Consider the following 57,671-nt stretch of genomic DNA (forward strand, 5'->3'; position numbering starts at 1 on the left):
GCCCTTCTGTCGGCGACCCCGATAGCCGATCCGCAACGCGAGCGGAACCGTATCCGCCTTCAGGGCGAACTGCCGTCCCCCTTGAATCCGCCGACTGGCTGCCATTTCAATCCACGCTGCTGGAAGGCACAGGAACATTGCCGTAAGGTGACGCCGGAACTGAGCGGTGAAGGCACACATCTATATGCCTGCCATTTCCCGTTGGACTGAGGCAGGCCCTGCATGTCTCCTTAAATCGGGATCGATTTAAGGATAAAAACATGCAGCAATTCAAAGTGCTCCAGCGTCCTTTGTGCGTCTGAAAAGATGCGCGGCGCTGTAGCTGTCTGAGAGGAGTGAGAAGTGACGGAGAGGAGTGGCCCACGCGCAATCATCGTCATGGGCGTCAGCGGCAGCGGCAAGTCATCGGTGGGTGAGGGGCTTGCCGCCCGTCTTGATTTAGCCTTCGTCGAGGGCGATGCGTTTCACCCCGCCGCCAACGTCGAGAAGATGTCCAAGGGCATTCCGCTGACCGATGAGGATCGCATGCCCTGGCTCGATCGGATCGGCGAGGAAATTAGATCTTCGCTTGCGGTTGGCAAGGGAGTCGTTGTCTCCTGCTCAGCGCTGAAGAGGATCTATCGCGACCGGTTGCGTGCGACAGCGAAAGGAATGCTCGACTTCGTCTATCTGGAAGGCTCGAAGGAACTCCTCGTTGCACGCATGGGCACGCGCAAGGGGCATTTCATGCCGCCGTCGCTGCTGGAGAGCCAATTGCAGACGCTCGAGGTGCCGACAGGCGAGCCGGGCGTCGTAACCGTCGATATCGATGACACGGTCGACAGTATCGTCGCCTCCGCGTTCGACGGCTTGGCGAAGTTGGACGCTGGCCGAACTAAATGACGTGACGTCTGCATAGCTCGTTCAATCGGAGCCGATTAAAGGACAAAACAATGCAGCAGTTCAACGTGCTGCGACGACCGCTGTGCGTCTTGTAGGACGCACAGCGCCGTGGTTACGGATTGAACCGCGCGGGCGAATAGGCCGCAATATCGATGAAGGGCGTTTCGCCGGTGATAAGCTCGGCCAGCGCCCGGCCCGTCACCGGACCGAGTGTCAGCCCGTGATGGGCGTGACCGAAAGCGAACCAGAGCCCGTTGTGCCGAGGTGCCTTGCCGATGATCGGCATCATGTCCGGCGTGCAGGGACGGGCCCCCATCCAGGGTTCAGGGTCTAGTCGTCTTCCGAGCGGAAAGATCGTGCGTGCAATCTTCTCCGCACGGTCGAGCTGCACCGGCGTTTTCGGCGCGTCGCGCGACGCAAATTCCGCGCCGGTCGTCAGGCGGATGCCGCGATTCATCGGCGCCAGGAAATAACCCCGTTCCGCGTCGAGTGTCCAATTGTTGAGGATCGCGTCCCCTTCGGCGGCGTAGTGCATGTGGTAGCCGCGTTTGACGCCGAGCGGGAAGGCATAGCCGAGACGGCGGGTTGCGAGGTCGGCCCACGGGCCAAGCGCGATAATCGCATCATCGGCCTCCACCGGGCCATCGGCCGTCATCACTTTCCAGCCCGAACCAAATTGGCCGAGCGTTGCCGCTTCACCCGTGACAAAGCGGCCGCCAAGCTTTTCGAAATAGCTGCGATAGGCGCTCGTCAGCCCGTGAGGATCGAGCACCGACCATGGATCAGCCCAGCGAATACCGCCTGTAAACGGGCCGCGGATATGCGGTTCGATGCGAGCGATATCGGTGGAAGAGAGCCTCTCGTATGTGACGCCGAATTCTCGGTGTAATCGGTCCGCCTCGGAAAATTCCGCATCCCGCGTCTCATCCGTGCGGTAAATTTCCATCCAGCCATTCTTGCGGATGAGATGGCCGGCATTGGCCGCTTCGATCAGATCACTATGCTCCGAGATCGAGTGCTCGATCAGCGGCGCGTAGGCCTTCGAAATTATCTCGTGCCGTTTGCTGTTGGAATTCCACCAGTACCGGGCAAGGAAGGCAAGCTGTCCAGGCAGCGCGCGCAGATGGTAGTGCGCGTCGATGCGGTTGTTCAGAGCGTAGCGGATCAGTACGCCGAGCCGCTGCGGAAAGCCATAAGGTACGACACCCTCGCGTTGAATGAGACCGGCATTGCCGAAGGATGTCTCTTCGCCCGGAGCTCTCCGGTCGATAAGCGTCACCTGGCAGCCTCGCCGCTGCAGGTGGATGGCAGTCGATACGCCGACGATCCCGGCGCCAAGCACGATTGCGTTTCTTGTCATTTTGCCTCAGCGGTCCGCTTCGTTCCCCGTCTCTCAATTAGGTTAGAGCGGGATGTCGCGTAAAAACCGCACACACTTTTCGGCATCCCGCTCTAGTATGAGGATGCATACGACGATACTGCAGCGCAAACGAAAAATGCGCATTTCACTTTAAAATCATTGTCTTCCTGAGCGCGTCGTTTTCCGCGCGGATGCGAATTGTCAGGATCGTTGCATTCAGCACGGAAAAGACGATTGCATAGAAAGGCAGACCGAAAACGAGCGGCAGGACGGCGATCTCGCCGACGACGACTGCATAATTCGGATGGTGCATGAACCTGTACGGGCCGGACGTCACCAAAGGCGCGCCAGGCAGGACGATGATACGTGTGGTCCAGTGTTTGCCGAGCGTCAGCAGCACCCAGGCGCGAAGGCCTTGCAGCACCACGAATACAGTGAGCCAGATCAGATTGACCGGCTGGCCGGGCGCAAGCAGCCACAAACCGGCGAGCCATGCTGCATGCAGTGCGACGATATAGGGATAGTGTTCCGATGCCACTTCGTAGGCCCCCTTTTTCAGGAGGGCGGACGTGTTGCGGCGGGAAAGGACGAGCTCCGACAGCCGCTGCAGTGTCACGAAGATCATGAGTGCGATCGAAGCTCCCATCTCGCTACATTCTCCTCATCGTGACGCAACTTGCGGAAAATCCCGGACCAAGCGCGAACATCGCGGAGCGATCGGGCAGCCCATCATGTATGACACGCTCAAGGACGAAGAGCACGGTCGGCGAAGACATGTTGCCGAATTCCGACAGCACATCCCGCTCGTGATCAAGCGTTCCCGGATCGAGCGACAATGAGCTTTCCAGTGCAACGACCACCTTGGCGCCTCCCGGGTGGCAGATGAACCGCCCTATGTCCTTCCGCCTGAGCCCGGCGCGATCGAGAATCCGGTCGACCGTTGGTCCTACATGCTCCTGGGCGAAGGGCGGCAGCGACTGCTGGAGAACGACACCGAAGCCGGTATTGTCGATCTTCCAGCCCATGATGTCGAGGCTTGCCGGAAACAGATGCTCGCCGGTCGATTCAATTTCCGCGATGCCGCTCTTCGCGGCCCGCAGGATGCAGGCCGCCGCCCCGTCACCGAAAAGTGCAGTTGCAATGATGTTGGGGCGGGTCAGTTCATCGAGCCTAAAGGACAGCGAGCAGAGTTCGAGCGTCACGAAAAGTACGGTCGCCCCGGGTCTGCTCCTTGCCATGCGTGAGGCGATCGCCAGGCCGGATACACCGGCGGCGCAGCCGAGGCCGAAAAGGGGAACGCGCTCGATATCGGCGCGAAAGCCCATCTCGGCGGACACCTGCGCTTCGAGGCTGGGCGTTGCAAAGCCGGTGGATGAGTTGGTCACGATGCAGTCGACGTCGCGCGCCTCCAGCCCGGCACGGTCGAGTGCTTGCTGCGCCGCCTCGACGAACAGCGCGCCTGCAACCTCGAGATAGGCTTCCAGCCGATCCTGCCAACCATGTGGTTCCTCGAACCACGAGAGAGGCCGGGCAAGATGGCGCTTGTAGATGCCGGCGTTGTCGAAGACGCGCGCAAGATGCCTGAAATCCTTGAAACGATCAGAAAACAGGCGGGATGCAGCCTCGGAGGCGTCGGACTGCAGCATGATATGTTCCGGTGTTGCGACAGCCAGACTGACGAGTTTTACGGTATCGGTCACATTGCTTCTCCACGTCATCCCGGCAGGCGAGAAGAAAACACTTCCGCGGCGAAATTATTCGGTGCTGCGATCGTCACGAAAAGATGAAGGATATGGCACTGCTTGTAAAAATTCGAAGCCCCGGCCGAATAAATCGGGAGATGGCGTGTTTGCTGGTCGCAACGTTCATTTTGCCAAGGAGCAATTCCAATGACGAACGCTACTCTCCGTCTTGCCTCCGTCTTCTTCGGGGCCTCCCTGACGATCGGCATGATATCGACCCCGGTCTTTGCCATCGGTGGCGGCGGCGGCGACAGCATGCCGACCTGCAAGAAGGGCCAGATCTATGACAGGAAAACGAAGAAATGCGTAAGGCAGCAGGGCGCCAATATTTCGGATGAGAACCGTGCCGACTATGCCTATGCGCTTGCCAAGGATGGCCGCTATCAAGAGGCTCTCGAAGTTCTCGACACGCTGCAGAACCCCAACACCGCCGAAGCCCTGAATTATCGCGGTTACGCGACCCGCAAACTTGGCCGTACGGATGAGGGCATTTCCTATTACCTAAAATCCGTTCAGCTCGATCCGAAATATGCGAAGGTCCGCGAATATCTCGGTGAAGCCTATGTAGTGAAGGGCCAGATCGACCTCGCGAAGGAACAACTCGAGACGATCAAATCGCTCTGCGGTAACACGACGTGCGAGGAGTATCAGGACCTGAACGAAGCGATCGAGAACCCCTCCAAGATCTGACGGCTGGAAAGACGACGAGCAGGCGAGACGAATGACATGCCTACTGGAGAAGGGAATTTTCGGAATGCCAGTCGCTCATTCCATATTTCCTGCTTATAGTCGCGCAAAACTGGAATCGCCGGCGATGCTGGCGGTTCGTGCAGAGACAGCCGCCTCGGAGGAGATCATCTTAAGCGAAGCAGAAATCAGGGCCGGACTGGCCGGTCACCTGACGCGCCTCTGGCGATACGGTTTCGTGCTTTCCCATCAGCGCGATATCGCCGACGATCTCGTGCAGGCAACCTGCGTTCGAGCGCTCGAAAGGGCAAGCCAGTTTATCCCCGGGACTCGGCTGGATCGCTGGTTGTTCTCGATCCTGCATTCCGTATGGCTTAACGAGGTCCGTTCCCGGCGCGTTCGCATGGGGCAGGGTTTCGTCGACGCGGAGGAAACACTTGTCTTCGATGGGGCACAGGAAACCGAGACCCATATCATGGCCAACCAGGTGCTGCGCCATGTCCAGGCTCTGCCGGAGGCGCAGCGCAGCGCGGTCTTTCTTGCCTATGTCGAAGGTCTCGCCTATCGCGAGATCGCGGAAATACTCGATATTCCGATCGGAACAGTGATGAGCCGGCTGGCAGCGGCCCGAGCAAAGCTGGCAGATGTCTCGGGCATGACCACTGCGGCGCCCGGATCGGAAGGAGGGCGGCCATGACTGCCGGAAAAGAAAAAGACATGCTCTCCGACGAACAGCTTACCGCCTTCATCGATGGCGAACTGAGCGCGGCCGAGCGTGAGGAGATCGAAGAGCTCATCCGGACGGATGAACGCGTGGCCGAGCGCTTTGAATTTCTGTCACGCGGCAACCTGCCGTTCCGTGACGCATTCGAGCCTTTGCTTGCGGCCGCCCCGGCGAAGCAATTGGAAACCATGTTGGCGTCCATTCCTTCGCCGCAGGCAAGAAAGGCGATGGGAGGCATGAGCCGTCGCAGCTTCGTAAGCGCCCTTGCCGCCTGCGTGGTCGGAACCGTCGCCGCCGATCGCGCACTGATCTACGTCGAAAAGCGTCGCTCCGCCCCAGACGAGGGCACGGAATGGCGCGCGGTCGTCGCCGAATATATCTCGCTCTATACCGTGGATACGCTGAGCGGTCCGGCGCCGGACATCTCCGCACAGACTGCGCAGTTGGATCGCGTCGCATCGAAGCTCGGGCTTTCGCTTGCGCCGGATAGAGTGGCGTTGCCGGGCGTGGGCTTCAAGCGTGCGCAGCTTCTCGAATATGACGACAAGCCCTTGGCACAGATTGCCTATCTCGATCCCGAAAGCGGTCCGATGGCACTCTGCATCGTTCCCTCCTCATTGGGACGGAAGGAGCCGGATATTGAAAACCGCCGTGGCATGAATGTCGTCTACTGGGCGAACGCGACCCACGCCTTCATGCTGATTGGCCATGCGCCCGCCGACCGGATGATGGAATTGGCGGATGGCGTGCGCGCGAGCCTCGCGGTTTAGGATCGACGCGCTCGCAGCCTTCCGTAATGCAGACGGACATGGCGCGGCGGCGATCCGTGTCGTACTTCCATGCCATGAAATGGTTGTTCCCGAATTTGCCGTATCCGAAGATGGAACGAGCTAGAGTTACCATAAGCGTCGTTGCCTTTACTTCATCAGAAGGATGATCCCCATGAGCCGCCCGCCATTTCCTCCATTCACCCGCGAAACTGCCATAGAAAAGGTCCGTCTCGCCGAAGACGGTTGGAACAGCCGCGATCCTGCGAAGGTCTCGCTGGCCTACACGACCGACTGCTATTGGCGCAATCGCAGTGAATTCATAAAGGGTCGGGAGGCTATCGTTGCCTTCCTGACCCGCAAATGGATCCGGGAGCTCGACTACCGTCTGATAAAGGAACTTTGGGCCTTTGAAGGAAATCGCATTGCCGTTCGCTTCGCCTATGAATGGCATGACGACAGCGGCAACTGGTACAGAAGCTACGGCAATGAAAACTGGGAATTCGACGACGACGGTCTGATGCGCCGCCGCCTCGCCTCGATCAACGACGCGCCGATCGCTGAGAGGGACCGCAAGTATCACTGGCCGCTCGGGCGCCGGCCGGACGATCATCCTTCACTCAGTGATCTCGGCCTCTAAAGGCGCATTCAGCGTTGTGCGTCTTATAAGGCACTAACGTCGCCGCAGTATTTCGAGTTGCTGCATGGCCTTATCCCTAATCGATCCCGGTTTTAGGAAACACGCAGGGTCAACACACGCGGTCGTTGTTCCAGCGTGTGAGGATGTTCCGCGGCTGTAAGATAGATTTGTGACAGTACAAGATGCCCGTTGACGTCGATTGTTCTTTGACGATAGGAGAGACACGACTTGCGGTGCACGCGGGAGTTTCTCAACTCCGGAACTTAGCCAGCCGCTGGTAAGGAATGGCGCAGAGTACGGGTTTTGAAGCGGGCTTTTGATTTTCTTTTGGCGATCGTGGCATCGGTTGTTCTTCTTGCGCCTGCGCTCCTGGTCGCGCTTGCAGTTCGCCTTACCTCGCCGGGGCCGATCATTTACTGGTCGGACCGTGTCGGTCGATTCAATCGCATCTTCCGCATGCCGAAATTTCGCAGCATGCGCGTCGATACACCTGCGGTTGCCACGCACCTCCTCGGCAGTCCTGATAGCTATCTGACGCCGATAGGGTCCTTTCTGCGCAAGTCCAGCCTGGATGAATTGCCGCAACTCTGGTGCATTCTGAAGGGTGACATGAGCTTCGTGGGCCCACGGCCGGCACTCTACAATCAGCAGGACCTTATCGGGCTTCGCACGCAGTATGGCGTCGATGTGATGTTGCCGGGTCTGACCGGATGGGCGCAGGTCAACGGCCGCGACGAATTGCCGATTCCTGACAAGGTGAAGCTGGATGTCGAGTATCTCAAAAAGCGATCATTTTTGTTCGATATTCGCATTTTGTTTCTGACATTCATCAAAGTTGTCCGACGAGACGGTGTAGCCCATTAATTTTCCTGAGTTTTTTCAGCTGATAACGATCATCTCGTGGTTGCGCGCTCGCTGGAAAAAGACGAAAGATTGGAAGAGCCACGTCGAAACCGGATGACACGCTTTTTTGAACGGTGTGAAAAATTGCGGGAATTCATGCGCTACGAACGGACTGATCCTTGATGCCGACGCAAGCAATTGTTGCCCCGTTGCTGGCGCTGCCGCGTTCCACCAAGCGGATCATTGCCCTGATTGTCGATGCGAGCCTCTGCATACTGACAGTCTGGCTCTCCTATTGCTTCCGTCTTAATGATTGGGTTCTGCTCAGCGGCGTGCAATGGCTGCCTGTCATCGTCTCGCTTCTGCTTGCGCTTCCTATCTTCATTGTCATGGGACTCTACCGTGCGATTTTCCGCTATGCCGGAATGTCCGCCTTTATTGCCGTCCTGAAGGCGATCGCCATTTACGGTGTCGCTTTCATGGCGGTATTCACAGCCATAAGTCTTCCCGGCGTTCCGCGCACCGTGGGAATTCTCCAGCCTCTCCTGCTGCTCATTGCTATTGGGCTTTCGCGCCTCGGCATTCGCTATTGGCTTGGCGACGCCTATCAGCGCACGCTGCGGAAAAATGCTCAGGCGAAGGTGCTGATCTATGGAGCCGGTGCTGCCGGCAGGCAACTGGCCGCTGCTTTGGCCAACAGCACCGAGCTCAACGTCGTCGGCTATCTCGATGATGACCCGCGTCTGAGAGGCGGGATCATGGGAGGATTGCCGATCTACGATCCTTCCGATCTTCAGGCTGTGGTTGAAGCCCGCAATATCAGGGATGTGCTGCTTGCGCTTCCGTCTGCAAGCCGGCAGCGCCGTAATCAAATCCTCGACGACATTCGCAAAGCGCGCGTCACGGTCAGGACGCTTCCCGATCTGACGGCGCTCGCCCAGGGGCGTGTTGCAGTCTCTGACATTCGTGAACTGGACATCGAGGATTTGCTTGGGCGGGATGCAATCGTGCCGAGCCAAGCCCTGCTCGAAAAGAACACCCGCGGCAAGGTTGTCATGGTCACGGGCGCCGGCGGATCGATCGGCGGGGAGCTGTGCAGGCAGATTATGAAGGGCGAGCCTTCGGTTCTGATCCTGGTCGATCAGAGCGAATTTGCTCTTTATTCGCTTCATGCGGAACTGCTGAAACTTGCGGAACTCTATGAAAATCAGGATCTGCAGATCCTTCCCATTCTCTGTTCCGTACGCGACGGCCAGCGTATGGAGCAGATCATGCGGAGCTGGCGGCCACAGACCCTCTATCACGCAGCAGCGTATAAGCATGTCCCTCTTGTCGAGCATAATCCGGTCGAGGGCATCCGCAACAACGTGATGGGAACGGTGGTAACGGCGCTCGCGGCGCAGAAATGCGGCGTTGCGAATTTTGTGCTGATCAGCACTGACAAGGCCGTAAGGCCCACAAATGTCATGGGGGCGAGCAAGCGGTTGGCCGAAATGGTGCTGCAGGCTCTTGCAGCGGAGCAAACCGTCAGCAGAACGAGGACTACCTTCTGCATGGTCCGTTTCGGCAACGTCCTCGGTTCTTCCGGCTCGGTGGTGCCGCTTTTCCGGCAGCAGATCAGAGATGGCGGTCCCATCACGCTGACGCATCCCGACATCACACGCTATTTCATGACGATCCCCGAGGCATCGCAACTTGTGATCCAGGCAGGAGCGATGGCGGAGGGCGGAGATGTGTTTTTGCTCGATATGGGCGAGCCGATAAGGATTGCCGATCTGGCCCGGCGCATGGTTGAACTTTCTGGCCTTGCCGTAAAGGACGAGGCAAATCCCGACGGTGACATCGAGCTTGCCATAACAGGCTTGCGACCGGGCGAGAAGCTTTTCGAGGAGCTCCTGATAGGCGATAATCCCGAACCTACGGAACATCCGAGAATAATGAAGGCGAGGGAAGACCTTCTTTTCTGGCCTGAGCTCTCGAAGCGGCTCAGGACGCTTGATGCTGCGCTGGATCGAAACGACATGACGATCGCGCGTGTTATCCTGGCAGAGCTTGTGTCGGGCTATACGCCTTCCGGCAATGTCGCCGACTTTGCATTGAACGAGGCTGAGGCCAACACGGCGGCCTGAATTTCTCTACAGCGCCGTGCGTCTTATATGACGCACAAAGATCGCTGTAGCACTTTGAAATGCTGCAGGGCGATATCACGCATTCAATCCGCCCCCTTGGTGAGGCATCTCCGCGCCAAGGATCAGCGGCCAAATATGTCAGTTAGCCCGCCGGGTCCTGCGTCAAAACATCAGAGAATTTATCCAGAAGCGTGATGTATCCTGCTGCACGTCACTCTATTCTTTCGCAGAACTCCGGGCAGAATGTAGAAAAATGAGATTCGATAAAATTGCAGAAGCTCACTTAATCGCTTTGTGATGGCTGCCATGTATCGTTGCCTTCGCTTGCAGGTGAAGCCTAGGGCTGTCGCACAGGAAGACTGAGACTTCTCTGCGTCAAAACAATACGGCACTCCAGCGGCGTTTAAACGGAGAGAAGGCAATGAAAAAAGCGATTTTGATAGCGCTTGCGATGGCAGCCTTGGGCGCGGCGCAGGCGCAAGCGGCGGGTCTGGGCGGCCTCACTCGCGGATTGTCGCAGGCGCCAGCCGTGCATTTCATCAAGGTTCGCCAGCCCACACTCGCTCCCTTTGCGCATGTCCGTTTTTGCATGCAGAACCCGGATGAATGCCGGCCCGGCAACGGACCGATGATGGTCACCCTCACGAGTTCCGCATATCGAACGCTGCAGGCTGTCAATAACTCGATCAATCGCGAAATCGCCGGAGTGAACGATGCCTCCGATAATGATGATTGGGAAGTGAACGTCAAAAACGGCGATTGCGAAGATTTCGCGTTAACGAAGCGCGACCGGTTAATTGCCGCCGGCATATCGGCGCGGTCCCTGCGGATCGCTGTCGCCACGACCCCGTCCGGTGAAGGCCACGCCGTCCTCGTCGTCAAGACGACGCGCGGCGACCTCGTTCTCGACAATCGTACGGACCGCATCAAGGACTGGCGAGATACGGATCTGCACTGGGTCAAGATTCAGTCCGGTGAAAACCCGCGCATGTGGTACGACATCTGAGTTTGTTGGATTTGAGCGGTCCGACAAAGGAGCAGATTGCCGTCATCTAGGCGAAAAGCGGGTGTCCAGTCATTGGCAATAGGCGGCGCCGCGCGCATCGACGAAACAACGATTGTGGGTGGCGCCGGAGTCGCTTGCGGCTCCGCTTCTCGTCGTGCTTCCTGGCCGTTGCCCTCCCACATGCCCTTGCACTTCGCCATTCTGTACCTGAACGTCAAAATTCTGATTGCCGATCGTTCCGCTGTAATTATGCGGACCATCGCGCTGGACTTCGTAGTTTCTGTATTGTGCTGCCGCCGGCGAATGCAATAGCAGGCATGCACATAGCAACGCGAACTTCATTGTAGCGCCTCGTCCTTTGTCTCTCAGACATAATGCATTTGCTTCTCGTCTTTTGAAAGGCAGTCAACCAGAATTCTGCCGTCAATTGAAATTGCGTCGCCTGTCCAGACGCGTCAAAATGGTATCATATATTGCCATCTGCATATATTAAGTGGAGCAGCTGGTATTAATTAAAGATAATGGCTGAGGACATCTCAGATAGATTTACCATTAAACTGTTTTAGTTTGGCGAACTCTCGACTAACCATGCAGAATGCTTTAAGCAGCCATATACGATTGCAATGACGAGAAACCGTTATTTGTTTTCCGATTTTATCAACGAGCTAGAAATTGTGCGTTCGACGGCTTCGTCGCGCCGGGGGCGTTAAGTGCGTAGACCAACAAGTGATCGTTCTTTAGGTTCCGTGAGCGATGACCCCACGAGTGAATTTATCCGGCGATGCCGACACGGCTTTATTGCCGTCGGCGTTGCGAGCGCGCTGGTTAACATACTTTATCTGACCGGTTCTTTCTTCATGCTACAGGTCTACGACCGGGTTATTCCGAGCCGAAGTGTAGCGTCCCTGGTTGCTCTGGCGGTATTGGCCGTATTTCTCTACCTCTTCCAAGCTGCATTCGACGTCGCCCGAAGCCGTCTTCTCGTCCGCATTGCCGGAGTTTTCGATGAGGTGACGGCACGCAGGATCTTTCGAGCGACCGTTCAGTCGGCATTGAGGACGAAGGCGAATGGCGATGGGCTGCAACTGCTCAGGGATTTTGACCAGATCCGGACATTCCTCAGCACATCCGGGCCTGCGACTTTATTCGATCTTCCCTGGATACCGCTCTATGTTGCCATTTGCTTTCTCTTCCATCCAATTATCGGAATAATGACGATCTGTGGTGGCGCAATTCTGGCGCTCCTGACCTTCGCCGCGAATCACAGCACTCAAAACTCGTCGAAGAAAATATTCGAAGCCGGCAGCGGCAGGACCGCCGCCCTGCAGGCTGCCCAGCGCAATGCGGAGGTCGTCCATGCGCTTGGAATGTCGGAAGCGCTTTCCGAGCGCTGGCTCGTACAGAATGATGCCTATCGTGCCGCCTATCAGCACAATTCCGATGTTGCGAACACGTACTCTGCATTTTCCAAGGTTTTCAGACTTGTTCTGCAATCGGCGGTTCTTGCTGCAGGCGCCGTTCTGGTCATTGAAAATCAGGCTTCGGGAGGCATCATAATCGCCTCGTCGATCCTGACCTCAAGAGCGCTTGCCCCGGTCGAGCAGGCAATCGCGAATTCCCGTGGATACGCAGCAACCTTGCAGGCTTGGAAGCGGCTGCGGGAGCTCCTCAAGGCATTTCCTCCGTCGCCCTTCCCACTTCTTCTCCCCGCGCCGAAAAGAACGCTGAGCGTGGAGGGTCTCGTCAGCGGCGCGCCCGGTCAGAATCAGCCTCTCCTGTCAGGTATAAGCTTTACTGTTCATGCAGGCAGCGCCGTCGGGGTCGTGGGGCCGAGCGCATCCGGAAAATCAACGCTCGCACGAACGTTGACGGGTGTGTGGCCGATTTATCGTGGGAACATCCGGTTGGACGGGGCCGCCCTTGACCAATGGGACGATGTCGAGATCGGTTCTCATATTGGCTATCTGCCGCAGGATATCGAATTATTTTCAGGCACTGTTGCTGACAACATATCGCGTTTTCAGCGCAATGCGTCAGCCGACGATATCATTGATGCTGCGACTGCGGCCGGCGTACACGATTTGATATTGCGGCTGCCTAAAGGCTATGAAACCGAAATCGGCGCAGGTGGCAGCATGCTTTCAGCGGGGCAGCGTCAAAGGATTGCGCTTGCTCGAGCCCTTTTCGGAAATCCATTTTTGGTGGTGCTCGATGAGCCGAATTCGAACCTTGACGCCGAAGGCGAGGCGGCAGTAGCCGCGGCCATTGTCGGCGTCCGCAACCGCGGCGGCATTGTCATTGTGGTGGCGCACCGGCCGAGCGCCATGTCGGGCGTTGACTATGTCTTGATGCTGAAGGACGGCCAGATGCATATGTTCGGCAGAAAGGAAGACGTGCTCAACTCCATCCTGCGACGGCAGGTTCGCTCCGTGACAGTGGAACGCGGAAGCGCGTTGAAAGTCGTAGATGCCGTCGAGGAGCAGCAGGAATGAGCACGATCAACCTGTCTGAGATGTCGCTGACACGGCATGTGGTTCTGGTCGCTGTTCTTGGCGTGGGCCTCATATTCGGTATAGGTGGGTGGGCGGCGACCGCTTCAATATCAGGTGCCGTCGTCGGTGACGGCACCGTGATCATCGATGACAATGTTAAAAAAATACAGCACCTTACCGGCGGAATTATCTCTGCGATGGCTGTACGTGAAGGCGAGCATGTCGAAGCCGGGGATCTGTTGCTGCAACTGGACGGGACGTCGGTTCAGGCCAATCTCGGAATAATCAACAGCAGCCTGGCGCAGCTTTATGCCCGCAGAAGTCGCCTTATAGCCGAGCGAAATGGAGCGGCGACGTTTACTGCCGCCGACGTCGATTTGAGAGGCCTGGAAGTCAACGCCGATCGAAACCTGGTGGAGGGTGAGGTTCAGCTTTTTGGGACGCGTATGGCATCCCTCCTCGGAATGAGGAAGCAACTCGGCGAGCGCAAGGCACAGCTTGCCTCCGAGATCGAAGGGGACACGATCCAGCTGCAATCGATTGATGACGCGACGGCATTGGTGAACGAGGAACTCAAGGCCGCCGAGGAGCTCTATGAGAAGAAAATTGTCACGATGCAAAAGGTCAACAGCCTTAAGCGTCAAAAGGTTGAGCTCGACGGAAGCCGTGGCGAGCGCCTTGCATCTCGTGCTCAGTCAAATGGTAAGATCAACGAGATAAATCTGCAGATTTTGCAGCTCGACGAGGATCGCCGTTCCGAAATTGCAAAAGATTTGGCGGATGTTGAGGGCAAGATCGCCGAGCTCGAGGAGCGTCAGGTCGCTGCAAAGGACCAGATGCAGCGCCTTGACATAAGGGCGCCGATGAGCGGCAAGGTCTTTCAGCTCGCTGTCCACACGATCGGAGGAGTTGTCAATCCCGGCGAGCCTCTGATGCTTCTTGCTCCCGATCAAAGGGCTTTGACGGTAGAAGCACGAATCGCCACACGCAATATTGACCAGATCCAGCTTGGCCAGCCAGTCGATATTCGCTTCACCGCCTTTGACCAGAAGACGACGCCGGAGGTTGTCGGGAATGTCTCGTCCATATCGCCCGATATCATCAGCGACCAGAAGACCGGCGTTTCATATTACGCCGTCCGTGTTGCTCCTGAGCCAGAAAGCCTCGCAGATCTCAAAGGTCTCAGCCTCTATCCAGGCATGCCTGCGGAAGTATTCATAAAGACGGGAGATCGGACGGCTCTCTCCTATTTTGCAAAGCCGTTGACCGACCAAATGATGCACGCTTTCCGAGAGGAATAGTCAAGGAAATAGTCGGTAAAGGCAAGGTGCTTTTGCTGGCCTCCGATTTGACAAACTCGCGGTGAAACGCCGTGGGATTCTTTTTTCGACCGTTTCCCGCGAGGCGGATCTGCAACGATCGGCGGAGAGGCAGGCTGGACTGGCCCCGTCACGGAGTACTTCCACGAAACGTGCGAAGCGGTTTGCGTTCGCATTTTGCGTAAAAACAAAGGGACAGAAGCGGCTCGGCAATTCCATGAAAGCCGAACCGCTCCGGAGACCTACTTTTTCTCGCTCTTCTTGCCGACGGCAATATAGCTGAAGCCGTGTTTGCTGACTTCGGCGATCGGATAGATATTACGCAGATCGACGACCGCGGGCTTCTTCATCGTCGCCTTCAGGCGCTTGAAATCGAGCGCGCGGAATTCGTCCCATTCGGTGACGATCACGATCGCTTCTGCGCCTTCGGCGATCTCGTAGGGGTCGCTGCCGTAGGTGACCGAGTTTAGCACTTCCTTTGCCGCTTCCATGCCCTCGGGGTCATAGGCATGAACCGTTGCGCCGCCGTCGAGCAGCGCCTGGATGATCGTGATGGAAGGTGCGTCGCGCATATCGTCCGTGTTGGGCTTGAAAGTAAGGCCGAGCACAGCAATCTTCTTGCCGCGGACGTTGCCGTCGCAGGCGGCAATAACCTTGCGACCCATGGCGCGCTTACGGTTGTCGTTAATCGCAACCGTTGTTTCGATGAGCCGCATCGGGCTGTTGAAATCCTGCGCGGTTTTGACGAGCGCGAGAGTATCCTTCGGGAAGCAGGAGCCACCATAGCCGGGGCCGGCATGCAGGAACTTGTCGCCGATGCGCTTATCCATGCCGATGCCCTTGGCAACCTTCTGCACGTCGGCGCCGATCTGTTCGCAGAGGTCGGCGATCTCGTTGATGTAGGTTATCTTCATCGCGAGGAAGGCATTGGCCGCATATTTGATGAGCTCCGAAGTCCGCCGTTCGCAGAAGTAAAGCGGTGCCTCGTTCAGATAGAGTGGGCGGTAGACCTCACGCATCACTTCGATCGCGCGCGCGTCTTCGGTGCCAATGACGATGCGGTCGGGACGCTTGAAGTCGGCAATGGCTGCACCTTCGCGCAGGAATTCCGGATTGGAGACGACGGCGATATCCTTGTCCGGAAACTCTTCGCGGAAGATACGCTCAATCTCGTCGCCGGTGCCGACGGGCACCGTCGATTTCGTTACAATGACGGTAAAGCCGCTGACGGCGGCGGCGATCTCGCGCGCGGCGGCATAGACGTAGCTCAGGTCCGCATGGCCATCACCACGGCGTGACGGCGTACCGACGGCAATGAAGACGACATCCGCGTTGGCGACAGAGGGGGCAAGGTCGGTCGTGAAGTCGAGGCGACCCGCCCCACGGTTTTGATCGATGATCGCATCAAGGCCCGGCTCGAAGATCGGCACTTCGCCGGCTTTCAGGGCCTTGATCTTCGCCTCCGACTTGTCGACGCAGGTGATGTGATGACCGAAATCCGCAAAGCAGGCGCCGGAAACCAGACCGACATAACCTGAGCCAATCATTACAATGTGCATAATCCCTCACTCACTTTCATTGAAATAGCGTTATTGTGTGTGGCAGCTTGGGTGCGACTGAAGTCGTCTTCGCCGAGATGAGAGCCCGCCTGGTCTCGATAGGTTCGGTGTGATACTGTCGGAGTTCGCGAGACGATGAGCTTTGCCAGGCAGGATGGAGCTTGGCGCCATTTCGTGCAGCATCCGTGCGGTTTTGCGGTGATCTCGAGGCAGGAATTGCGGGGGCTGCGGCGATCACGAGCACGCCACTCTTGCTTGCATGCTCTGCCCTTCAAAACGGCGGAAAGCTCGCGCAGCCCACTTGTTCCAAACTTCATCTGATGAACAATCCTCGACGAATGAAGCGGGTCTTAGTGAGTATAGCTCGTCGTGTAAAAGCAAATTTCAAGCTATAGTTAAATACACTCATTTTATGAGTGTCATGGCGCGTAATGTCTCTGCAAAATTGATAGTGCGAGAAAGGATTTGAACAGTTGTCCATTTTGAAATAGATCTTCAAGTGGCAAGTGTTATTGTCGCAATTGATGAAATTGCAAAATTTCAAATTCCGGATGGCTTTATCTGCGGCGTCTGCTTTACCTGAGTTTTTTTGTTAAATACTACGCTGCGCTGCACAAAGTCAAGTCAGAGCTAGCAGCGAAGACGGGTACAGCTGGCTATGCCGGAAGTCATAATAAGGTCCATCTTGGTAGAAGATCAAAGTTGATCGGGCGTTGCTTTCCAGCGGGCGAGCCTGGCCTGCCTCTCGGTCGGCAGCTGTGAAAACGCTTCCCCGATGAAGGGGTGAAGCGCATCCCCGCTCCCCTTCAACACCTCTCTGACGGCTGGCGGCCCGGCGTAAGCCAGGAGCGTTTTCAGGTCTGACATCAGAGCAGGCCTTGCCTCTTCAAGGGTTTCCTGGCTGACCTTTCTCCAAAGCGCGAAACGAGCACGCAGCGCCGAAATACTGGCGGGGTCCAACGCCACCGCCTGCGCGAGCAGCTTCGCGAGCTCCGCCGGCTGCTCGCCCGCGGCCTGCCGTATCATGGCATAGCGCGTCCAATAATCCGAAACTGTCGGTGCGCAATCCATTGCATGCTGGGTCAATGTCTCGGCTCGCTTGATCGCGCCAAGCCAGGAGTCGAAGTCTCTATCGGGATTCTTATGATCGAGATCGGCCAGAACGATACCCAGGCCTGCATTCAGGATATCTGATCTGCAATAATCTTGCACATATATCACTTCCGAGGCACGTGCATACTCATCGAGCACCTGCGGTAGCCTGGCGCTGGTCGCGTTGAATTTGTCTATCAGATAAAAAAAATCGATAAAGCGAACTGTACTTGCAAACTGCATCAGGGAGATGGCAAGCACCACCAATGCCGCGAAGATCGAAACTGCCTTTGTGAATAGCACTTCACGCCTGATTGAAATCAACATAGTACGACGTGTATCGAGACAAATAATATGCCTCGGATCCGTGCGTCTCATAGAGTTTCATCTTCTTGGCGTCGACCTTGTTCAAGATCACGCCGACACATTTCGATTTGATATCCTCGTCTCTCGCGAGCGTCGTCGATACGATCTTCCTTGAGGTTTGACCCCATTCGACCACAAACAGGAAATCATCGACGAGCGGTTCGATGCCGCGCGCGTCGACAACCGGCGCAAGCGGCGGAAGATCCAAGACGATGTAATCAAACCTCTCGCGAGTATCTTCGAGAAGATCTCTCATAGCAGAGGATGACAACATCTCAGAGGAATGAGGGACACGCTGCCTGATCGCGCCGGGTATGAAGGCGAGGCCACTCTTTTCATTCATCAGGACGACGTCTTGTACATTGGCGCCGTTCATCAACAACTCGAGCAGGCCGCGTTCTGCATGGCTCGCAATCGACTGCGTTGTGCCAGGATTTCGGAAGTCGCAATCGATCAGCACGACCCTTGCACCCTGTGATGCCAGAAGTTCCGCAAAATTAATGGCAACCGTCGATTTTCCTTCGCCCGGGAGGGTCGATACCACGCCGACAACGCGCCCACCGGATCCATTCTTGCGAAGATCGATGCCGATCTTAGCGCTACGAAGTGTTTCTGCAAAAACCGATAAAGGATGCTCCAGTACGAAATTCGTGAGCGAGCTTGTCTTTCTTAGCCCTCTGTCGCCGATATTTGATTCCAGCCTTTCGGTGGGTGTCGGTACGTTCGGGCACAAGGGCAGGGAACCCAAATACTCAAGGCTGATCTCATCGCGTATCTGTTCACCGGTCCGGAAAAAGCGATCGCGCAGCTCTCTCACGGCTCCGATTCCCGATCCGGCGGCAGCACCGAAAACAGCGAAGATGGCCAAGACCATCAGCTTTCGCGGATAGCTTGGACGCTGGGGTTTAACCGGACGCGTGATAATGCGGGCTTCAGTGATGGGGAAGGATTGCTGCTGTATCGCTTCTTGGTAGCGCTGCAAGAACGTCTGGTAGAGATTCTTGTACGTCTCGGCGGAGCGCTCCAGTTCGCGCAATTGGACACTGCTTTCACCCGCCGATGCACTTTCGCTTTTGGCTTTGTCCAGGTTCTGCTCGAGGGTGTTCTGGCGTGTCTGCGCAACGTCCAGCTCGTTCTTATAGCTTTCGGAGATGCGATTCAGCTCTTCGAACATGAGTCGCTGATACTCCTGCATCTCGTCTCGCAGGCGTACGGCCCTTATATGATCACGACCCAAGCGAGATGAGATATCGGCCTCAAGCTTAGATGCAGCGAGATACTTTTGTCGCAACTCGTTCGAAACGGGGCTGTCGAGCACCTCCGGTACGATCGCGTCTGACTGACCCGATCGGATGATCTGTTGAATATGGTCATACTTCGCCTGCGCTTTGGCGGTTTCGGCCTGCGCGACAATAAGGGCGCTATTCAATTGTGCGAGCTGCTGGTCGGCAATAAGGCCGTTTGCGGTGTCTAGAAGGTTGTTTGCGGCCTTGTACTGTTGCACCGCGAGGTCGCTTTCGAGAGCCTTTTGCTTTAGCTCGTCGATGCGCGCCTGGAGCCAATCGCTGGCGCGGCGTGTTGCGTCGTATTTTGCCTCGAGCTTGTCCGTTATGTAGATGTCAGCGATCGCGTTGGCGACTGTGGATGCGATATCTTTGGACGGTGAGGTGAAGCTGACATTCAATACGTAAGTCCGACCCACCCTGAGAATGGACATGTTACGCTGGACAATCGCGAGCGCCTGCCGCCTGTTTTCATCCTGATCGGTCGGCTCCAAGTCGGAGCTGACAAATAAGGACGGAAAATCCAGAATAGCGGAGAACCCACTCCTGATGGTTCCCAAAGCGCTGGAACCGGACGCCAGGAATTCCTGATTGTTGGAGAGATTGAGTTTGTCGACAACCGCCAGTCCGATCGTGTCCGATTTCAGCAATTCGACCTGGCTGAGGATGGTGGCGTCGTCCGCCGCGGCCGCCTGGTCCATCGACAGTCGGTTAACGAGCCCATCGCTGGCGCCTCCAATGAGGATGCTCGCAGTTGCCGTGTATTGAGGAACGGCCGTGATGACGTAGCCGCAGCCTAAGAGAATAGCGATGACGACGGTGGCTGCGACAACGCGCCATTGCCGCCTCGCGACAGCGATTGCTCTTTCAAGGTCGATTGCGCTTACAAGCGGCCCGCTATCTTCCCACGCAAATGGTGAGGCTGGTTTGTTACCCGGTGAAAGCAAGGCAGACTCCACGCAGCGATTACGCTAGCAACCAAACGAACTAGAATGGGCTGGTTCCCGAATTTTCGGTTATGTTTGTCGTGTTGTTGTTGTTGGTCACCAAACTTCTCGACCGCCGCCCGGCTGTGAAATCACCGCCTCCAGATTGAGCAACGGAACTGTCGCCGCCTGCACCTGCTGAAGAGTTGCCAGGAGCGCCACCCCCTACACCTCCAGCGCCGCCGCCGCCGGCACCTGCACCAGCGCCTGCTCCGAGTGCGGCGGTCTGGACTTCGTTAAGCGTGGCGAGAAAAGCGGTCGTTACTTCCGGCGAATTTGCCGCGGCTACCTTTTCCTGAATCGATAGAACATATTCAGGGCTCGTGGCGGCGCATGCGCGTGCCGTGCGCCCCAAGCCAGAGCCAAGTGCAGCCTTCTGCGAAGCGTTGAGCTGCGGAATCAACGCCATCATAGGATCAAGCGTCTCGGAACTGGATCCTGCAAGCGCACGTATCCGCGACACCATTTCGAAGCCGCCGTTGGGAAAGATGTTGATCATTGAGGCAGGTGCACCAAGAAATGCGCCAATGTCGTCATCACCCAGTTTAGCGGGGCTCACAAAGCAACCAACAGCATGGGCCTGTGCAAAAGACTGTTGAGGCAGTGCGCCCAGCAATAACAATGCGGCAGTTAAAGTTTTAATGTTCACCATGTTGCCTACACCTTTATCAAAGCCTTCTTAGCAATCAATATTTCGAAGTCTAACTCCTAACAAGTACTCCCGCGGGAATTCCTGCAATCAAGGTTAAACCGTCAGTGATTGACAATACTGTTGGCTGCGTCCTTCGCATCTTGCGTATCTGTTACAGCTCCCGAGGCCGTCGACGTGAACGAATTCAGGACATTGAGGAACTTGACCAGTTCGACAGAGTCCGAATTCGAGATGTAGATGATATCCTTGTCCTGCATAGCGAACTGCTGCACCGCGAAGAACGACGACGGATCACGCATGTTGGCGCGGAAAATCACCGGAATTTCGTTCCCCGAGAAGCGAGCTGTTTCTATGCCCAACCCCTGAACGGTCTTCCGGGCGACCTTTCTGTACAGGAAAACCTGACCGGGGTCGGCGCGCGAATCAAGCATGCCGCCGGCTTTGCCCAGCGCTTCGCCGAAGGTCAGCTTCGTGTCTTCGAAGTCAAAGCGACCATTGAGACCCGCCGCACCATAGACGGAATAGGTCCGGCGCTCGCGGTTCACGAGAACCGTATCGCCTGGCGCGACATAGATGTTTTCCGCCGGCGTCGTCTGCAGCTTGTCGTAGGCGATCGTTCCCGTCTTGCCGCGGCGCTGGAGCGTCACGTAGGTCTCGATACTTGGCGCGCTGATGCCGCCTGCAGAGGAGATGACATCGAGAACCCTGTCGCCTGCAGAGGTGACTTCAAATTTGCCCGCCTTGTTTACATCTCCAAGCACGGCAACTTCGCTGGAGTGACTTGTGACAGTGGTGATGACGACCTGCGGCTCGATCGCCCGGTTGGAGAGCTTTTCCTCGATTTCCTGCTCAACCTGCTCCTTCGGGCGTCCGGCGGCCACAATGCGCCCGGCATACGGAATGGTCAGCGTGCCGCTACGGTCGATCGTCTGAGAGGGCAGGGTGATGAAATTGCCTGGCCGGCTTCCCGCGACTTCCGTCGGGATAAACAGACCGCCCGCCTGGGCTTCGAAAATGGATACCTGAACGATATCGCCGACACCCAGCGGGATCTCCGGAGGACCACCGCGCCCGCCGCCAAAACTGTCGCGGATGGAGGCCTGAGCAGCTTCCTCAAAGCTTGAGAGCATGTTTTTGTTGATATCGACTAGAACATAGTCAATCCCAACTTTACGATCTTTGGTTGTGACATGAACGGCCGCCTGCTTTTCAAAGGCAGCATCATCCGGGCCCGAACGGGGAAGCGAAGTGCAGCCCGGCAGAGCAACGATCATCAAAATGAGCGAAGGAATTATTCTTTTGGTCAAATTGATCTCTTACATACCCAAATAGTTTGATACCCACATCGCATATAACGAAAACTTGTAAAAGATATTAAATATTGCTTATCCGCAAAGAATATTTGATGTTGCTGGAAGGCAACATTGACCCAAAGTTGGTCGTTAACAACGTTCAAGTCTTGGCTTGTAATACCGCAAGTAATATTTTGGTGCGCTAATTTAAGACAAGAATCGACAGGCTGTCTTTTGCTGTGACATGGAGCATCCGATTGCTGTTCAGATCCGTGATGTCGATTGTTTGTGTCGTTCCGCTTGCGATATCAATTATGCGCGCTTGCTGCGACTGCAGGTTGATGCTTTTCGGTATTGAAACCTCAATATCGGCATCTTGATCCTTGGGGGACCAGAACGGAAGGATATATTCGCCGGTAGATTTCCGTTTCCATTGCAACAGGACAAAGGGAGCGGCCGCTCGTGAGCCAAAGGTCTCCGATGTGGGTTCAAGATCGCCGATATCGCCAAGTGCGGCGATCGTTCGCTGATAGAAGTCGAATGACGGCTTCTTCGTCCTGAGATCCGCGCTCACGAGGCCGAAATTATGCTCTTGTGCGTCCGGATCGATGCCATCGTCTTTGAAATCATACCAGAAGACCGCTTCCAGAGGGGCGATCTGCCGAATGCGCACGTCGGCAAAAAGAGCAAGCGTTCGCGACAGATATTTCGCTTTCAACAGCTCGCTGCCAACGGCGTTAAGTCCTTCCTTCGAGCTGGAGTAACCAAATTCCGTGAAGTATAGCTGCAGCGGCCTGCCGTCTTTGTTGTATTTCTGAACATCTTTCCAAAAGGCGCCGATCGCGCGTTGGCGCTGTCCGAAGTCATTGGCTGGCGGAAGGTGGGGGTCGACCTCCGGCGGTTTGCCTGTGCTGTACGGATGGACGGAAACGCCATCGGCAAAATCGAGCAGGCCGGCGTCGAGCGCGCGGTTGAACCACGCTTTTGCATTGGGCCATGAAAGGCTGGCGATGCCGCCAACGATTATTTTAACCCTTGGATTCTCTTTCTTTATATCTTGAGCAATCTTGCGATAAACGCTGACATAATCCTCCGCAGTGCCGTTCCAGAAGACGCGAAGGTTCGGTTCGTTGTGAAGCTGGACGGCGACGATCGAAGGATGGCTCTTAATAAGCTGATTGATATAGCGGGTATATTCGATGTTCAGATATTCGTAATTCTTGGCTTTCGGCGGTGACGCCAAAATGGGCAATATAACCTTGCGATGATTGCGATCGTATAGGCTCAGCCAGTAGTCGACCAGCTGTCGACGTTGAACCATTTGCGCTCGTTCAGTAGCATTAAGCGAACCGTCGTCGATTAGGGCACGATCGCGCCTCGCGTATGAATATATAGCTTCGGCAATCCACACCGTTCCCAGGTTTTCGATTAGAGGCAGGGTTCTGTTCGCAGCCCAGCTGTCATCTTTTTTCTTATCGAACCTCGATGTGTGCAGGAAGTGACTGGCGACGCCGAAAAAAGGCACCTCGGATGATTTGTCCGCTTCGCCGGCGATTACCGAGTTGTGCATAAGCAGTGTAGCGGCGAGGGCCATCGTAAGAATTCGTTGAAGCATCATCCGGGCTCCGGGCAAAAAAATTTATGTTCTAACTTGCTCGCAGCGACCTAAGCGCCGCCCTAAGTCCAAGGGCATCAAGAGCGTATAACGCGATACCAAAAACACAGCAGCCTATAGCAACGGACAAAATGAGACCGCTCAGGCCGTGCACATCTGCTGAAAGCTTCAATATCCCCCACATGCCGAGATTGGCCGTCGCAATCTTCAGAATTTCAAGCCAATTGACGCTATAAGAAAGGGCGAGGCGCGAAAGAACGAAGCTAACGAGGACGCCGCCTGCAGCTCCAATCAGCATGCCTTGCGAAAAGGTAACGGACGAAAAGCCCTCGAACCATCCGAGCATGACAGTAGCGACGACTGCAACTAATCCCGTCGAAACCGGGCTGATGATGCCAAGCTGCGATCGGCCTGTTACGACAAATATGCTGTCCAAGGCAAAGCTGCGAAAGCCGATCAAGCCCGCGGCGGCCATGCACCAGACTATATTCTCATCGTAAATTTCACGGTAATCGCTGGAAATGAACAAAGCTGAGAACGCGTCACCAACGCAAAGATAGCCGACGACGGAAGCGGATATCAGGGCAAAGACGATCGACACCTGCTTTGTGATCCTCTCCTTCACGATGTGATCGTGGCCAAACTCCCTCGCGCGAACAGTGGCCTGAAAAATCAAAAGGCTGATACTGACGCCCAGAACACCGATGACCTTTTGAGCGATATCCATTGCAAGCATCATTTTCCCCGCTTCGTCGAGAGGAATGAGATGCGTTGCAATGAGGCGCAGGAGCGGAGCAAGAGATGCCGTCGCCACGGCAGAAACGGCGACACCCGTTCCAAATTTCACCATGAAGGCCAAACTTGTCCAATCAAAGCGGGCATCATGGTCGACGCGCAAAGGATCCTTTGTGCAAAGCAAGACAACGATGAATGAGCCGACCCAGGCCCACATCGTAAAAACCGCGCTATTCGTCAGATAAGCGACGATGCAGAGGGCGGCAAAGCCCAGGAGCGACCGAATAATAAGATTGCGTATGTAGGGAATGTCCTGAAATTCCGCTCGAAAGCACGCCTGTCTTGCTTCGAACAAAGCCTGGCTGAGCGCAAACAGGAGCGACAGCCCGAAAACGGCAAAGTAAATATGGTTACCAAGGGCGAGGCATCCGGCTGCTGCGAGGAAAAGAATAGCCGCGATGACCCCATTGGCGCGGTTCAACACGTGCTTGCGCTGAGCAGTGTCCGCCGGATCCTTTGCGACGCCGTAGCGCATGATCGAGATTCGGCTCCATTCGAAGAGCAGAGCCACAACGAAAAGCCCGATTGACGAGGCCAGACTGAAAACAGCGAACTGTGACGGATCAAGTATCTTTGGCAGGACGATGATGCCGATCATGTTGAGGCCATTCGCTATCAGAAGCGCAACTGGCAACATGGCAGTCGTAACTCGAGTGCGCATCGGGAGGCCTATGTCCAACGACCGTTGAGATTACTCGTGAGCGCCGCAGTATTTGGCGCGGGCACGCTCAACGATGGAGCGGCTCTTGGCAGGGGGCGGCGCCGAATGGCAGCCTGAACAAAAGGCATGCCGGCGATAAAGAAGGAGAAATATCCGTATGTGCCCAAGTAGCCGAGATTCCATACGGCGAGAAGGCAGACCAGTATGGATGTCGGATTGTTGGACCGCCAGGTCCTGTAGATGGAAACAACGAGAGCCAAAAACCATAAGCCGAAATAAATATAGCCTATTTCACCATAGCGCAGGTAGAACAAGACCCATCCATAGTGAGCGTTGGAATAATTTAACTTCCACTCCCATGTGTATCGCACATCATACGCAGCGCCATGGCCCGCGCCAAAGATAGTCCCTCCACTGCCCAGTGCATCGATCTTCGCCCCTACCGCATCCGACTCGGCTTCACGTTCGCCGATCGACCCCGTTCTTGAGGAAAGATCGACGTCCTCAAGGCCGGATATCCGTCGGGCCAAGGCGCTATCCTCGGGAAGCAACATGAAAAGGGCCGAGGCACAGAAGACAGATGCTGCCGCGATCGACATGACGCGATACGGATTTCTGCCTGCCCGTCGGAGAAGATAGATCAATGTTGCCACTGCTAGAAAAAGCAGCGTGGTTCTGTTCCAGCTTTGAGCCGTGGCGACGAGTAGAATTGCCGAAAGAAGTGATTTGGCAATATTTGCAACTGTGAGGTATTTCAGGGTGAATAGCTCGGCCATAAGCAGAGAAATTACAACCGCGCTCGAAGCAGATCCTCCGAAGGTGATCCCGGATACGGGATTGACCGCCATTGCCACAACGGACAAGAGCACCATCACAACTGCGAAGCAACGATTGGCGGTGAAGATCCTTCCGAAATCCGTGTCTGCGGTGCTCCTCGGGTCGGAGAAGATCATCAAGTTGGCCAGGACAACAAGTACGTTGATCGTGTCGATAAGAATTCGTGACAGCGAGTTTCCCCACCACAGGCCGGTCAGGATTCCCTGAAAGATCATGAGAGCGAGAACGATGCCGATAGCTGCCACGCGTGCAATGTTGAATCGCACAGGTGTTTTGCCGATGATCATCAATCCGTATTCAATCGCCAGGAATCCGTAGAACAAGAATTGTTTGGGCTGATTGACAGTAATTGCCGGAACGTGGAGAATTATTTCGTAAACGATTTTCGCAAATAGATCGGGCAAAAGAAAATAATATATAATTCGCTCAAAATACGTCGTTTTTTTAAAAACTATTATCATGAATACATCAATGATTTAGCTGTATTATTGAGCCGCGTGCCGCTGGAAAATGATGCGAAGTCCGCACGAAATCGTACTTAGCACGACTTTATGTACATCGCGAGACGTCGCGGAAAATATTGTAAACTGTGAGCTAAGGCCAGCCAAAATGGCTGGCCTTAGCGATAGCTACCCAAATCCTCAGAGAGGCGTGTGAGCGTCCCACTCCAGGCCGGTGAACCTGATGCTGTCACCATTGGCGAAGTGCAGCGTGACCGAATCGCCTTGCGTGTCGGCGGTGGCGTGACCTGCATCAACAAGCTTGTGCATGTCGTCAACCGACGCAATCGTTACAACTTCCTTGCCGGAGATGTAGTCGTTGTACAGATTGATCTTGTCGCCGGCGCTGAAGTCGGTGATCGTGTCATGTCCGTCGCCGAGCTTGAAGTTGAAGGTGTCGTTGCCGCTTCCGCCGGTCAGGATGTCGTCACCTGCGCCGCCGCTGATCTGATCGTCGCCAGCGCCGCCGAAAATAATGTCCTTGCCGCTCTGGCCGCCGAGGATGTCTTTGCCGGCGCCACCGTTGATAAGATCATCGCCTTCGCCGCCCACGACCTTTGTCGCACCCACACCGGCAAACACCGCATCATTGCCGGCACCGGCATTGATAAGATTGCCGTGGCTGTCGCCGAGGAGCGTGTTGGCCTGGGAATTGCCGTTGATGTTGTTTCCTGTCGGATTGCCGTAGTTCTGCAGCGTCAGCGAATTGCCGGCACCATAGTCGATGACAAGGTTATCGCCATCCATATGCCAGGTAACGCCGTCGCGGCTCAGGAAGTTGTTCAGATCATCCTGACTTGCAATCGACAGCTGCTTGTTGGCCATGCCGCTCAGAGTGCCGACCGCAAACGTAAGCACATCGCCATCGTTAAAGCTGAAGTCGGTGATCGTGTCGTGACCCGAATTGGCGTCGAGGAAGAACTTGTCGCTTCCATCGCCGCCGGACAGGATGTCGTTGCCGGTGCCGCCACGCAGATCGTCATTGCCGGCGCCGCCGAGCAGAATGTCGTCGCCGGAACCACCGTTCAGCAAATCGTTGCCGGCGCCGCCGTACAGCAAGTCGCTGCCTTCATCGCCGCGCAGAATATCGTTGCCAGCGCCGCCAAAGATGATGTCGTCGCCCGCGCCCCCTTGGGCAATGCCGCCGCCAAGGCTGCTCATGAAGAGCAGATCGTCTTTCGACGAACCGCCAATATTTGCCTGGGTTGCATCAGCAATTTTCATGTTGTCGATGTCTGAAATGGTCGAAACCATGTTTATCCCTCTCTCAATTGGCTACATATTAAACAAGGCATGTTCTAACCGCCGGGAGATTGATTAATTTCTTATTAACCTTAGGTCAACTACCTGAAGTATGGATTTTTCTATTAGTATTAATACAACAAACATACTGAGGAAGTTTTTAAGGTGACTACGAGAGAGGTAGATAACTATTTTTGGGTCTTTCTCAATTTTGCAATCGCATGTGGCCCGTGTATCTCTGTCCACAACTCCATTTATACGCTTAAATGGATTTGAGCCCGCTTATTTACCCTTTCACGAAAATAATTAGTATTGTGACGCCACGTTTTGAACCGCGTGCTTGCATCGATTGTGAGATACATTTAATTGATGGCCCGCGGGATCCCGCATCGACGTTGCCGTTCCAAAATTACGCAGAGTGCGAGCTGCACCATCCGGTGAGCCAAAGGGGTTAGTTGTGAAAGTCGCAATCGTGCATGATTGGCTTTATGTCATGGGTGGCGCCGAAAAGGTTCTTGCAGAGCTTTTCGAGGTATTTCCCGAAGCGGAACTTTTCACTCTGATTGATTTTCTTCCGCAGCATGACCGCGGATTTCTCAAGAATGTCACGATACATACAAGCTTCTTGCAGAAAGTTCCGTTTATCAGGAGACGGCATCGGCAATTCATCGGAATCATGCCGCTCGCGATAGAGCAATTTGATTTTTCGCAGTTTGATCTCGTTATTTCTTCTTCGAGCTCGATCGCCAAGGGAATTATTACCGGGCCGCGTCAAGTGCATATTTCATATGTGCATTCGCCGATGCGCTATGCATGGGACCAGCAGGCGGTATATCTGAAGGAGGCCCGCATGCACCGGGGTCTCAAATCGGCGATTGCGCGGATATTGCTGCACTATCTCAGAATGTGGGACTTTCGCACGGCGCACGGCCCCGATCTCATGATCGCGAACTCTGCTTTTGTCGCGCGTCGGATCAAGAAAACCTATGGCGTTGATGCCAAAATCATCAATCCGCCGGTTGACCTGCAGTACTTCACCCCAGAGGCAGAAAAGCAGGATTATTATGTGACGGCTTCGCGAATGGTGCCGTACAAGAAAATCCCCCTGATCGTTGAAGCCTTCTCGCGAATGCCTGACAAGAAGCTCATTGTCATTGGTGACGGACCGGATTTCGAAAAAGCCAAAAAGGTGGCCGGGCCGAATGTTCAGATCATGGGCTATCAGACGAGCGATGTTCTGCGGACGACGATGTCGAAAGCACGTGCCTTTGTGTTCGCCGCGGAAGAGGACTTTGGGATCATTCCCGTCGAAGCCCAGGCTTGCGGCACACCTGTCATTGCTTTCGGAAAGGGCGGCACCTCCGAGACGGTCCGCGGGCTGGACAAGATGTCGCCAACGGGCGTTCATTTTCACGAACAGTCCGTAGAGGCAATCGTAGAAGCGATTGAGTTATTTGAACGACGGCATAGCGAGATATCACTCGAAAGCTGTGTCGAAAATGCCAGGAATTTTTCGCGGGAACGGTTCAAGGATGCGTTCCGAGCCCTTGTAGGACAATATTTTCCAGAATTTGCGGTCGAAAAAAATGTCTAAGATCAAAGCCTTATACGTATCGCCCGTCCCCAATTTCAAAGGCGGAGCCGAACATTCCCTGTTTGATTTGCTGGCAAATCCCGGAGTTGACCCGGTGCTCGCCGTGCCTGCGGAAGGCGAGCTTGCCGACAAGGCTCGATCGCTTGGAATTCGAGTAGAAGTCGTCGATTTTGGCACCGTTCACGAGGTTCAACGGCCGTTCAAGTTTTCGAGCGGTCTTAAGGTTATGGCCGATGCTTGGCGCGCCGCGGGATCTCTTAAGGAGATCGTGTCAAGCAATGCCATCAATATCGTGCACACCAACGGGCTGAAGGCGCATTCGATCGCGGTGCTGATGCGTCTGCGCTCCACGGCGAAGATCGTCATGCACTTCCGGGACATTGCCTATACCTGGCAGGAAAAGCTGGTTTGGCAGTTGCTGGCATTCTCGGGTTCGCGCGCGGTCTACGTCTCTGCGGCTTGTTGCCCCGACGAACGCGTGCCGTCGAACGGGCGTGTCATTTTCAACGGCGTAGATCCCAAGCCCGCTATAGTGCGTAACCCGTCCACCCCCCTGCGTGTCGGTTTCATCGGCCGCATCCATCCGCACAAAGGGCTGCATGTCCTCCTGGATTGGCTTCACTACGCCAAAGGTAAAGGCGTCTGCGTGCATCTGTTGGTTCGCGGGAAATTTTCGCAGGAGGCGCCGGGTTACGAAAGCGAGATAAAGGCCAAAATTGCGGCATACGGACTAGGCGAGAGCGTGGAATTTCAAGGATTCGTCAGCGATCCTGAGAAGGTTTATGATGGTCTCGACGTCGTCTGCGCACCCGCCCAGGCGGCTGAACCTCTCGGACGCACGATTCTTGAGCCGCTGAATATGGGCCTTCCTGTCATTGCTACTTTGACCGGAGGCACGAAGGAGATGATTCTTCCCAATGTTACCGGTTTTGCGGTACACAGCGCCGAAGAGTTTTATACCGCTATTCAAACCATTCAATCAGAACCGAAAACGATTGACTCGATGGTCAATGCAGGGCGTGACCACGTCAACGCAAACTTCAGCAAGCGAAAGCTGCACCAGTCTATATGTGAGCTTTATCAAGAGCTACTTCCCGCGTGATACTCGTCGCTCGCATAAGCAAGCTTAGGATACTGACGATCGTATTTATTGCGATCGTTCTTCTTTCCGTTCTTTCTTTCGGTTCTGCCAAACCTTTCGCACTTTCTCTTTTGACCGCCGCGATGGCGGCTCTTTTTCTCGTGACCGTCTTCTCGGTCAAGACAGGAACAGCCACCCAACGCTGTCTTCTGCTCGTATCAGTCATTCTGATCTTGGCTTTAGGCTGGAGTCTCTTTCAGACGGCCAATGTATCGGTTCAAGACGCTGATACCATCTATGCGAGTCTATTCTTCTCGTTTCCCGCGATTACGTTTATGACGGGGTTAATTCTTGGCGAGAAAGTCAGAAACGCACGCTTTATTATTAAATTTCTCGCAGTTCCTGCATCGCTTATGGGCGTCGCCTGTCTTGCCGAGTTTCTGATTTCCAGCGACTTCGTACTCGGTCAGCAGAAATTATTCTACAAAGACAGCTTTACACTGACATTCGTAAACCGGAACAACGCCGGTACCTTCTTAGGTCTTACCTCTCTCATATTGATGAGACAATTCTGGGCGTCTTGCCGCAATGTCCCCTCGCTCAATCTGGCCAGAACATTGTTTTTGTGGCAAAGGCCCGATCGCTCGACGCTGATTGCCCTGCTGTATGCAGGGCTGACGTTGTTGACGATCATCGGTCTTTTCCTGACCAAGTCACGCGGCGCGATAGGGGCATCTTTCGTCGCCATGTTCATTTTGGTGGTTTGGCTCCTCTGGCTGCGCCTACGACGGCAGGCGACCGGCCGTCAGCTGAAGGTGAAGTTTGTCGGTGCGGCAGTCGTGATCGCGGCCACAATGCTGGTTGCGTTTATATTTGCGGGCGAACGCGTCATGCTGCGGGCCGATACGATCGGCACTCGGGATCCTCGCTTTTGCACATTGCCGGCGATCGTGCGCATGCTCGAGGACAATTGGCAGTTCGGCACCGGCGCCGGTACCTTCGTTCACGCATTTCCCCGATATAGGGATCCGCAATGCGGCATAAGCGGCATCTGGGAAAAGGCCCATAACTCCTATCTCCAGTTTTGGATCGAGTTCGGATTATTGGCCCCTATTTTGACGATCACCTGTATTTTGTTGGCAGCCTTCGCTTTCGTAAGACACCTTGGCAGCGGGCGATCGTCACGGTCCTACTCGGCTCTTGCGCTCTGTGCTGGCCTGCTCGTTGCTCTGCATGCCATTGTTGATTTTTCGATAGAAATTCCAGGAATCGCCTCCTTTTTTGCAGCTATCATGGCGGCATGTAGCGCCATAGCACTGGCTGATGGCACGCGGCCAATACGAAAATCCGTAGATTATTCTGCTGCGCTGTTATTGAATTCGCGCTTGCGTTGAGACCGCCTTCGTTGCAACGAAAATAGTCTCGCCCCTCACCAGGCTATATTTGGAAACTTCGGGCTCATGCGCGATGAATTCGGCCACCTCGAATCCAGCTTGCCGAAGAAGTTGACTGAAATCACTTCCGTAAAGACGCAAGTGGTCGCTTTGCCCGAAGAGGAGATCTCGATGCCTATGGTCAGCGACATCAGGATCAGAGAAGGATTCCTTCCACTTCGGGACGATGGGTGCAGTCAATAGCACGCGACCCGAAGGCCGCACCACGCGGTACAGCTCGCGCACTGCCGCCACATCATCCGGCACATGTTCAAGAACCTGATGACAAATGACGGTGTCGAAAGTGTTGTCTGCAAATTGAATCCGCTGGATGTCGACTTTTACTTCATCCCGGGTTGGCATGTAATCTGCCATGACATATCGCGCGGCTCGCAGCTTATAGTCTCCGACGAAGCAGCGCTCGGCTCCGAAATGAAGCACCTCCGCGCCGTCGATCCAACTCGGATTGCGTTCCGTGAGAAGGTGGTGTTGCCGGTGACGCTCGACCGAACTGCAGCGGTAGCATGTGGCATCAAAACGAAGCGGAACCCCTGCGGCATAGAAGAATCCGCGGTAGCCGCATATGGGACACTCGCGTTTATGCCGGCCACGATATTGCAAGATGAGATGGAATAGTCGGCGATATCGCGCAAGACAATTCACTATGGAGTTCGGAAGAAAACGCCGGATTTCTGCCGCAGTCCTGCGATCCATGCATCAACCTTGCTCAATTCTTGATCAACGCATGGAATGATCATTGAAATATTGATTCGTGCAAGATGGGGTGCGGTTTGGGTGTCCTTTAGCAACAACTATTCGGCCTTAGAGAGGCACAATGGTCATGTGGTGGTTGATTAAGGCTGCCGACTGTGAGGGCTTCCTTTCGCGAATCTCACCTTCAAGAGCGAGTGGCGTCTCGGCTATGACACAGAGAGGCGCTGCGTTCAGCTTTCCGCTCCACATGCTCGAGCCACGTTAATTTTCTCCACATTTCGTGCAAATTCGCTTCCATATACATTGACGGCCGTAGTACTTGTGGCCGTAGCGGTAGGTCGGAAGGAGCCGGAGTAGCATCGGATAGGCCGGCGGCCCCGACGACACAGTCATTGATTTCCATGCAGGAGCGAAATGCGGGTTCTACATTTCTTCAAGACCTATTGGCCGGATACATTCGGTGGAATCGAACGGACGATCCACGCTATTGCCAAGGGCACTCAGAAATATGGTTTCGAGAGCGATGTCCTCTCGCTCAGCGATCAACCGGAGGGTAATACAAAGCATTTCGATGGCCACATGGCCTACAAGGCGAGGCTCGATTTCGAGTTCGCCTCGACCGGTTTTTCACGCGAAGCCTTCAGGCGATTCAGAGAACTGAGTGCGGCCGCCGACATCATCCATTTCCATTTTCCATGGCCGCTTATGGACGTGGTGCATCTCCTCTCAAAGAACGGTAAGCCGACCGTCGTCACCTATCATTCCGACATCATCAAGCAGAAGACGCTCCTTCGGCTTTATCGCCCGCTCATGTATCGCTTCCTTGGCAGCGTCGATCGTATCGTTGCGACATCTCCCAACTACGTCGAGACGAGCGAGGTACTGCAGCATTTCCGCTCCAAGGTGGAGGTTATACCGCTCGGGCTAGACGAAGGGGACTATCCTCAAGTCGATGAAGCGACCCGGGAGTGCTGGCGGGCAAGGCTTCCCAAACGCTTCTTCCTGTTCGTCGGGGTACTACGATATTACAAGGGCATCCATGTGCTGATGGAGGCGGCAAGGAAAAGCGGCCTCGACGTCGTGATCGTCGGCGACGGACCGATGCGGGTGGACCTTGAAGAGCAGATAGCGCGGGATCGGCTGACGAATGTCCATCTCCTCGGTGCATTGCCGGACAGGGACAAGATGGCCGTCCTCGATCTCAGCCATGCCCTGGTCTTTCCCTCACATCTGCGCTCCGAAGCCTTCGGATTATCTTTGGTGGAGGCATCAATGCGTGGCAAGCCGATGATTTCCTGCGAGCTCGGCACGGGGACGAGCTATGTCAACCTCGACGGCGAGACGGGACTTGTGGTGCCACCGGGCGATGCGGCCGCCTTGGCAGAGGCGATGGGGCAGGTCTGGAACGACGAAGCATTCGCAGACGCGGCTGGTGCTGCCGGACGCGACCGTTACCTTCGACAGTTCACGGCTGGCAGGATGGCAAAGTCCTACAGCACGATCTATCAGCAATTGGCCATCAAGCAGCAGACGGCTGCAAAAGGACCCGTGGCGGCGACGTCACCTATGCTGTGAATCGCCAGTCGAAGTTCCCTGCGGAGCCTATTATTCGCTTGCAAAAGGTCTATCGCTAAACTATTCGCTCCTTAAAACGGGGGGAAGGGGCATGTCCTATCGTGGCCCTCGCTGTAGGCCGCCTGGCGATCAGATTGATGGCGAATTGGGCAAATTGAAGGTTTGGCCGCTGCTGCCTGGAGAGCTCGGTGCATAGCATGCTGCCTTTGTCAGTGTTCCTCTGGATAGCGGTGTCGAGTTCAGCGCAATGACGAGAAAATCTCCAGTGGCGGTCTTCAGCTACAATCGTCCCTCCCACACCGATCGGGCATTGCAGGCGCTAAGCCGATCAGCTCGAATGGCTGATTGCGATTTCTTTTTCTACTCCGACGGCCCACGAAGCGAAGCGGCTAGGCCGGAGGTAGAAGCAACGCGCGAAGTTCTGCGCCGTTGGGCGCCGCACTTCGGTGCAACCGTGGTCGAACGGCCGGCGAATCTGGGCCTAGCCAAGTCGATCGGTGGGAGCGTTGGCGAACTATGTGAACACTACGGCCGTGCGATAGTGGTGGAGGACGACCTTATCGTGAGTGCCGACTTCCTGAGCTACATGATTGAGGCGCTGGACCGATACGAAGATCAGCCCGATATCATGCAGATTGGGGGCCTTACATTGCGGGCGCCCCCCGATCTGAAGGACGATGCATTTCTTCTGCCGGTGACGACGACCTGGGGATGGGCGACGTGGAAACGCGCGTGGCAGCATTTTTCCTGGGTTCCCGAAGATCTGGAAGAGGCCAAGCGCGACGGCACCTGGAAGCGGCTCTTCGACCTGAACGGCACATGCTCGTTCTCGTCGATGCTCGAGGATCGCCTGGCCGGTCGCAATGACTCTTGGGGTATCCTGTGGTGGTATGCGGTCTCTCGCCGGAGGGGGCTCGTCCTCTATCCCAGGAAGAGTCTTGTCCGAAACGGCGGGTTCGACGGGTCCGGCGTCCATTGCGACGACAACGACTTCCTCGGCCAGCCCGATGTTTCGGCCTATAAGGGGTTGGTCATTGGCGAGACTTTCAAGCTTCCGTCCGCCGCAAAATACGAGCCGCAGCACTTGGCTCTACTTGAGGATTTCTTTCGGTCCTTGCAGCCTGCGGCCGCTGCTCCCCAAGCCCATGGAATAAAGGGAAGGCTGAAATCCTTCGCCCAGAAATTGAAAGAGAATGTGCGAAATGCGGTTTCTTGACCGGCTGAAATCCCGTGCGCTGGGCGCTCTCGCAAAAGCATTGGAAGAGGAGCGCCGGCGTGTTCACGGCAAGCCAGCCTACACGCTGGGCTTGGGTTCCCAGCTGTCGGCCGAAGCAGAGGTTAACAATTTTTCAGGCGGAGCGGAGACTATAACGATCGGGCGCAATTCGTTTGTTCGTGGGCGACTGGTAACCTACGGTCATGGCGGACAAATTGAAATTGGTGAGTGGTGCTACATCGGTCACAGAACCGAAGTTTGGTCGATGAAGTCGATCAAGATCGGAAATCGAGTTCTTATTGCTCACAATGTAAACATCCATGATGGGTCTGCACATTCGCTAAACCCTCAAGAGCGACACCAACATTTTCGAGATATAATTGAGAAAGGTCATCCAACGGAGACCTCGCAGGTGCCGGGGATTGTGTCTGAAGAAATCATAATAGAAGACGATGTTTGGATTAGTTTTGGCGTCACAATATTGAAGGGCGTCCGAATAGGGAAGGGCAGCGTGATAGCTGCCGGAGCGATTGTTACGCGTGACGTACCGCCAGGAGTAATATATAGATGCGAAGTATCGCCCGTAATATCGCCATTAAACTAATGAGACCTATATTGCGGTTCGCTCGGGAGACGCAAAATAACGACGTCGCGACGGATCCGAATAACGTTCTTGAGAATGGAACCGTACTTGCGGGCTATACTCTGGATATACGGGCGGGCGCCTCAAATGGTCGCGTTGACATCGGCAAGAACTCGGTGCTGAGTTGCAGAGTTGTTCTTGAAAACGACAAAGCCACGGTATCAATTGGCAGCGACACTTACGTGGGCGGATCAGCTCTTATTTCTGCTGAGAGAATAGAAATTGGGAACAATGTCCTGATTTCCTGGGGTTGCACTCTCGTGGATCACGACTCCCATTCCCTGAACTGGCAGGACAGAGCTAAAGACGTGGCCGATTGGCGTGAAGGATTGTTATCAGGTGGCTTAGCGCGAGCTGCTTCGCTTAAGGATTGGGATGTAGTCGAACGCCGGGCTATTCATGTCAGCGACAAAGTTTGGATTGGCATGAACGTTACGGTTCTAAAGGGTGTAACAATTGGTGAGGGTGCCGTTATCGCCGCCGGGTCGGTTGTCACAAAAGATGTACCGCCTTGGACCTTGGTAGGCGGAAATCCCGCTCGGCCGATACGCGATCTCGTCCAGACGGGTTGATTCTTAGCGATCGGGCGATCTGCTTGGTTGGCAATCAGTGTTTCCCAGAGCGCCTTCCACCAAGTCTCCCACCACCCTATACGTTTGCGCGGCAGGATGGACTCCGTCGACTGTAGTTCCGTCTTTGGCGATACCTTGCTTGCTGCCCTGTAACGACGCAGGGAGCGCCAAGATTGGCAAATTATACTCTGAGCCTATCTGCACAATGGCCTTATTCATCTCGTTTATTACGTCGACGTCGAAATAACCCGCCCCGAGCGACTTGCCTGCTTCAACAGGCAGGATCGGGAGGATATAGAGCCTGACATCTAATGAGCGCAGAATTAATACGGCCTCACGATAACGGGCCGCCCAATTTGTTAAATAGGCGGCCCTGCCGTCGGCATAGCCTTTTACAAGCTCGGCATTGGCATCGTTTACACCGATACCGAGAACCACCGCGTCTATGCGTCCTTTGTATTGGCGCAATTTTTCTAATACAGGAAATACCGTATCGATTCCGCCGCCGCCGATCCCTGCGTTCAGGATGGGCGAACACGCGGATTTGGCAAAAAACGCTTCGACTATGCTGTCGCCCAGCATCACATCAAATGACCTGGATTGATCCACGATCTGGGGTAGCTCAAGCCCAATGATGCTCAATCTGATTGACGCATGGGAAGAGATCGGCGCGGTGTTAGAGGTGGGCGAGAAGTACCCGAGCCAGAAAAGGCCGACGGTCACAATCCACAAGCCAAAGAGAAAAAAGGATACGACAATAAGACTAATAACGGATCGTGCAGGCTTCATCGATGCATTGCTCTAGACATAGGGACGGTCCTTCTATAGCAGTTCGGGTCCGTTAAGTAAGGGCGATTTCGCTTCCACAACCAGCGAGGCGACGGCCGGCGCTTTAGGAGTTGTTCGTGCCGCAAAGCGCAAATTGAGGCGAACAGCGCCCTGGGTCACGGCAGTTTTTGGAGGTCACATGCACCAAATGACTTGGGAAGAATCTGTGCGTTGGTTGCGCGAGCAACCAGACCAGCAGTTTCTTGTTAGGGCATGCTACTTTGATGATCCCTTAGATAAGGCCGCGGAACGCTTTTGGCAGAGTGCAGAATGGAAAGCGATCGCCGCTCTGTTGCCAGCCCCCAACGGAAAAGCATTGGATCTTGGCGCCGGGCGAGGCATCAGCAGTTACGCTTTGGCTCGGGATGGCTGGAACGTGACAGCCCTGGAACCGGATTCGAGCGATCTTGTGGGCGCAGGAGCCATTCACTCGCTCTCCCGGGCAAGCGGTTTGAAGATTGATGTCGTCGGCGAATTTTCGGAGCAGTTGCCTTTCGCCGACAACACCTTCGATGTCGTCAATTGCCGGCAGGTGTTGCACCATGCGCGGGATCTACCCCAGACATGTCGTGAGATTTTTCGCGTTCTGAAACCGGGCGGGATCATGATCGCCACCCGGGAACATGTATTGAGCCGGAAGGAGGACCTCCAGGCCTTTTTGCAGGCCCACGCGCTCCATAAGTTCTATGGAGGAGAAAACGCATTTCTCCTTGAGGAATATCTCTCGGCGATGAGGAATGCCGGCCTCCAGGTGGATAAGGCGCTAGCCCCGCTCGATTCACCAATAAACTATTTCCCAATGACGCCGGAGCAGTGCTTTATCCATTGCACGCGGCCGGTTGCCAATATCATTGGTAGACCGTTGGCAAATCTGTTGTTCAACCGTCGGCATCCCTTGGGTCAGACGTTGATGAGGGCATTGGTGGCCGCACTGAACCGACGCGACCAGACGCCGGGACGCCTCTACTCCTTCGTTGCGGTGAAGCCCGCGTCGGCCGGAAAGACATAATGCAGGAACGTAAAATTGCGGGTAGCCGCTCCGAAAAGAGCGTGCGCATCTACGAAGCTCAAGGCAGCGTGCTTGGGCCTGTTCAATCGCTTGTGCTTGCTGTGCGCGAGCTTTACTGGTCGCGCCATGTTCTATGGCATCTCTTCGTGCGCGATTTCGTAGCAGGCTTCCGACAGAAGCTCTTAGGCTATCTATGGATCGTGCTTGTACCGCTGCTCGGTATAGCAAGTTTCGTCTTTATGCAGCTGACCGGCATCCTGAATCCGGGCGATACCGATTTTCCGTATCCCATCTTCGTTTTCATAGGGACGACGATTTGGGGAATCTTTGTGTCGGCCTTGAGCGTTGTCGCTAACGGGCTGATAAGCAACACGGACCTCGTGATGAGGACGAACATCCCGAAGATTGGATTGGCCATAACCGGGCTGGCGTCGCTTCTTTACAATCTCTTGGTCAATCTCGTAGTTCTGATCGTCTTGATGGCCGTCTTTGGTCGGTTACCGTCGGTGTGGGCTGTCGCCTATCCTTTGGCGGTACTGCCAATCATTCTTCTTGGCGTAGGAATCGGTCTGATACTTTCGGTGATTGGGGCCGTAGCGCGCGATGTGACGGGTATGTTCACAACACTCATCAATCTCGCCATGTATATCACGCCGGTGGTGTACACCGCAGAATTTCAGAACCCTGTGCTTCAGAATGTTGTCCGATTCAATCCGCTCACCTATCTCGTCGATGCACCGCGCAGCCTCTTTGTTCGAGGCGATATTCCTGACCCTCTGGGCTTTGCGCTGGCAACCTTTTTCTCCGTGCTCGTCCTCTGGCTTGGAATTCACGCTTTTTATCTCATCAAAGACAAAGTAACAGAACGGCTATGAGTATGGATCAATGGGCCGTTAAAGCCGAAGGCGTATCGAAAAAGTTCGGGCTGACGCTACGTCAATCCATGAAGTACGGGCTCCGCGACGTGGCTGGTAAGCTCGCCGGAAAGGCTAGCACCTCTAATATTCTGAGGGAGGGCGAGTTCTGGGCGGTCAATGATGTCAGTTTCGAGTTGTACCCAGGCGAGGCGCTGGGGCTTATGGGTGTCAACGGCTGCGGAAAGACGACACTGTTGCGGATACTGAACGGTGTCTACGCGCCAGACAGGGGAAAGGTGCAGATACGTGGACGCGTCGGCGCCTTGATCGCTGCGGGCGCAGGCTTTGCACCCTTGTTGACCGGTCGTGAGAACGTCTACGTCAACGGAGCACTTCTCGGCCTTTCCACGGAGGAAATTGATGGGCTGATGGACGAGATCGTGGCATTCTCTGAGCTTGGCCACTTCATTGATCTGCCGGTCAAAAACTATTCAAGCGGCATGTATGTACGCCTCGGCTTTGCCATTGCCGCGCTTAGCCGGCCAGACGTGCTGCTGATGGATGAAGTACTTGCGGTTGGTGACCTGAACTTTCAAAAGAAATGCTATGATCACATTCTGCAACTGAAGCGAGAAGGTACCGCTATTATCCTTGTTTCTCATTCGCCTGGCGCGATTTGGTCAGTTTGCGATCGCGGCCTCTTTATGAATCAGGGCAGTGTATTGGTGAATGGACCGGTCGAAGACGCAATTAGGGCCTATGACGATCAGAACTCACGAAACGCAAGAGCATCCGCCATTCAATTCGACGCTGCGGCGAAGGATCATGAAGGAAACGAGCGAGTATCGTCAGGTCAATCGGGGTCCGGCGATTTAGCAAATCAATATGGCCATTCTCGCGGCGGTACTGGAGATGCTCATTGCACGTCACTGCGCCTGCTTGGTGCCGACGGCCAACTGGAAGTAGATGAGTTAGAGTTCGGCCAGGACCTATGTCTCGAGTTCGAATACGTTTTTAATAGTCGAATAGAGCAACCAATCTTTCGAGCCAGTATAGATGCTGTGCATTATAAATTTCTAATATCAATTGACTCCATAGAGCAGGGAATGGCGCTCGAGTGTATCGATCCCGGTCGCTACCGGCTGAGGGTCAAAGTGGGAAATCAAAATCTGCGGCCAGGAATGTATGTTGTGAATACTTCGATTACGTCGAAGAACATCGGAGTTCACATTTTTTACTGGCTTTCAGCCAAGAAGTTTGTTGTCCGACATCCGCGCGATCGCTTTCTTTACTCGAATGATCGCGCAGTATTCTTCCTGCCTTGTGATATGACGATGGAGTCACTCGCGTGAAATATGCCCTGCCACTTGATTCCGCGCTTTCAGAGATAATCATCGCTCCGTTTCATGACCCCGAACACTCGCACTGGTTGCCTGTTGCCATTGAGACCGACGGCAGTATTGAACTGGTGCGTGACTCGCTTTGGGACAGCACCGCATTTTACTGGAGCCGATCGGAACACAGTTTCTCCGCAACTCTGAAAATAATCTGCTCGGTGGATTTTGAGAACTATGACAGCGTCATCGTTTGTGCGTCCTTTCCAACGGCTGCAACAATACAAATAGCGCTGATGTCAGCCTCAGGCGAGCTCTGGTCCAAGTGGAGCGGCCCAGTGAGGGGTACCGGGCAGCGGCAGGAACTCGTTTATAAGCTTTCAGAACTTCGTACCTTGCATCGTTCCTTTAGGGAGCGACTGGATCGAGTCGGGGGGATTGCATTGCGCATTTCGTCGGATCCGACCGAGGTTCCGGTGTTGGCCTTGAATTGGGTAGGCCTTCGAAATTCGGAGGCGCACGCACTTGTTCGGCGGTTGCGAACGGAAAGCCATCCGGATTGGGCACCGTGGATCCTGCCTGACGACCACTGGGGGGACGTGCGCTTTGAGCGTGGACTGCTCTTCGATGTCAGCGAACTAAGTGCTGTCAAGGAAAAGCTCAACGACCCTGCGTGGGCTAGCCATTTTGATCTTTTACGGCAGCGTGCCGCCGAATACATGAAGCGCGAGCCTGAGGCAGATTTTGGTGAATATTTGCCGACGCATGATGCTCGTTACATTCGGAAGGAGCAGTTGGGGCGGACGTGCTATCATTGGGAGGCACTAGTACTGGGGTTCGTGGGGCTGGTGACCGACGACCGGCAGATTATACGTCAAGCCTTGCGCTATCTCATGTGCATGGTTCATTCGCGATACTGGACCGAGTCAGGGGAACATAATGTGCCATCGAGCACATGGAGCCACCTCAGCTTCCAGGAGGAAATGACCACGACGAGTGTAGCGATCCTGCTTGATTGGCTCGGCTTTGCACTTTTCCCGCGCACACGCAACCTCATTCGTGAAGCAATAGCCGAGAAGGGCATGGCGAAGGTTGCTCGCGACCTTGCTGCGCGTGAGCACATGCATGCAATGAACCAAGGTGCTGTCTTCAATCGCGCACTTATACTTGGGGGCTTGATGTTGGAATCAGGCTGGCCTCGATACGGCACCCATGTCGTGGACGCGGCCTACACTTCTATGGGCGCTGTCCTTGACAAGTATGTCAAGGAAGATGGTGGTGTGCATGAGGGTATTGGTTATCTTTGTCAAACGATGACCGCGACCTTATGGGCAACCATAGCATATTGTCGGGCACGAGGCTTGGATTGGAAAAGCGAAGTTAGAAAGCGTTTTGCCAAGGTGGACCGGTATGTGGCGGCTATGTCAGCCATGCAGCCTGGCAAAGGCATACCTGCCGGCGATTGCCGCGTTGAATGGTTTGGCGGTGACGCGATTCCCATCATGGCGGAGTTGGATCCGAATTCGAACTTTGCTGCAATTCTACAAAACTGTCTGGTAAATGGATCCGTCCATGAGTTGACAGGTACGCTGTCAAGGAGTGGCGGCTTAGTTGGCATGGTCTACGGGCCCGATAAAGTTGAGAAGAGTCGTCTAATTGTTCCAGAATTTGACCTTTTGCCAGAATCAGGCAAACTAACGATGCTTTTCGGAGGGGGTGACTCACCCCTAATGAGGCTATGGGTGTCAGGCGGCGCCTTGGGAGCGACCCATTCTCATCGTGACGTTGGTCAATTTGCACTTGAGATCGACAACACCCCGATCTTTGTTGACCGTGGAATGGTGCAATACTGGTATGCGGAGGCACACTTTCTGTCGCGCTCCTGGCTTCACAACGTCTTGACGCCAGTGAACGAGAACGGGGAATTTGCAAATCAGGGTCTGCCCACGGAAGGGCAGTTCATGAGTATTTCGCCAGACCAGAAAAGTATTGTCGTGCCGGGCAATGGCATCTGGAACGAACGAATGACGCGCTACGACAGGCATATTTCCATTAATGACGGCTGCGCATTCGTTGTCTCGGACACTTGTGCTTTGCGATCGAACGGGCGTTTGGCCTTTCACCTGCATTCGCCAAGGCCTTTCGAGGTAAGTGGAAACCACGCCTATCTCAGAGACGATAATCTTTCTATCGAACTTTCCTTTCCTTGGGCAGAAAAAGTGGAATGTAAGCAAGTGCTGATCGATCTCGCAAATCGACCAATTTTCCATTTATGCGCCACATCGGTTGTGCTCTCGGGCGACTGCGAATTGAAGACGTTTATAAACGTCGGAAGATAACTGTGCAGGTCTTGCGCCCCATCATCGATAGCGGCTGCGGGGCGGCGAATCAATTATAAGTTGCAAGAGAGTCCTAGGGTTCAGTCGGGATAATTGTGAGGAACGGTATGGATAGGCAAATGCTGCGTGTTGCAATTGGTGTCGCTAGCGAACGCCAAGAAGGCTGGCGGCATCTGCATCAGTCGGAACTTGATGCCACGTCGGAGCAGAATTGGCACTCGCTTTTTCAGCCGGACTCCGTCGACAATATACTGGCGGAGCATGTGTGGGAGCACCTGACGTGGACGCAGGCGCAACAGGCAACAAGCCTGTGCTTCCGCTTCTTGCGGCCGGGTGGACGATTAAGGCTCGCTGTACCGGACGTGTTTCATGCCTCAGCGTATATAGCGGACGTTGTAAGCGCGACGGGGTCCAAGGCCGCGGAGCACAATCACCTCGTAGACTATAACTATCAGTTGATGACCAAGCTCATGTCGGGCTGCGGCCTTCAGGTTGAACTCCAAGATTGGTGGGACGAACGCGGTATCTTCCATTCCAATTATAGTGGCAAGGACGAGCATGGCTATATCATCCGCTCATACGCGAATTGGCCTCTCCACCCGTCGATCTACCGGGATCCAGCAATTTACGAGAAGATCGTTGAATCAGTTCCTGATTCGATACGGGACGACTTCGTTTCTCGCCAAATCACCCATACGTCTTTGATCGTCGATGGGATAAAGCCGAAATGAGCGAGACGGACGTTGGGCGAGGATATGCGGTGGGAGGATTGGTCTCGACCAATGACCTTAGATGCATCAACTGCGATGGCGATGTGCACCCCCACTCAATACTTGCGACAACGGCGGAGCCGGTGTGCAGTTGCACGCAATGTGGTTTTGTATTCCCATCTGCTCTTGGCATTCCGTATTTTGGGCAATATGAACGGGAAGATATTCTGAGCCTTATTGAGATCGCCGCGAACCTCATAAATCGCGGCCGTTTTGATGTTACGCCGGCCATCGTAGAGGAGTGGGAGCGGCTTCTAGCGGCTTATGATGGAGCCAGCGACAAAGCGGCTTTCATTGAATCGATGTCTAATGCGATGAAGCCCCATTTTCTGAACCGCTACGGTGAGTGGCAGGAAATCGCCCATCTGACCTCACGTGTCGGTCTAAAAGGCAAGAAGGTCTTGGATGTGGGGGCGGGATTGGGCTTCGATAGCCACAGGCTTTTCCTGCGGGGCGCGGACGTCACGGCATTGGAGTTCTCACCTCTGCTGGCGGAATGGGGCCAGCAGAACTTTCCGCACATCCGTTGGGTTGGCGGCTTTTCGCATTGCCTGCCTTTCAAGACTGCGAGTTTTGACGCTGTGTTCTGTAACGCTGCGCTTCACCACATGCGCGACATCCCGGCCGCGATAAGCGAGGCCCTGCGCGTGCTCAGACCCGGTGGCGTGTTGATCACCACCTGTGATTCGTTCAGGCCAAGTGCCGCAGGCGACGAGTTGGAGCTCCAGACATTTGATCGTGACGTAGCCGTTCTGCTTGGAGTGAACGAAGGCATTCCCCGTTTTTCGGACTTTGCGTCGACATTTGTCAAGCACCGTGACTTGGTCGATGTGGAGATTTTCACGCACACACTCTACGATGCGCCTGAGGGCGGCACTCTGACTGAACTTAGATCCTGGGACCTTGACACCGACGGTCCCATGTTGGCCCAGCGCAGTGGATCCATCGCCATGAAGGTCCGGCTCAAGGAGCGTTGGCCTGAACCAGCACGGCTGCAGACGGCTGGCGTGCTCCAAGCGGATGAATATGTCTCGTGGATGACGTCGGCGTCCAATGCGGTAAGCAAGCTCGCGCCGATGCTACCGGCCAAATATGTCGACCTGCCGTTCCCTGGGGAGACTGGAACAAAATTCGAGTTACTGAATGGGTGGCGCCTGCCTCGCAAGTTTCATCAAGCGCGAACTGCCTATCAGCGAGGTCGATGGTTCCTGCACCGGCTCCAAGGCAGCGACGCGGTAGCCTTCGACGTGTCGCTACCTCTCGACGGTAGCTCAGGCGCGAAGCGGATTAGCGTGTTCCTAGACGGTATTGAGGTGCAAGAGATTTCATTAGCTGCAGGGAATTGGGTCCCTGTCGCTGTCGATATCGCGGCAATTTCGCCCGGCGATACATTTTGCCTTGAGCTACGGCAGTTTGGCGGAGGCGAGGCGCTCGATGAAGCGGCCTTCGTTGTTCGGAATCGTCGCTTTCTCGCAACTTCGCTGAAGTCGACCGTTGCCGCGCCAGATACGGAGGACAAACCCAGGGTCTATGCTGTTATTCCGGTTTTCAACCGGCTGCAGTTTACGCGTGATTGTATCCAATGCCTGAAAGCTCAAACCTATGAGCCGCTTGTTATTGTGGTTTCTGATGGGGGATCGACCGACGGCACGCCGGATGCCATACGAGCCGAATTTCCTGATGTTGTCGTGCTGACGTCGAACACCGAGCTTTGGTGGAGCGGGTCTACGGCCATGGGGATAGACTTCGCATTGAAGGACAGCGGAAATCGAGACAACTTGGTGTTGTTGATGAACAACGACACCCAGATTCCCGCCGACTACGTCGAAAAGCTTGCCGACGCATCGCGGCTCTACGATGCCGCAGTGGGTGCCTTGATAGTCGACAGCCGTGATGTGCGGAAGACGCTTGACGCCGGCGAGTATATCGATTGGGCGACCTATTCCTTTCCAATCAAGCATTCAGTCGAACCAGGCGAACGTTTTTGCGATGATGTCGATGTCCTTCCCGGACGCGGAAGTCTGATTCCGCTGCGCATGATCCGTGCGGCCGGAAATGTGGACGCGGTGCTACTACCGCATTATCTGGCCGACTACGAGTTCTTCTATCGTCTCAAGCAATCGGGATTTCGTCTCGGCGTCTGCTACGAGACTCGCATTTTGGCGCATATCGAAGAAACGGGCATAAGGCCGACTACGGGCCGGTCTAGCTTTCGTTCGATCTGGCGGGAGGCTTTTTCCCGCCGTTCGATGAGCAATGTCGTAGATCACTGGCGTTTCGTTGGCCGGCACGCGCCTCCCGACCTTCGTCGGCGCATTCGGCTGCGGCTAATCAAGAGGGTGCTCGTGGATTTCGCGCTCCGTACGCCCGCGCGCCCATTCATGCTGCCCATTTATGTTATTTTGACGCTGCCGTGGCGGATCGCAAATGTGATAGGAGGCCAGCGCAGAACGTTCGCGCGCTTTGCTGCGGCAAGCCGGCGGGACGGCGTCGATGTTCTTTGCAGGCCGGAAGAATTTCCAGGTCTTATTCGATTGCCACTCTATTTTGCAGCGGCACCCGGTCCCTTCAAAGCCGAGAGCGTCGAAAGATGCGGTCTCGCACTGCCCGAGCTTTTGGAGCGGCGCATCGTTCGTCGTCTTGCATGTGAGGAGTGGTATGCTTTTACTACTCTTGGCTTCGATGGCCTCTCTGAGCGATCAAAACTGAGGCGTCTCTTCTTTTATGCATGGAACCCAATTGCGAAGTTCTCGCATACCATCGCCTGGCGCAGGGCTGTTAGAGAGAAGGTAGCTGAATGACACTGCGGGCAGAGCGCCTTAACATCGGCATCGAACTGATTGATGACCCGAACTGGATGGGAGGGATCCTCTATCTCAGAAACCTGGCGGTCACCCTTACCCGATTGACGGGATCGGAGCGTCCCCAAGTTCATCTCCTCGGGGCTGCCCAGGCGATAGAGCGTCTCCTTGGCGAGAGCGACAATCGCCGATTGTTTGAAAAACGGCGATCAGGGCTTGCCGGTCGCTTGATGCGTCGGCTTAGGTTGAAACGTGACGAGGAATCCCGGATTGATGTCATCTATCCCGGCTTTGGCGCCAAAGCGGAAGGTGCGACGATTGTATCCTGGATACCGGATTTCCAGCACAGGCACCTTCCTCACCTGTTCTCGGCGGAAGAGCTTGCTGCCAGGGACCGCTCCATTGAGGCCATCGCAACAAAGCCCGGGATCGTTGTCGTCAGTAGCGACGTAGCCGCCGAAGATTTCAGTAGGTTTTTTCCAGGTCACCGCGCCACAGTAAAGGTCTGGCATTTCCGCTCGCTCATCGACACGACGCAGCCCGCGTCCAGGGCGACTATTGATAAGCACGGGTTACCATCTAAATATCTCTACCTTCCTAACCAGTTCTGGACACACAAGAATCATATCACGGCGTTGAAGGCGCTCGCGCGCCTTCGTGACGAGCATGGTATGACGATCCCGCTTGTTTGTACGGGCGCTCAGTCAGATCGGCGCAATGAGTCGCATTTTGCCAGTTTGACCAAGTTCATTGCAGATGCGGGTCTTGCCAATCAGGTGTATTTGCTCGGCCTGATAGACCGGAAGGAGCAGGTTGATATCTTCCGCCATGCTGCGGCTATTGTCCAGCCTTCGCTTTTTGAGGGGTGGAGCACGGTGGTGGAAGACGCGCGCGCGATCGGCCGTCCGATCTTCTTGTCGGACATTCCGGTTCATCGAGAGCAGAACCCGGGAGCTGGGACCACATATTTCACTCCGCTCTCGGACGGGGAGCTGGCGCGGCAATTGGCGGAAGCCTGGCCATCACTGACCGCGGGCCCCGACCCCGAGGCGGAGTCGCGTGCGCAAAGCGAGATGAACCAACTCATTGTGAGTGCAGGGTGGACTTTCGTTGGAATTATGCACAAAGCAATAGAGCTGCGGCGGGTTTCTTGATTGCGTATCTATCGGATCCGAAATATTGGAGACCGTCTGCTTGCCGGTCAGCCCGTCGATGTGACATTACACTAGTGAAACTCCAGACAGTTCGCTTGATTTGCAGGGAACGGAAGCTGAGAGAAGGAACGTGCTTAACAAGGGGGCGGAGCCAGTTCTAGTTTTGGAGTTCCATGAGGATCAACAGTGGCTTGGAGGGGCAATTTATATTGATAACCTTCTCGCCGCCCTGTCGTCACTTCCTGATGACGAGCGCCCGGAAGTGCACCTGAAGCTTCTCTCATCCCCGCGGACTTCCTTGGCAAGGAAGCTTTTTGGCCATAGTGTCGTAGCCGGAAGTCTGCCCCCGTCTGGCTTCTCCGATATTGCAGCGCGAACGCGCCGGTTTCATCGGGCAGCCGTCAGGAGATGGCCTCTGTTTGCGAAGCTGACACCTGCCGCTCGGAGACATGTCTACTTCCCGGCGTTTGATGCATGGCAGCGTTGGCGCAACAATCTATACTGGATTCCCGACTTCCAGCTCTTTCATTTCCCCGAACTGTTCGATAGGGGCGAGATTGCGGCTCGCAGGGGAGCGATCGATCAGATTGCAGCTTCTCGGGGACTTCTGGTCTTGTCGAGCGAGGCGGCGCTTGCCGATTTTCGCAAGCTGTACCCGGCTGCGGCTGTGGAGCCGCGTGTCTGGTCATTCAGCAGCAGTCTTCACACCGATCCCGGGGGTAACTGCGATGCGACGCTGACGCGGTATCAGTTGCCGCAAAGGTTTCTTTACGTCGCCAATCATTTCTGGAGACACAAGGACCATCTGACGGTATTCAAGGCGCTAAAGTTGCTGAAGGAGCGTGGGACGGAGGTGTTTGTCGTCTGCACCGGGCTGCAGTTCGATAGGCGCGATCCGGAATACTTCAACGAGCTGATGCAAATGCTCGCTTCATGGGGGCTGCTGGCGCAGATACGCTTACTTGGTGTCGTGCCTCGCGGGGATCAGGCCGAGCTCTTCCGCGCGGCAGTGTCCGTCGTTCAGCCCTCGCTTTTTGAGGGGTGGAGCACCGTGATTGAAGATGCTAAGGCTTTGGGACGCCCGATCGTTGCGTCCGACATACCGGTACATGTTGAGCAGCTTGATGGGCTGGCGAACTGCATTCTATTCGAGAAGTCGAACGCGGAAGACCTTGCTCAAAAGCTGGCTTTTGCATGGACAACTATGGCGCCGGGACCGGCAGTCGAACAAGAGCGGGCGGCGATCGCGCGAAGAGACGCTGTCCGAATCCAGTCGGCACGCGACTTTGTTCGGATTGTGAAGGAGGCCGCCTCCTTTGAACTAACGAACTGACAAGGAAGAGGAGCAGCGAATATGTGCGGCATCAGCGGACTAATCTCCCTTGCCCCCGTTACGGCGCCGCAGGAGCAGGCGGTGCGCAGGATGAGCCAGTTGTTGGAGCATCGTGGCCCCGACTCGGAAGGCGTTTTCAGGGACGAGAACGTCATGCTTGCCATGCGTCGGCTCTCGATTGTCGATCTGGCCGGCGGCAAGCAGCCTTTGTTCAATGAAGACCGGACCATAGCTATTGTCTGCAATGGTGAAATCTACAACCACAAGGAGTTGCGTGAGGATCTTCAGATGCGGGGCCATCGCTTTGCATCGTTGAGCGATGTCGAAACCATTATCCACGCCTATGAAGAATACGGCGTCGACTGCCTCTCGACACTCCGTGGCATGTTCGCTTTTGCACTTTGGGATGGTAGAAAGAAGACCCTTCTGCTCGCGCGTGATCGCTTGGGGGAAAAGCCGCTGTACCTTCGTCGAGAGGAGAGCAAACAGCTTTGGTTCTCAAGCGAGATACGCAGCCTTGCAGTTTCGATGGATGAGCCGCTCAAACTGACACCCCAGGCATTCAACCTTTTCCTGACGTTCCAATATATTCCCGAACCCGTAACGCCTCTTCAAGGTATCGAACAACTACCGGCGGGCCATTACCTGCTGCTGAAACACGATGAGCTCGATGCCCAGCCCCGCCCATATTGGGACCTTTCCAAGGTGCACGAGGATCCGCGTGATCCGGTGGCGGTGACTGAAGAGATCCTGGACAATGCCTGCCGGCTCATGGGCACGGCTGACGTTCCGGTGGCGGTTGCCTTGTCGGGCGGCATCGATTCCAGCCTTGTGGCGGCTTTGACTGCCCGGCATTTCCCTGGACAGCTTCACGCGTTTACGGTCGGCTATAAGGGGCGCCCTGATACCGATGAGAGGAATTTTGCAAAGACCTTGGCCGAGGAATTGGGCATAGGCTTCACCGAAGTCGAACTCGACACGGCGGATGTGATAGAGAGCTTTCCGATGCTCGTTGCGGCGATGGACACGCCGATCGCCGACATTGCGGCTTTCGGATACTACAGCATAGCCAAGGCATCCAGAGAGGCGGGCTACCCGGTCTTGATGTCCGGGTTGGGGGGCGATGAATTCTTTTGGGGTTACGAGTGGGTCCGGGATGCGATGTCACGCAATGAGGCAATCATTGCGAGCAGGACACCCCCAGCGCCCTGGTGGCATCGCTTCGTGCGGAAATCGCAGGCACCAAAGCCTGATTTCTTTGGTGTTCATGCCGATCTTCGCAATGGCAACAGTCAATCGCGCAGGCTTATGCCGGCATCCGTCGGGGAGAAGCTTCCGCAGGACTATTGGCTTCAGGAGGCGAGCCTGGATTTGTCACAGCCGCTGCATCTAGCGATTACCAACCTACTGAACCGTACCTGGCTTCGCTCGAACTGCTTGGCTCTGATTGACCGCATGACGATGGCACATTCGGTAGAAGGGCGATTGCCGCTTCTTGATGTCGAATTGGTCGACCGTGTCATGGGCATGCGCAATGACGGCCTTGAAGACTGGAACAAGCCTCACAAATGGCTTTTGGTCGAGGCTTTGCGGGATGCGCTTCCAGCCGATGTATTGTCCCGAAAGAAGCAAGGGTTCACGCCGCCCGTCCGGGACTGGATGAATGGTATTGTCAGCCGTTTCTCAGCGTTGATCGAAGATGGTGCTTTGGTCAGGCAAGGACTCATCGACCTGGACAAGGTGCGGGCTGGTCTCGGCGGCTTTGATTTATTTTTCCGCTACAAGCTCGTCTTGCTTGAATGCTGGTCAAGGTTGCATCTAGAAGGGCAACTGCCGCAGGAGCTTCAAGGAGTTCCTCGGAATGCCTCCAGGTCGAGTTATCAAGCCGTCAACTGATTGGTGCAGCTCGCCTGGTTGCGCGTGCGATTGCCGAAGAAAAGGACTACTGAGTGCAGGAGAAAAGAAGGATCGCCTTGGTGACTGGAGCCTATGGCTCAATCGGTCGCCACGTTTCCCTCATGTTGGCAACTCGTGGTTGGGAAGTGCACGGGATAGGTCACGGTTCATGGGGAGATCGCGACGCAGCGCAATGGGGTGTGACGTCGTGGCAGGCCACCGAGATATCGCCGGAAACGTTGCGTTCCTTCGGTCCGCGTCCGTCTCTGGTTATACACTGCGCTGGAAGCGGTTCTGTCGCTCATTCGGTTTCAGCACCGCAGCTTGATTTCCAAAGGACGGTGGGCGCAACCGTATCGGTGCTGGAATTCATGCGCACGTCATGTCCCGAAGCCTCTTTGGTCTATCCCTCCAGCGCTGCTGTGTATGGGATTGCGGGCCAGTTGCCTATATCGGAAGATTTGCCTCTGAACCCCGTTTCCCCCTACGGTGTCCATAAGAAAGTCGCCGAGGGCATGGTTCGTGATTACGCACGGCTTTTCAACCTAAGGGCAGCTATCGTCCGGCTCTTCTCGATATACGGAGAAGGCTTCCGCAAGCAGCTTCTTTGGGACGCATGCCGGCGGATTGTCGAGAATGAGAGCGAGTTTTTTGGTACAGGGCACGAAACGCGGGACTGGTTGCACGTTGCAGATGCGGCGGAACTGATGATCGCAGCGGGCGATCGAGCAACTCAGTTCTGCCCCGTGGTGAATGGTGGCGCCGGCGTCGCGGTGTCCGTGGGCGATGTGGTTGATGAGCTTTTTGCACTGATGGGGCGCGGGGATCGCCCTCAATTCTGTGGAACAATACGGCCGGGCGATCCACGGGACTATCAGGCTGATATTCGGCGGGCGCTGCAATGGGGGTGGAAACCGCAGATCAATTGGCGCGATGGCCTTTCACGTTACGTCTCATGGTTCAAATATGAGCACGGTTTAAAATGAAGGCGCAGCTTTCTGCCCTAGGCATTGGCGTAACCTTGAGGCAGCTTGCAAAAATTCGCCTTGGACGGCTATATCAATATCCGCCGCGTCCCCTCTCTGTAACGCGTCTTGCGAGAGCGGACGAAGAGGTGGATTTACCGCAGATATCTGTGGTCACGCCCTCGTTCAATCAGGCTCCTTTCGTCGTGACGACTCTCTCGAGTGTGGTCGGTCAGAACTATCCACGGCTGCAATATGTCGTCCAGGACGCGCAGTCGGGAGATGGCACCGGGGAGATCCTCGAACGCTATCGGCAGTCGGGCGTGGATATCCGTATCGAGGCCGACAATGGACAGACCGACGCTCTAAACCGAGGCTTTGCCCGGTCGAGCGGAGAGATCATGGCGTATCTGAACTCGGATGATTTCTGGCTGCCGGGAACACTTGGGCTTGTCGGACGATATTTTCGCGACCATCCGTCTGCAGACGTGATCTATGGCAATCGGCTCATTGTGGATGAACACGACCGTGAAGTCGGTCGCTGGGTACTACCCGACCACGACGAGGACGTATTGCGCTTGGTGGATTATGTGCCACAGGAGACTATGTTCTGGCGCCGAGCCATATGGGAACGGGCCGGGGGGCGATTTGATACAAGGTTCCGATTTGCGATGGATTGGGATCTGATACTCAGGTTCATGGAGGCGGGAGCTGAATTCCACCATGTCCCGGAGCTATTTGCAGTTTTCAGAGTGCATGGAATGCAGAAGTCGCAGGCTGATTTCCTTGCCCGCGGCGCACAGGAAATGGCCGAAGTGAGGGCGCGCAGCGGCGTTGAGGCAGTCTCTCTCCAGAGGCGGGTCAGGCTTCACTACGCCTATCTTGCGCGTCATAGAAGGGCAGACGCATCCTTCGAGGCTTCATTAAGAGAGAGCAAGGAAAAATGAAGAAAGCGCTTATCACTGGTGTTACGGGGCAGGATGGATCATATCTCGCTGAATTTCTGCTTCGCAAGGGTTATGAAGTACACGGTATCAAGAGACGTGCTTCGCTCTTCAACACCGATCGCATCGACCATCTCTACCAGGATCCGCATGAGGCGCAGCGCAGGTTCGTCCTGCATTATGGCGACATGACTGATTCATCGAGCTTGATCCGCATTATCCAGCAGGTTCAACCGGACGAGATTTACAATCTCGCCGCCCAATCGCATGTTGCCGTCTCGTTCGAAGAGCCGGAATATACTGCGAACTCCGACGCGCTCGGCGCTCTGCGTGTCCTTGAAGCGATCCGCATTCTCGGCCTTGAGAAAAAGACCCGCTTCTATCAGGCTTCAACCTCGGAACTCTACGGTCTTGTCCAGGAGATCCCGCAGAAGGAAACGACGCCCTTTTACCCGCGTTCACCCTATGCGGTCGCCAAACTTTATGCCTATTGGATCACGATCAACTATCGCGAAGCTTACGGCATTTATGCTTGCAACGGCATCCTCTTTAATCACGAGAGCCCGGTTCGCGGCGAGACATTTGTGACGCGCAAGATCACGCGTGCACTTGCCCGTATCAAGCTTGGCCTGCAGGATTGCCTCTATCTCGGCAATCTCGACGCCAAGCGTGATTGGGGCCACGCAAGGGACTATGTCGAGATGCAGTGGCTTATGCTGCAGCAGGAACAGCCTGAAGACTTCGTCATCGCCACCGGCGTACAATACAGCGTGCGCGAATTCGTGGATGCCGCCTCCCGCGAGATCGGCCTTTCGATCTCCTGGAAGGGAGAGGGCGTCGACGAAAAGGGCTATGATACTAGCGGTAAGTGCATTGTTGCAGTCGATCCGCGCTATTTCCGGCCGACCGAGGTGGAGACCCTCCTCGGAGATGCGACCAAGGCGAAGGAAAAGCTCGGCTGGGCACCCAAGATCACTTTCAAGGAACTGGTCGCCGAGATGATGCGTGAAGACCTGAAGTCGGCCGAGCGCGACGAACTCGTCAAGCGCCACGGCTTTTCCGCATACGACTACCACGAGTGATCCGATGAACAGAGACGTGAAGATCTATGTTGCTGGCCATCGGGGCATGGTGGGCTCGGCCATTGTCCGGAGGCTGAAGGCCGGCGGCTACACGAACATCGTCGTTAAAAGCCACGAGGAACTGGATCTCGCCAATCAGGCGGCCGTTGCCGAATTTATGAAGGCGGAGAGGCCGGATTATATCTTCATGGCAGCGGCAAAGGTTGGCGGCATCCATGCCAACAATATCTACCGCGCCGAGTTCCTCTACCAGAATCTGATGATCGAAGCGAATGTTGTTCATGCCGCTTGGCAAGCTGGTGCACAGCGCATGCTTTTCCTCGGCTCGAGCTGCATCTATCCTCGTGACTGCCCGCAGCCCATTCGCGAGGAATACTTGATGACTGGCCCCTTGGAGCAGACGAACGAGCCCTATGCGATCGCCAAAATTGCGGGTGTCAAGCTGTGCGAGAGCTACAATCGGCAATATGGAACCCGCTATGTCTCGGCGATGCCAACTAACCTGTACGGGCCGAACGACAACTACGATTTGAACACGAGCCACGTGCTGCCGGCTCTGATCAGAAAGGTCTATGAGGCCAAAGTCCGAGGTGATCGGCAACTGGTGGTCTGGGGGTCTGGTCGGCCAATGCGCGAGTTCCTTTATGTTGACGACATGGCTGACGCCTGCGTTTTTTTGATGGAGAGGGACGTCAGCGAGGGGCTCTTCAATATTGGAACGGGCGAAGACATTACGATCCGCGAACTTGCCGAGACTGTCATGAGGATCATCGGCTTCGAAGCTGAGATTGTCTACGACCAGACGAAGCCGGACGGAACGCCGCGCAAGCTGATGAGTGTTGACCGTTTGTCGGCGCTCGGGTGGAAGGCGAAGACATCGCTTAGCGATGGTATTGCGCGGGCCTATGCCGATTTCGAGTCCCGGTTCGGAAGAGGATGATGGAGCCGCTTGTCACAATTGCGGTTCCGTCGTTCAATCAGGGGCGGTATCTTGACAAGGCTCTTGAGTCGATCTTCGCGCAGGATGTCCCAGTTGAAGTCTTCGTGCTGGACGGCGGCTCGTCCGACAATTCCTTCGAGGTTATCCGGAAATGGGAACCGAAGCTTGCCGGGTGGCGCAGCCACAGCGATGAGGGCCAGGCGGCCGCCATCAATGAAGGCATCGCGCGAGGCAGGGCTCCCTTTGTCTGCTGGCTGAACAGCGACGATTGGCTTCTGCCCGGCGGTTTGAAATGCCTTCTCGAGGCTTTGGCAAACCATCCGGAAGCTCCGGCGGCATATGGGCGCGTGTGGAACGTGGTGGAAAATTCGGGGAAACGCAGAGCTGTCTGGGTCGAGCCCTTCAGTGACCGACGCCTCGCCTTGCGCTGCATCATTTCACAGCCCGCCACCCTGATAAGACGTTCCGCCTGGGAGGCTGTGGCCGGTGTCGATGCCAGTCTTCATATGGTGATGGACTACGACCTGTGGTGGCGGCTTTACCGGCTGTCCGGCCCGCTCGCCTTCGTTGATCGGTTCGCGGCGGTGAATCGCGAACATGAGTTGACCAAGACCCGCACGTTACGCAGACGGCACTACCGCGAAGCCATTGAGACCGTCCGAAAGCATTACGGATCTGTGCCATTGAAGTGGTGGCTCGCCCAGCCTTATGCGGTCTGGTACAAGTCCCTAAGAGGATAAGGATACTATCGATATTGGTCGTGCAAAGCAGGAAGCTGGAGATTGGTCACGCATTAAAGCGTGTCGCGCGAGAAGAGATTCACGCAGTAAGGCTTTAGGCTGTTGTTTTCGTGCATATATTGTTGCGAACCGTTGCACACTTTTTGCGCGACATGGAAGTACCTGAAGCCAAGTGGCTGAAGATGCTGGAGGACGAGAATACCAGGCTGAAACGGTTCCGGGTGGACGCGATGCTCGACAATGATGCTTTGAACGACCTTTTGGGAAAGAAGTGGTGACGCAGTCCGGCGGAAAGCTGTCGTCCGTCTAATGTGCCACCATGGGGGGAGCGAACGGCGGGCGTGCAAAGCCATCGACCTTTGCCGAATGACTGTCCGTTATCAGACTAGACGCGACGAGGATCATGGTCTTCGCGAGCGCATGAAAGTGTTCGCCCATGAACGCCACCGCTTTGGCGCATCGGTCGTATGAGGTTGCGATGCGTCTCCAGTCCTTTGATCCTGCCGCACCTAGGTATCCCGACGGTGATGTCAGCCTTGCTGAGGAGACCTAGAAGGTTGGAAGTCTAGCGCAAGCACTGGAGATAGTCTTATGACAAGGCAGCTTGTTGAGGTGATCGCGTCGGTGGATAAACTTGCGGGCAAGGTCACCGAAAGATCGGGACGATGGACGTTTTACACACACTCGACATCAAGAACAGAAAAAGCCCGCTGCTTGAACTGACCCCATAAAGTTGGACCGTTGATCGGCTAGGATAATAAGGACTGAGTTCTGTATTGCACAGGGCTCAGTCCTTTTAGTTTCAGTTTGATGCGCTGATGATTGTAATAGTTGATGTATTAGTTGATGCCGTCCTTTAGGCTCTGGATGCTGTCGAACCGGTTGGGATGGAAGAACTCCGATTTGAGGACGGCAAAGAAGCTTTCCATGGCGGCATTATCGAGACAGTTGCCCTTGCGTGGCATGCTCTGGGTGATGTTGCGGCTTTGAAGCATGCGGCTCCAGGCTGGCATATGGTATTGCCATCCCTGATCGGAATGCAGGATGGGTCTCTCGGTGTCGCCGAGGCGATCCAATGCCTTGGCCAGCATGTCCTGGACCAGTTTGAAGACGGGGCGTCTTGCTGTTTCGAAGGCGATGATCTCGCCGTTGTAGAGGTCCATGACTGGTGAGAGGTAGAGTTTTTCGCCAGCGACGCTGAACTCGGTGACATCCGTCACCCATTTCTGGTTCATGCATTCGGCATTGAACTGGCGCTGGATCAGATCGGGAGGCGCTTGGGCTCAAAGCTGCATTTATCTCGGCCAACACGCCGGCATTGCCAGGCCATGTCTTTGCCGATGTCTACGATCCAGAAGAGGATACGGCATATATGCTGGATTCCAATTTTGACGTTCGGATTTCGAGACTTCAAACTGGAGGGCGTGGTTTCTTCGAGTCCCTTCTTGCAAGCGATGCTGAGGAGCAAAAGAATTTCTCTCGAGGCGCCAGGGTAAAAGCGCTGCCCGTTTACTTCCGGTACGTCGATCCTGGCGAAAAGGGTCTCTATGACACACCATTAACGCCCGGTTTCATCAACGCGATCCGCAGCAAACGCGAAGCTACCTGGCGCCGCTGGACCTCCGAAGATTTGGATGATCTTGTCGAATGGTGGAAACGCACCCCAAATCATAGGCCTCGCACACTAGCGGAGATTCGAGGATACCTCGACCGAATTCCGACCGAATTTAACTCATCTGGAGACTATGCAGAACGCCTGCGGCGAGTTGCGGGCGTCGAGCTTACCGAGCCAGATAGGATCGCCCAAGCCGCCGCTAAATAAGCATTGCGAGGCCCGCTTCGGCGGGCCTTTTCCTTCCCGGGAAAACCACTGAAACTCATCCAGAAGTTACCGGGTGCTTCGGCGCACTTCGCCGCTGCGGCTCATGGACCTAGCGGCCGCCGTCGACATCGTCCTTACACCTTCGACTTGATCCTATTGCTGTTCGGCCGAATCATGGCGGTTGGCGGACGATGACTCAGGATTTGGAGAAGAAGACGAGCGATGCTCCCTCTTATATCCCATTATCAGAGAGCTCCAACGCTTCAGAATTATCCGCAGTCCCAGGTCGCAGCGTTGCGCAACACGAAATTTCCAAACGATCGCTGCTACAATGAAAACAATTGGCTGGGGAACCTGGATTCGAACCAAGATTGACGGAGTCAGAGTCCGCTGTTCTACCATTGAACTATTCCCCAGCAGAGCGGCTCGTATGCGGGCTCGCTGGTGTGCGGCGCTTATAAACAAAAGATTGCGAATTGCAAATACCCGCGACTGAAAAAATTGCGGAAAGAAAACGGACTTTTCCATCGATGTGCGGCCTGCAGGCTGCGGCCAAAA

General features: G+C 55.3%; 47 protein-coding genes, 1 tRNA gene and 2 pseudogenes (1 of these 50 only partly in view). 34 read left to right on the forward strand and 16 right to left on the reverse strand.

What is annotated here, in order from left to right; genetic code table 11:
* Positions 1 to 210, forward strand: partial view of a peptide ABC transporter ATP-binding protein gene (locus AAE029_RS17845; RefSeq protein ID WP_371074215.1) — the 3' end only. The gene continues 744 nt to the left of window position 1, outside the view; 210 of the gene's 954 nt are visible here — the last part of the coding sequence; its start codon lies off the left edge, out of view; the stop codon is at positions 208 to 210.
* 168 nt (positions 211 to 378) lie between these two features.
* Positions 379 to 882 carry a gluconokinase gene (locus AAE029_RS17850; protein ID WP_371074453.1) on the forward strand — a complete coding sequence of 168 codons (504 nt, stop codon included), beginning with the start codon at positions 379 to 381 and terminating at the stop codon, positions 880 to 882.
* A 112-nt stretch (positions 883 to 994) separates the two neighbouring features.
* Here the strand turns inward: AAE029_RS17850 and AAE029_RS17855 are convergent, their stop codons facing one another.
* From AAE029_RS17855 to AAE029_RS17865, 3 genes are all read right to left on the reverse strand, one after another.
* Positions 995 to 2,242, reverse strand: a complete 1,248-nt coding sequence (locus AAE029_RS17855; RefSeq protein WP_371074216.1) for an NAD(P)/FAD-dependent oxidoreductase — start codon at positions 2,240 to 2,242, stop codon at positions 995 to 997.
* A 145-nt stretch (positions 2,243 to 2,387) separates the two neighbouring features.
* On the reverse strand, positions 2,388 to 2,888 hold the full coding sequence (locus AAE029_RS17860; RefSeq protein ID WP_371074217.1) for an isoprenylcysteine carboxyl methyltransferase family protein: 501 nt from the start codon (positions 2,886 to 2,888) through the stop codon (positions 2,388 to 2,390).
* 4 nt (positions 2,889 to 2,892) lie between these two features.
* A complete protein-coding gene (locus tag AAE029_RS17865) occupies positions 2,893 to 3,942 on the reverse strand; it encodes a type III polyketide synthase (RefSeq protein WP_371074218.1) in 1,050 nt (349 codons plus the stop codon).
* Between the two features lie 189 nt (positions 3,943 to 4,131).
* Between AAE029_RS17865 and AAE029_RS17870 the strand changes: the two genes are divergently transcribed.
* The 9 genes from AAE029_RS17870 (at position 4,132) to AAE029_RS17910 (ending at position 14,573) form a co-directional block, all read left to right on the forward strand.
* Positions 4,132 to 4,674 (forward strand): tetratricopeptide repeat protein, encoded by a 543-nt coding sequence (locus AAE029_RS17870; protein WP_371074219.1) that lies wholly within the window; start codon positions 4,132 to 4,134, stop codon positions 4,672 to 4,674.
* 64 nt (positions 4,675 to 4,738) lie between these two features.
* Positions 4,739 to 5,368 carry an RNA polymerase sigma factor gene (locus AAE029_RS17875; RefSeq protein WP_371074220.1) on the forward strand — a complete coding sequence of 210 codons (630 nt, stop codon included), beginning with the start codon at positions 4,739 to 4,741 and terminating at the stop codon, positions 5,366 to 5,368.
* Positions 5,365 to 6,165 (forward strand): anti-sigma factor, encoded by an 801-nt coding sequence (locus AAE029_RS17880; RefSeq protein ID WP_371074221.1) that lies wholly within the window; start codon positions 5,365 to 5,367, stop codon positions 6,163 to 6,165. Before AAE029_RS17875 ends, AAE029_RS17880 begins: the two co-directional genes overlap by 4 nt.
* Before the next feature lie 172 nt (positions 6,166 to 6,337).
* Positions 6,338 to 6,802: a DUF1348 family protein gene (locus AAE029_RS17885; RefSeq protein WP_371074222.1), complete on the forward strand. Its 465-nt coding sequence runs from the start codon at positions 6,338 to 6,340 to the stop codon at positions 6,800 to 6,802.
* A 303-nt stretch (positions 6,803 to 7,105) separates the two neighbouring features.
* Positions 7,106 to 7,666, forward strand: coding sequence for a sugar transferase (locus AAE029_RS17890; RefSeq protein ID WP_371074223.1), 561 nt, complete (start codon positions 7,106 to 7,108; stop codon positions 7,664 to 7,666).
* Positions 7,667 to 7,827: 161 nt separating this feature from the next.
* Positions 7,828 to 9,774 (forward strand): polysaccharide biosynthesis protein, encoded by a 1,947-nt coding sequence (locus AAE029_RS17895; RefSeq protein WP_371074224.1) that lies wholly within the window; start codon positions 7,828 to 7,830, stop codon positions 9,772 to 9,774.
* 421 nt (positions 9,775 to 10,195) lie between these two features.
* The gene (locus tag AAE029_RS17900; protein ID WP_371074225.1) at positions 10,196 to 10,780 is read left to right on the forward strand and encodes a transglutaminase-like cysteine peptidase; all 585 of its coding nucleotides are present in this window, start codon (positions 10,196 to 10,198) and stop codon (positions 10,778 to 10,780) included.
* A 746-nt stretch (positions 10,781 to 11,526) separates the two neighbouring features.
* Positions 11,527 to 13,272, forward strand: a complete 1,746-nt coding sequence (locus AAE029_RS17905) for a type I secretion system permease/ATPase (protein ID WP_371074226.1) — start codon at positions 11,527 to 11,529, stop codon at positions 13,270 to 13,272.
* Positions 13,269 to 14,573 carry an HlyD family type I secretion periplasmic adaptor subunit gene (locus AAE029_RS17910; RefSeq protein WP_371074227.1) on the forward strand — a complete coding sequence of 435 codons (1,305 nt, stop codon included), beginning with the start codon at positions 13,269 to 13,271 and terminating at the stop codon, positions 14,571 to 14,573. Before AAE029_RS17905 ends, AAE029_RS17910 begins: the two co-directional genes overlap by 4 nt.
* 260 nt (positions 14,574 to 14,833) lie before the next feature.
* Here the strand turns inward: AAE029_RS17910 and AAE029_RS17915 are convergent, their stop codons facing one another.
* The 9 genes from AAE029_RS17915 to AAE029_RS17955 form a co-directional block, all read right to left on the reverse strand.
* Complete coding sequence (locus tag AAE029_RS17915; protein WP_371074228.1) at positions 14,834 to 16,150, reverse strand: UDP-glucose/GDP-mannose dehydrogenase family protein; 1,317 nt, start codon at positions 16,148 to 16,150, stop codon at positions 14,834 to 14,836.
* A 696-nt stretch (positions 16,151 to 16,846) separates the two neighbouring features.
* A complete protein-coding gene (locus AAE029_RS17920; RefSeq protein ID WP_371074229.1) occupies positions 16,847 to 17,620 on the reverse strand; it encodes a hypothetical protein in 774 nt (257 codons plus the stop codon).
* Positions 17,547 to 19,838, reverse strand: coding sequence for a polysaccharide biosynthesis tyrosine autokinase (locus AAE029_RS17925; protein WP_371074454.1), 2,292 nt, complete (start codon positions 19,836 to 19,838; stop codon positions 17,547 to 17,549). Before AAE029_RS17925 ends, AAE029_RS17920 begins: the two co-directional genes overlap by 74 nt.
* Before the next feature lie 40 nt (positions 19,839 to 19,878).
* Positions 19,879 to 20,529 carry a hypothetical protein gene (locus tag AAE029_RS17930; protein WP_371074230.1) on the reverse strand — a complete coding sequence of 217 codons (651 nt, stop codon included), beginning with the start codon at positions 20,527 to 20,529 and terminating at the stop codon, positions 19,879 to 19,881.
* A 101-nt stretch (positions 20,530 to 20,630) separates the two neighbouring features.
* Complete coding sequence (locus AAE029_RS17935; RefSeq protein WP_371074231.1) at positions 20,631 to 21,836, reverse strand: polysaccharide biosynthesis/export family protein; 1,206 nt, start codon at positions 21,834 to 21,836, stop codon at positions 20,631 to 20,633.
* 187 nt (positions 21,837 to 22,023) lie between these two features.
* Positions 22,024 to 23,439, reverse strand: coding sequence for a hypothetical protein (locus tag AAE029_RS17940; protein ID WP_371074232.1), 1,416 nt, complete (start codon positions 23,437 to 23,439; stop codon positions 22,024 to 22,026).
* 28 nt (positions 23,440 to 23,467) lie between these two features.
* Positions 23,468 to 24,652 carry a hypothetical protein gene (locus AAE029_RS17945; RefSeq protein ID WP_371074233.1) on the reverse strand — a complete coding sequence of 395 codons (1,185 nt, stop codon included), beginning with the start codon at positions 24,650 to 24,652 and terminating at the stop codon, positions 23,468 to 23,470.
* 248 nt (positions 24,653 to 24,900) lie between these two features.
* On the reverse strand, positions 24,901 to 26,190 hold the full coding sequence (locus tag AAE029_RS17950) for a hypothetical protein (RefSeq protein WP_371074234.1): 1,290 nt from the start codon (positions 26,188 to 26,190) through the stop codon (positions 24,901 to 24,903).
* 180 nt (positions 26,191 to 26,370) lie between these two features.
* Positions 26,371 to 27,483: a calcium-binding protein gene (locus AAE029_RS17955; protein ID WP_371074235.1), complete on the reverse strand. Its 1,113-nt coding sequence runs from the start codon at positions 27,481 to 27,483 to the stop codon at positions 26,371 to 26,373.
* Between the two features lie 445 nt (positions 27,484 to 27,928).
* On the opposite strand from AAE029_RS17955, the gene AAE029_RS17960 reads away from it, so the two are divergent.
* From AAE029_RS17960 to AAE029_RS17970, 3 genes are read left to right on the forward strand one after another with little or no spacing between them, the layout of a single operon-like run.
* Complete coding sequence (locus AAE029_RS17960) at positions 27,929 to 29,065, forward strand: glycosyltransferase family 4 protein (protein ID WP_371074236.1); 1,137 nt, start codon at positions 27,929 to 27,931, stop codon at positions 29,063 to 29,065.
* The gene (locus AAE029_RS17965) at positions 29,058 to 30,167 is read left to right on the forward strand and encodes a glycosyltransferase family 4 protein (RefSeq protein ID WP_371074237.1); all 1,110 of its coding nucleotides are present in this window, start codon (positions 29,058 to 29,060) and stop codon (positions 30,165 to 30,167) included. Before AAE029_RS17960 ends, AAE029_RS17965 begins: the two co-directional genes overlap by 8 nt.
* Positions 30,164 to 31,540 (forward strand): O-antigen ligase family protein, encoded by a 1,377-nt coding sequence (locus tag AAE029_RS17970; protein ID WP_371074238.1) that lies wholly within the window; start codon positions 30,164 to 30,166, stop codon positions 31,538 to 31,540. The genes AAE029_RS17965 and AAE029_RS17970 overlap by 4 nt, the downstream gene beginning before the upstream one ends.
* Here the strand turns inward: AAE029_RS17970 and AAE029_RS17975 are convergent.
* A complete protein-coding gene (locus AAE029_RS17975) occupies positions 31,517 to 32,293 on the reverse strand; it encodes a class I SAM-dependent methyltransferase (protein WP_371074239.1) in 777 nt (258 codons plus the stop codon). The two genes, AAE029_RS17970 and AAE029_RS17975, sit on opposite strands and share 24 nt — an antisense overlap.
* A gap of 414 nt (positions 32,294 to 32,707) precedes the next feature.
* Between AAE029_RS17975 and AAE029_RS17980 the strand changes: the two genes are divergently transcribed.
* The 4 genes from AAE029_RS17980 to AAE029_RS17995 all read left to right on the forward strand — a co-directional run bounded on the left by AAE029_RS17980 (position 32,708) and on the right by AAE029_RS17995 (position 36,299).
* Positions 32,708 to 33,868 (forward strand): glycosyltransferase family 4 protein, encoded by a 1,161-nt coding sequence (locus tag AAE029_RS17980; protein ID WP_371074240.1) that lies wholly within the window; start codon positions 32,708 to 32,710, stop codon positions 33,866 to 33,868.
* Positions 33,869 to 34,115: 247 nt separating this feature from the next.
* Positions 34,116 to 35,084: a hemolysin activation protein gene (locus AAE029_RS17985; RefSeq protein ID WP_371074241.1), complete on the forward strand. Its 969-nt coding sequence runs from the start codon at positions 34,116 to 34,118 to the stop codon at positions 35,082 to 35,084.
* Positions 35,071 to 35,688 carry an acyltransferase gene (locus AAE029_RS17990; protein ID WP_371074242.1) on the forward strand — a complete coding sequence of 206 codons (618 nt, stop codon included), beginning with the start codon at positions 35,071 to 35,073 and terminating at the stop codon, positions 35,686 to 35,688. Before AAE029_RS17985 ends, AAE029_RS17990 begins: the two co-directional genes overlap by 14 nt.
* Positions 35,652 to 36,299 carry a DapH/DapD/GlmU-related protein gene (locus tag AAE029_RS17995; RefSeq protein WP_371074243.1) on the forward strand — a complete coding sequence of 216 codons (648 nt, stop codon included), beginning with the start codon at positions 35,652 to 35,654 and terminating at the stop codon, positions 36,297 to 36,299. The genes AAE029_RS17990 and AAE029_RS17995 overlap by 37 nt, the downstream gene beginning before the upstream one ends.
* A gap of 3 nt (positions 36,300 to 36,302) precedes the next feature.
* On the opposite strand, the gene AAE029_RS18000 is transcribed toward AAE029_RS17995, so the two are convergent.
* On the reverse strand, positions 36,303 to 37,088 hold the full coding sequence (locus tag AAE029_RS18000; RefSeq protein ID WP_371074244.1) for an SGNH/GDSL hydrolase family protein: 786 nt from the start codon (positions 37,086 to 37,088) through the stop codon (positions 36,303 to 36,305).
* A 178-nt stretch (positions 37,089 to 37,266) separates the two neighbouring features.
* Between AAE029_RS18000 and AAE029_RS18005 the strand changes: the two genes are divergently transcribed.
* The 15 genes and pseudogenes from AAE029_RS18005 to AAE029_RS18075 form a co-directional block, all read left to right on the forward strand.
* Positions 37,267 to 38,136, forward strand: a complete 870-nt coding sequence (locus tag AAE029_RS18005) for a class I SAM-dependent methyltransferase (protein ID WP_371074245.1) — start codon at positions 37,267 to 37,269, stop codon at positions 38,134 to 38,136.
* On the forward strand, positions 38,136 to 39,011 hold the full coding sequence (locus AAE029_RS18010; RefSeq protein ID WP_371074246.1) for an ABC transporter permease: 876 nt from the start codon (positions 38,136 to 38,138) through the stop codon (positions 39,009 to 39,011). The genes AAE029_RS18005 and AAE029_RS18010 overlap by 1 nt, the downstream gene beginning before the upstream one ends.
* Positions 39,008 to 40,345, forward strand: coding sequence for an ABC transporter ATP-binding protein (locus AAE029_RS18015; protein ID WP_371074247.1), 1,338 nt, complete (start codon positions 39,008 to 39,010; stop codon positions 40,343 to 40,345). The genes AAE029_RS18010 and AAE029_RS18015 overlap by 4 nt, the downstream gene beginning before the upstream one ends.
* A complete protein-coding gene (locus tag AAE029_RS18020; RefSeq protein WP_371074248.1) occupies positions 40,342 to 42,666 on the forward strand; it encodes a hypothetical protein in 2,325 nt (774 codons plus the stop codon). Before AAE029_RS18015 ends, AAE029_RS18020 begins: the two co-directional genes overlap by 4 nt.
* Positions 42,667 to 42,785: 119 nt before the next feature.
* Positions 42,786 to 43,397: a hypothetical protein gene (locus AAE029_RS18025; protein WP_371074249.1), complete on the forward strand. Its 612-nt coding sequence runs from the start codon at positions 42,786 to 42,788 to the stop codon at positions 43,395 to 43,397.
* On the forward strand, positions 43,394 to 46,237 hold the full coding sequence (locus tag AAE029_RS18030; RefSeq protein ID WP_371074250.1) for a methyltransferase domain-containing protein: 2,844 nt from the start codon (positions 43,394 to 43,396) through the stop codon (positions 46,235 to 46,237). The genes AAE029_RS18025 and AAE029_RS18030 overlap by 4 nt, the downstream gene beginning before the upstream one ends.
* Positions 46,234 to 47,391 (forward strand): glycosyltransferase, encoded by a 1,158-nt coding sequence (locus AAE029_RS18035; RefSeq protein ID WP_371074251.1) that lies wholly within the window; start codon positions 46,234 to 46,236, stop codon positions 47,389 to 47,391. The genes AAE029_RS18030 and AAE029_RS18035 overlap by 4 nt, the downstream gene beginning before the upstream one ends.
* A gap of 130 nt (positions 47,392 to 47,521) precedes the next feature.
* Positions 47,522 to 48,724, forward strand: coding sequence for a glycosyltransferase (locus tag AAE029_RS18040; protein ID WP_371074252.1), 1,203 nt, complete (start codon positions 47,522 to 47,524; stop codon positions 48,722 to 48,724).
* Positions 48,725 to 48,745: 21 nt separating this feature from the next.
* On the forward strand, positions 48,746 to 50,620 hold the full coding sequence (gene asnB, locus AAE029_RS18045; protein WP_371074253.1) for an asparagine synthase (glutamine-hydrolyzing): 1,875 nt from the start codon (positions 48,746 to 48,748) through the stop codon (positions 50,618 to 50,620).
* Between the two features lie 53 nt (positions 50,621 to 50,673).
* Positions 50,674 to 51,606: an NAD-dependent epimerase/dehydratase family protein gene (locus AAE029_RS18050; RefSeq protein WP_371074254.1), complete on the forward strand. Its 933-nt coding sequence runs from the start codon at positions 50,674 to 50,676 to the stop codon at positions 51,604 to 51,606.
* Positions 51,603 to 52,532 carry a glycosyltransferase family 2 protein gene (locus AAE029_RS18055; RefSeq protein WP_371074255.1) on the forward strand — a complete coding sequence of 310 codons (930 nt, stop codon included), beginning with the start codon at positions 51,603 to 51,605 and terminating at the stop codon, positions 52,530 to 52,532. The genes AAE029_RS18050 and AAE029_RS18055 overlap by 4 nt, the downstream gene beginning before the upstream one ends.
* On the forward strand, positions 52,529 to 53,611 hold the full coding sequence (gmd, locus tag AAE029_RS18060; protein WP_371074256.1) for a GDP-mannose 4,6-dehydratase: 1,083 nt from the start codon (positions 52,529 to 52,531) through the stop codon (positions 53,609 to 53,611). Before AAE029_RS18055 ends, gmd begins: the two co-directional genes overlap by 4 nt.
* A 4-nt stretch (positions 53,612 to 53,615) precedes the next feature.
* Entirely contained in the window at positions 53,616 to 54,551 is a 936-nt protein-coding gene (locus AAE029_RS18065) for a GDP-L-fucose synthase family protein (RefSeq protein ID WP_371074257.1), read from the forward strand.
* Positions 54,548 to 55,291, forward strand: a complete 744-nt coding sequence (locus AAE029_RS18070) for a glycosyltransferase family 2 protein (protein WP_371074258.1) — start codon at positions 54,548 to 54,550, stop codon at positions 55,289 to 55,291. Before AAE029_RS18065 ends, AAE029_RS18070 begins: the two co-directional genes overlap by 4 nt.
* A gap of 152 nt (positions 55,292 to 55,443) precedes the next feature.
* A pseudogene (locus tag AAE029_RS18075) lies at positions 55,444 to 55,747 on the forward strand (IS3 family transposase); the annotation flags it as partial.
* A gap of 293 nt (positions 55,748 to 56,040) precedes the next feature.
* On the opposite strand, the pseudogene AAE029_RS18080 reads toward AAE029_RS18075, so the two are convergent.
* Positions 56,041 to 56,562, reverse strand: a pseudogene (locus tag AAE029_RS18080) (IS3 family transposase); the annotation flags it as partial.
* Positions 56,563 to 56,663: 101 nt separating this feature from the next.
* On the opposite strand from AAE029_RS18080, the gene AAE029_RS18085 reads away from it, so the two are divergent.
* Positions 56,664 to 57,113 carry a hypothetical protein gene (locus AAE029_RS18085; protein ID WP_371074259.1) on the forward strand — a complete coding sequence of 150 codons (450 nt, stop codon included), beginning with the start codon at positions 56,664 to 56,666 and terminating at the stop codon, positions 57,111 to 57,113.
* 342 nt (positions 57,114 to 57,455) lie between these two features.
* Here AAE029_RS18085 and AAE029_RS18090 read toward each other — a convergent pair.
* A tRNA-Gln gene (locus AAE029_RS18090) sits at positions 57,456 to 57,529 on the reverse strand.
* Positions 57,530 to 57,671: the final 142 nt, after the last annotated feature.

This window comes from Sinorhizobium sp. CB7, from assembly GCF_041357635.1.
Taxonomy (GTDB): Bacteria; Pseudomonadota; Alphaproteobacteria; order Rhizobiales; family Rhizobiaceae; genus Rhizobium.

Bases quoted from the DNA above. Each gene is read 5' to 3' on its own strand.
- AAE029_RS17850 (WP_371074453.1), top strand. From the start codon at position 379: ATGGGCGTCAGCGGCAGCGGCAAGTCATCGGTGGGTGAGGGGCTTGCC.
- AAE029_RS17855 (WP_371074216.1), bottom strand. From the start codon at position 2,242: ATGACAAGAAACGCAATCGTGCTTGGCGCCGGGATCGTCGGCGTATCG.
- AAE029_RS17860 (WP_371074217.1), bottom strand. From the start codon at position 2,888: ATGGGAGCTTCGATCGCACTCATGATCTTCGTGACACTGCAGCGGCTG.
- AAE029_RS17870 (WP_371074219.1), top strand. From the start codon at position 4,132: ATGACGAACGCTACTCTCCGTCTTGCCTCCGTCTTCTTCGGGGCCTCC.
- AAE029_RS17875 (WP_371074220.1), top strand. From the start codon at position 4,739: ATGCCAGTCGCTCATTCCATATTTCCTGCTTATAGTCGCGCAAAACTG.
- AAE029_RS17880 (WP_371074221.1), top strand. From the start codon at position 5,365: ATGACTGCCGGAAAAGAAAAAGACATGCTCTCCGACGAACAGCTTACC.
- AAE029_RS17885 (WP_371074222.1), top strand. From the start codon at position 6,338: ATGAGCCGCCCGCCATTTCCTCCATTCACCCGCGAAACTGCCATAGAA.
- AAE029_RS17895 (WP_371074224.1), top strand. From the start codon at position 7,828: ATGCCGACGCAAGCAATTGTTGCCCCGTTGCTGGCGCTGCCGCGTTCC.
- AAE029_RS17900 (WP_371074225.1), top strand. From the start codon at position 10,196: ATGAAAAAAGCGATTTTGATAGCGCTTGCGATGGCAGCCTTGGGCGCG.
- AAE029_RS17910 (WP_371074227.1), top strand. From the start codon at position 13,269: ATGAGCACGATCAACCTGTCTGAGATGTCGCTGACACGGCATGTGGTT.
- AAE029_RS17915 (WP_371074228.1), bottom strand. From the start codon at position 16,150: ATGCACATTGTAATGATTGGCTCAGGTTATGTCGGTCTGGTTTCCGGC.
- AAE029_RS17920 (WP_371074229.1), bottom strand. From the start codon at position 17,620: ATGAGACGCACGGATCCGAGGCATATTATTTGTCTCGATACACGTCGT.
- AAE029_RS17930 (WP_371074230.1), bottom strand. From the start codon at position 20,529: ATGGTGAACATTAAAACTTTAACTGCCGCATTGTTATTGCTGGGCGCA.
- AAE029_RS17940 (WP_371074232.1), bottom strand. From the start codon at position 23,439: ATGATGCTTCAACGAATTCTTACGATGGCCCTCGCCGCTACACTGCTT.
- AAE029_RS17950 (WP_371074234.1), bottom strand. From the start codon at position 26,190: ATGATAATAGTTTTTAAAAAAACGACGTATTTTGAGCGAATTATATAT.
- AAE029_RS17955 (WP_371074235.1), bottom strand. From the start codon at position 27,483: ATGGTTTCGACCATTTCAGACATCGACAACATGAAAATTGCTGATGCA.
- AAE029_RS17965 (WP_371074237.1), top strand. From the start codon at position 29,058: ATGTCTAAGATCAAAGCCTTATACGTATCGCCCGTCCCCAATTTCAAA.
- AAE029_RS17975 (WP_371074239.1), bottom strand. From the start codon at position 32,293: ATGGATCGCAGGACTGCGGCAGAAATCCGGCGTTTTCTTCCGAACTCC.
- AAE029_RS17980 (WP_371074240.1), top strand. From the start codon at position 32,708: ATGCGGGTTCTACATTTCTTCAAGACCTATTGGCCGGATACATTCGGT.
- AAE029_RS17985 (WP_371074241.1), top strand. From the start codon at position 34,116: ATGACGAGAAAATCTCCAGTGGCGGTCTTCAGCTACAATCGTCCCTCC.
- AAE029_RS17990 (WP_371074242.1), top strand. From the start codon at position 35,071: ATGCGGTTTCTTGACCGGCTGAAATCCCGTGCGCTGGGCGCTCTCGCA.
- AAE029_RS17995 (WP_371074243.1), top strand. From the start codon at position 35,652: ATGCGAAGTATCGCCCGTAATATCGCCATTAAACTAATGAGACCTATA.
- AAE029_RS18000 (WP_371074244.1), bottom strand. From the start codon at position 37,088: ATGAAGCCTGCACGATCCGTTATTAGTCTTATTGTCGTATCCTTTTTT.
- AAE029_RS18005 (WP_371074245.1), top strand. From the start codon at position 37,267: ATGCACCAAATGACTTGGGAAGAATCTGTGCGTTGGTTGCGCGAGCAA.
- AAE029_RS18010 (WP_371074246.1), top strand. From the start codon at position 38,136: ATGCAGGAACGTAAAATTGCGGGTAGCCGCTCCGAAAAGAGCGTGCGC.
- AAE029_RS18015 (WP_371074247.1), top strand. From the start codon at position 39,008: ATGAGTATGGATCAATGGGCCGTTAAAGCCGAAGGCGTATCGAAAAAG.
- AAE029_RS18025 (WP_371074249.1), top strand. From the start codon at position 42,786: ATGCTGCGTGTTGCAATTGGTGTCGCTAGCGAACGCCAAGAAGGCTGG.
- AAE029_RS18030 (WP_371074250.1), top strand. From the start codon at position 43,394: ATGAGCGAGACGGACGTTGGGCGAGGATATGCGGTGGGAGGATTGGTC.
- AAE029_RS18035 (WP_371074251.1), top strand. From the start codon at position 46,234: ATGACACTGCGGGCAGAGCGCCTTAACATCGGCATCGAACTGATTGAT.
- asnB (WP_371074253.1), top strand. From the start codon at position 48,746: ATGTGCGGCATCAGCGGACTAATCTCCCTTGCCCCCGTTACGGCGCCG.
- AAE029_RS18055 (WP_371074255.1), top strand. From the start codon at position 51,603: ATGAAGGCGCAGCTTTCTGCCCTAGGCATTGGCGTAACCTTGAGGCAG.
- gmd (WP_371074256.1), top strand. From the start codon at position 52,529: ATGAAGAAAGCGCTTATCACTGGTGTTACGGGGCAGGATGGATCATAT.
- AAE029_RS18065 (WP_371074257.1), top strand. From the start codon at position 53,616: ATGAACAGAGACGTGAAGATCTATGTTGCTGGCCATCGGGGCATGGTG.
- AAE029_RS18070 (WP_371074258.1), top strand. From the start codon at position 54,548: ATGATGGAGCCGCTTGTCACAATTGCGGTTCCGTCGTTCAATCAGGGG.
- AAE029_RS18085 (WP_371074259.1), top strand. From the start codon at position 56,664: ATGCTGGATTCCAATTTTGACGTTCGGATTTCGAGACTTCAAACTGGA.